The organism is Nocardia sp. XZ_19_385, assembly GCF_015355755.1.
Classification (GTDB): domain Bacteria; phylum Actinomycetota; class Actinomycetes; order Mycobacteriales; family Mycobacteriaceae; genus Nocardia.
Map to the genome: position 1 here is coordinate 112874 of NZ_JACVEE010000005.1, position 57671 is coordinate 170544.

The window sequence follows — 57671 nt, forward strand, 5'->3', positions numbered from 1 at the left end:
ACTTATGTCGATCGGGTCCGCAGCGGCGACATGGGCGCACTGCCCTCGGTGATCGCGCTGATCGTGCTGTCGGTGATCTTCTCCGTGGCCCGTCCGGTGTTCCTGACCCAGGCCAACTTCGCGAACCTGCTCACCCAGGGCGCGGCGATCGCGGTCATCGCGATGGGCTTGATCTTCGTGCTGCTGCTCGGCGAGATCGACCTGTCGGCCGGATTCACCAGCGGCGTGTGCGCGGCGGTGCTGGCGGTGCTGCTCACCGACAAGGGCTGGCCCTGGTATGTGGCCGTAGGTGTTTCGCTGCTGACCGGCGTCGCGATCGGGTTGACGATCGGCGCGGTCGTGGTGCGGATCGGCATTCCGTCGTTCGTGGTCACCCTCGCGGCCTTCCTCGCCTTGCAGGGCGTCGCCCTGAAGATCATGGACAACGGGCGCAACATCTCGATCACCGATTCGACCATCGTGGCGATCGCGAACAAGAACGTGCCGCCGCTGCTCGGCTGGATCATGTACGCGATCCTGCTGGCCGGGTTCGCGCTGATCCAGTTCCGAAAGCTGCAGGCGCGCACCAAACTCGGGCTGACCGGGGAGACGTTGCCGGTGATCGCCCTGCGGATCGCGGCCGTCGCGCTCGTGGTCGGCATCGTGGTGGGCGTGCTCAACGACGAACGCAGCCGCAACCCCGCGATGAACTCGCTGCAGGGCATGCCGATCGTGGTACCGCTCATCGCGGTGCTCCTGCTGCTGTGGACATTCGTGCTGCGCCGCACCGCGTTTGGACGGCACATCTACGCGGTCGGCGGGAATGCCGAGGCCGCCCGCCGGGCGGGCATCGCGGTCGATCGCATCAAAATCACCGCGTTCGTGCTGTGTTCGACCATGGCGGCGGTCGGCGGGCTGATCGCGGCCTCGCGCGCCAACTCCGTAGATCCGAACACCGGCGGCAGCGATGTGCTGCTCACCGCGGTCGGCGCGGCCGTCATCGGCGGTACCAGCCTGTTCGGCGGCCGGGGCCGGATGCTCGACGCGGTGCTGGGCGCGGCGGTGGTGGCGGTGATCAACAACGGCATGGGGCTGATGGGCTTCAGTGCGGGCACGAAATTCGTTGTGACAGGATTCGTGCTGCTGTTGGCAGCGGGTGTGGATGCGTTGTCGCGCAAACGAGCTCAGTTGCACAGCTAGAAGGGCCATCGATAGACGCAGGGAGAGGGGACGATCAGCGTGCGAGCGGCCCCTTCACCCGAGGAGATCCGGCGGCGGAACCTAGCGGTCCTGCTGCGGCACATCCATCGCGGTGGCCCGATGTCGCGGGCGGTGCTGGCCGAGCGAATGGGCTTGAACCGCAGCACCATTCTGGCGCTCACCGCGGATTTGGCCGCGGCTGGTCTGGTCAGCGAGGAACTGCCCGGCCAGACCGGTAAGGCGGGCCGCCCTTCGCTGGTCGTCCGCCCGTCCGAACAGGTCTACGTGGTGGCTCTCGACGTCGGCGCGGACCGGCTCGCCGCCGGGCGGGTCGGTTTGGGCGGGGCGGTTCTGGACCGCACCGAAACCCCGCGCACCAGCCGCACTTTCGACCCGGACGAGGTGACCACCGCGCTGGCCGCCATGGCGCGCACCATGATCGACAGCGCGGGCCCGGACACCCGCTGTGCCGGAGTCGGCGTCGCGTTCTGCGGAATGGTCCGCGAATCCGACGGCGTCGTCCGGTACGGCCCGAACATCGGCTGGGTCGACGTCCCGATCGGCGCGCGCCTGTCCGAGGAACTCGGCCTCCAGGTCACGGTCGGCAACAACGCCAACCTCGGCGCGCTCGCCGAACGCGAACGCGGCGTCGGCATCGATGTGGAAAACCTGATCTACCTGCACGGCGATGTCGGGATCGGTGGCGGAATCATCTTGGGCGGCAACCTGATCGGCGGCGAAGGCGGTTACTGCGGCGAAGTCGGGCACATGATCGTGAACCCGGGCGGACGGCCGTGTGCCTGCGGCTCGCGGGGCTGCCTGGAGGCCGAGGCCGGTGAGCTGGCTCTGATCGCGGCGGCGGGACGCACCGACCCGCCGGGCCGCGCGGTGGTCGAGGCGATCGTCGACGCCGCCGGCCGCGGTGACGCCCGCTCCCGGGATGCCCTGCATCAGGTCGGTGACTGGCTCGGCTACGGCGTCGCCAACCTGGTCAACATCTTCAATCCGTCGGTGGTCGTCTTCGGGGGCGTGCTGCGCGAAATCTATCTGGCCTCCGCCGCGCAGGTCCGCAGCCGCCTCGCCGTCGACGGCCTGCTCGCGCTGCGCGAACCCGTCCGCCTGCGCACCTCGGCCCTGGCCGCCGACGCCACTCTGCTCGGCGCCGCCGAACTCGCTTTCACCGATCTGCTGACCGATCCGCTGCGGTCACCGGGCTGAACGTGCCGTCGGCCCGGGCGCGCCGGGTCATCAACCACCCCGCGGCCAACGCCAGCGGCAACATGTTCACCCCGTAGACCCCGGCCGGCACAGCCATCCGGATATCGCCGAGCAGGCTGATCGCGATCGTCATCGCCAGCGTGCTGTTGTGAATGCCGACCTCCATCGAACACGCGATCGCCTGCGCGTGCCGCACCCCCGCCACCTTCGGCACCCAGTACCCGATGGCGAGGCTCGCCACCGCGAACAACAGCATGACCACCCCGACTTGCAGCAGGTAGTCGAGGATATTGGCGCGCTCAGCGAAGATCGCGGCGAGCGTGATCAGAGCCAGGAACACGATCGAGGAGATCCGCACCGGCCGATCCATCGCCCGCGCGAACCCCGGCGCCCAGCGTCGCGTCAGCATGCCGGTGACCACCGGGACCAGCACGATCAGGAACACCTGCACGACCTTGCCGAACTGTAGTCCGAGCCCGCCCGTACCGGCGGGCTCGAAATACTCCAGGGCGAAGTTGGTGACCAGCGGTAGCGTCACAACCGCGATCACCGAGTTCACGGCTGTCAGCGTCACATTCAGCGCGACGTCGCCGTGGAACAGATGACTGAGCAGATTCGCCGTGGCCCCGCCGGGGGAGGCGGCCAGCAGCAGGACGCCCACGGCCGGCTGCGGCGCCAGATCCAGCAGCAGCACCAGGCCGAGGGCGATCGCGGGCAGCAGGACGATCTGGCAGCTCAGCGCCACCACCACGGCCTTCGGGTATTTCACGACGCGGGCGAAATCGGCGACTGTCAGGGCCAGGCCGAGCCCGAACATGATGAGCGCCAGGGCTATCGGGAGTGCCACGGTGACCTGCCAGCCATCCATGCGTCACCTCGCCATGTCGAACGTGTCAACCACAGTAGCGGCTGTCTCGGACGTAACCGTTGTTCACACGAATCTGGCTGCACCAGAACGTGTTTCAGCACAGGAATTGGCACCAAGATCAGCAGGGGGAGCGATACACTCATTTGCAGGCCAGTTCTCCTGTGAATTGCCGAATTGACCTCGAGCGCAAGAACGTTAGACCGGGAGGCCTCGCCTCCCCCGGGCAGCAACCGGAGGTGCAAGATGATCGACAACACGTACTCGGACGCGGGAGACACCGCCGATCCTCAGCAGCACCCAACCGGCAATCGCATGTGGACCGTCTCGGCCGTCGTCGTGCGCGACGAGTATTCCAGACCATTCAGTGGTGTGGTCGCCGCCGCGCATCTCGGTGACGCGGCCGAGCAGCTCTGTGAATACCTCCCCGAGCCCCAGGATGAGGGCGACTATTACCTTGTGGCGCAACAGGTTCCGTTGATGGGGCGAGGGCAGCGAGCGGCCACCATGCCGCGGCCCACCTGGGTCAGCCCGATCCACCGCGACGACGACACCGGCGCGAAGACCTACGGCCGGTGGACCGTCGCCGACCAGCTACCCGGTTTCCGCAAGCACGGCCAGCGCAGCGCGAGTTAACCTCTGGCCCGGTGCTCCGCCACATGAACTCGGTTGGAGCACCGGGTGGTACAGAACCGTCGCCGCCCATTGCGCGAGGTATCCACGAACACCGATTCGCACCCTTCCCGGGCGCACCGCCCGATCCGTTCCGGCGCATCGCAGAACAGCTCCGCGAGTCCCATCGCGGTGTAGGCCTTGACGCGTTCGACCGTCGGCAGGTCGATGCGCGAGAAGTGCATGTGCGGCGCCCGGCCGTCATGCGTGGAGATATAGGGCTCACTGGTGGTCTCGGCCAGCAGCTCGTTGAGCAGCTGCACCGACGGCGCGTCGAACGCGGCGTCGAGTCTGGTGATCCACCTGCGTAATTCCCGGATCTGCCGCTCGTCCAGCGAACCCAGCGGCTTGTAGTCCGCGTCGTCGAGCAACTGTTGCAGATCGGTCTCCGACGTCGAGTTCACGAGCTGAGCCGCCAGTTCCGCCGCCGCGCCACCGTAAGGGTTGAAATGCACTAACTCATTACATCAGGCTGTTGACATGGATACCAGCTGCCCCACCTGCCAGTGGCCCGCACCCACCCTTGTCTCGGCGCACGGCACGACCCGCTACCTGCGGTGCGTCTGCGGGCAATGGCTGATCAGCGAACACGCCGCTGTCGTTGCCACCGCCGGTGCCAGCGACTTCCTGCTGGCCGAGGTGGATTAACGGTGCCGCGCCTGCGGGCCGCCACCGGCGGCCTTGTCGCGGTACATCGCGGTGTCGACGGTGTGCATGAGCGCGTCGATATCCCGGGGCTTCTCCTCGGCGAACACCGTGCCGATGCTCGCGCCCACCGTCACCGGCTGCCCGGCCACCTCGATCGGCGCGGCCAGCGCCGCCCGCAGGCGCCGGGAGATCGCCGAAAGCTGGTGCTCGCCCTCGCACCGGTCGACCAGCACGATGAACTCGTCGCCGCCGATGCGGGCGGCGAGCCCACCGGCCGGCTCGACGGCGGCCCGCAGCCGGTGCGCCACATCACGCAGCACCCGGTCGCCGACCGTGTGGCCCCAGTGGTCGTTGATCTCCTTGAACCCGTCCAGGTCCAGATAGCAAACCCCCAGCGGCGCGGTCGCATTCGCCAGCCGGTCGAAGAACAGCACCCGGTTCGGCAACCCGGTGAGGTTGTCGTGATTCGCGTCGTGCCAGAGCTGATTCGCCAGTTGCTGACGTGCGGTGACGTCGATGGCGACGCCGATGACGAACTGGATCTGCCCGCTGCTGTCCCGCACCGCCGACATCGACAGGTCGATATAGGCGAAACCCCCGTCGGGGCGCACATGTTCGGTTTCCAGCCGGAACCGGTCGATCCGCCCGGACAACATCAGCTGCATCTGCTCGAAGGCGTAGCCGATATTGTCCGGGCCGAGTAGTTCCGCCACCGAACGTCCCGGCATGAGATGTTCGGGTAGACCGAGCATTTCGGCGAAGGCGCGGTTCACGTCGAGCACCCGGCCCATGGTGTCCAGGGTGCCGATACCGACCGAGGCGCCCTCGAAGACGGCCTGGAACCTGGCTTCGGACAGCTGTCTTCGCGCCTCGGCCTCCTGCGCCGCGGCCAGGGCCGCCGCGAGCGTGGTTTCCTGCTCGCCGAGCGCGGCGCTGCGGAGCGCGGCGGTAAAGCCCGCCGCGAATTCGGCCGCGACGGTGATGGCGCGCTCGCGGACCCGCTCGTACTCGGGACCGGTGCGGCCCGGGCAGATCTCGGCCACCATGTCCCGGCAGATGATGCCGATGGACCGGCTCACCGCCACCGGATCTCGATAGTTCGCCGCCACCAGCACGGCCGCCGCGTCGTAGGCGACCTGCGCGGCGGCCTCCTCGCGCAGGGTGGCGAGGAGGATCTCGGCCAGGTCGGCGAGCAGCGCTTCGATCTGGGTGCGGGTGCGAGTGGGGGCGACTACGCCGTCGAGCGCGTCGGCCCAGCGCACCGCCAGCTCACCCACTCCACTCACCGTCCCCCTGCTCCTAGAGCAGTTTTCAGCTCTTCTGGCCGACGCCCGCCAAGCCCAGCGACCGGCCCGGCGCCTCGTGCTGGTCGCGCTCGGACTCCGGCCGCCAGGCAGGCAGCTCGACGACTCCGGGTTCGACCAGGTCCCACCCGTCGAACATAGTCTCGATACCCGCACGGCCGCGGAAGTGGATGCCGATTCGATTCTGATTTGCCGCGTTTTCGCCCAGTTGAGCGGCATCTTCGGGCCGCATTTCGGAGGTCAGATGCGAAATCGCTACGTAGCTGCCGGTGGGGACAACGGCTCGTAACGCGGCGACCTTCTCGGTGGGCGCGTCGGCGTCGGCGAGCAGGTGCAGCACGGCCACCAGCAGCACGCCGACCGGCTGCTCGAAATCGATCAGGCCCGTCTGGCGCACCTGGTCGAGCAGCGGTTCCGGCTTGCGCAGGTCGGCTTCGGTGGCGGCGGCACGGTCATTGCCCAGCAGGATGGCATTGGCGTGCGCGACCGCGACCGGATCGATGTCCACATAGTGGACGCGGATCTCCGGGTCGATGCTCTGCGCGACCTCGTGCACATTGCCCGCGGTCGGGATGCCGGAGCCGATGTCGAGGAACTGCTTGATCCCGGCGTCGGCCATGAATCGCACCGCCCGGCGCAGGAACGCCCGGTTGCTCAGCGCTACCCGGGGCAGATCGGGTACCAGTCGCTTGCCCATTTCGGCGGCTTGGCGGTCGATCTCGAAGTTGTGCGAGCCGCCCAGCAGGGCGTCGTACATGCGTGCCGGGCTTGCCTGCTGCATATCCACGCCCTCGGGCGCCCACGCCGGCCTATCCATTCCAACCCCTTTGACCTCATCCGAAAGCCTCGAAAGGCAATGTCCGAATAGTAGTCGGGTAGTTGAATCCCGGTGCACCCCAGAAGATCACGATTGCGCACGGAGCAACCTCTGAGACAGTTACCCGAATGCAAAAGATGCAGACATGCGCATGGTTGCACACTGAGCTAGGCTGTCCGGCGGAAGCCATACACACGAAATGAGGGCGCTGGGTTATGGGTGGAGATCACTGCGGGTCGGAGCAGCCGGAGGCGTCGGCCGTCATCGCGCCGCCGTCGTCCCATAATCACAGCAAAGGCGCAGATCACGGGCACAGTCATGACCACGGCGTGTCCGCCGACGCGGACCGGCGCTGGCTCGGTATCGCGCTCGCCCTGATCACCACGTTCATGGCCGCCGAGGTCGTCGTCGGCCTCCTCGCGCACTCGCTGGCCCTGATCTCCGATGCCGCGCACATGCTCACCGACGCCGCCTCGATCGTGCTCGCACTCATCGCGATCCGGCTGGCCAAGCGCCCGGCCGGCGGCAAGTACACCTACGGCTACAAGCGCGCCGAGATCTTGTCCGCGCAGGCCAACGGCATCACGCTGCTGCTGCTCGCGGCGTGGTTCGTCTACGAGGGCATCCAGCGCTTGATCGATCCGCCCGACGTCGAGGGCCCGCTGGTGCTGATCACCGCGCTGTTCGGGATCGTGGTGAACATCATCGCCGCCTGGTGCATCAGCAAGGCCAACCGGACCAGCCTCAATGTCGAAGGCGCGTTCCAGCACATCCTCAACGACCTGTACGCGTTCATCGGCACCGCCATCGCCGGCGCGGTGGTCTGGCTGGCGGGGTGGCCGCGCGCCGACGCCATCGCCGCCCTCGTGGTGGCCGCCCTGATGCTCAAGGCCGGCTGGGGCCTGGTGCGCGAATCCGGCCGCATTTTCCTCGAAGCCGCCCCGGCGCACCTCGACCCCGACGCCATCGGTGCCCGCCTGGTCGGCATCCCGCAGGTGGCGGAGGTGCACGACCTGCATGTCTGGGTGATCACCTCGGGTCAGCCGTCGCTGTCCGCGCACGTCCTGGTCGACGACGGCGCCGACTGCCATGCCCTGCGCTCGGTCATCGAGACGGTCCTGCACGACGACTTCGACTTGGAGCACACCACCCTCCAGGTCGACCACGTCGGCGAAGCCGCCCGGCCCGCCGACGACACGCATTGCGCCGACTCACACGGCCCGGTGCACCGCTCCTGAATCGCCCAGGCGGGCATCGACCGCGGGCAGCCGGTTGATCATGTCGATCGCATAGTCGGCCAGCAGGTCGATGAGGGTGGGCTGGTCGACGGGGAGATGGCCGTCGATCCAGGTCAGGACGAGCTCGGCGGCGCCCCCGGTGATGAGCTGCGACACGGTGGCGACGGCGGTGTCCTGGCCTTCCGGGAGGTCCAGCACCAGGCGGGTCTGTTCGATGATGACCTCGGAGACGCGATGCATGCCCGCGAAGCGCGTGCGCATCAGCGCTTCGTTCCCATAGGCCTGGGCGAACACGAGTTTCGCCCGCCGCGGGTCGTCGGTGAGGTCGGTGATGAGCGCGGCGACCCCGGCCCGAATTCGGTAGGCGGGCTCACCCGCGGTTTCCGCGACGGCGGCGCGGGCGCGGGCCAGGGCCGAATCCTGGATCTCCACCAGCAGTTCCGCGGCGAGGGTATCGAGATCGGGGAAGGCCTCGTAGAAGAAGCGCGGGCCGACGCGGGCCTGTTCGCACAGGCCGCGGACGGTCAGGGCGGACAGGCCGTGGGTGCCGATGATGTCGAGGGCGGCATCGAGCAGCCGCCGCCGCCGATCCTCGCGGCGCTCTTCGGTGGAGGTGCCGCGGTAGGTGCCGGTGAAAGCTCTGCTCACCCTGCCCAGCTTGGCACGGAAGAAGTTGGGAAACAAACGTTTACGGAAACCTCAGTTTCCGATATGGTCGAGTGACTCGCATCACACGAAGGGTGCTGATCATGAGTCTTCTTGCGCCACCGGCAATCAACGACGTTTCCGGAGCCGTGCGCCAGGTCCGAGCACGCGTGGCGGGGGAGGTGCAGCGGGTCGGCGCCCGCCTGACCGAGCGCTATCCCGCCTCCGCGCGCCCGTTGGCCGAGCCGCCGCCCGGCAGCGGATTACGGCCGATCATGGGCAATTTCGGGCCGCCCGGCATCGGCTACACACTGAGCACGCTGGCTGATCCGATCCCGTTCGCCCGCAGGCGTTTCGAACGCTACGGCCCGATCCAGTGGTTCGGGATCCTGGGGCGGCGCGCGGTCACCATCGGCAGTCCGGCGGCGTTGGAAGCCGTCCTGCTGGACCGCGACAAGGTCTTCTCCGCGCAACGCGGCTGGGAATTCCTGATCGGCCCCTTCTTTCACGGCGGACTGCTGCTGCGCGATTTCGACGAGCATCTGTTCCATCGCCGGATCATGCAGCAGGCATTCACCCGGCCCCGGCTGGTCGGCTACCTGGACCTGACGACACCCCGCATCGCCGAGGGCATCAGCGCCTGGCAGCCGAGCCGGAACTTCCACGCCTACACCGCGATCAAGCAACTGCTGCTCGAACAGGCGACCGCGGTGTTCGCCGGGGCGCAACTCGGACCGGAGGGCACCCGCCTGGCCCGAGCCTTCGAGGACGCCGTCGCCGGTGGCAAAGCCCTTGTCCGGGCGAATGTTCCGGGCGGCGTGTGGGCTCGGGGCCTGCGCGGCCGCCGCCTGCTCGCCGGCTATTTCCGCCGCGAACTGCCCGCCAAACGGGCGGGCTCCGGTGCCGATCTGTTCAGCGTGCTCAGCCGCGCGACCACCGAGGACGGCCATACCTTCACCGACGACGAAGTGGTCGAGCACATGATCTTCGTGATGATGGCCGCCCACGACACCAGCACCATCGCCGCGTCGATGCTGATGTACGAACTCGGCCGGCGCCCGGAGTGGCAGGACCGGCTGCGCGCCGAATCCGTTGCGCTGGGCAAGGATGCACTCGACTACGGGGACCTGGACCGCCTGCCCGCCATGGATATGGCGTTTCGCGAAGTGCTGCGGATGTACGCGCCGGTGGCGCAGCAGGCTCGCGAAACCATCGCCGACACCAATGTGCTGGATTACTTCCTGCCGCGGGGCACACTGGTTATGTGCAGCCCATACGCGATGATGCACACCGACGAATACTGGCCGGACGCACACGTTTTCGACCCGGAGCGCTTCGCCCCCGACCGCCGCGAGGACAAATCGCACCGCTTCACGTGGGCCCCGTTCGGCGGTGGCGCGCACAAGTGCATCGGCCTCTACTTCGGCGGGATGACCGTGAAAGCCGTGCTGCACCAGGTACTTCTGCGGTACCGGTGGAGCGTGCCCGCGGATTACCGGGTCCCGCTGGTGGCGGGCACCGGGCCGACACCGGCCGACGGGCTGCCGATCCGGTTGGAGCGCCTATGAGGGTCGTGGCCGACCGGGAGCGCTGCGAGGGGCACGGTATGTGTGAGGCGGTGGCGCCCACGCTGTTTCGCGTGGCCGACGACGGGATCACCGAGCCGCTGGTCGATACCGTCGCCGATGCGGATCGCCAGCTGATCGCCCTTGCGGTCGACAGCTGCCCGGTCCAAGCGCTTCGCCTCCAGTCATCCTGAGTGACCTTGCCCCGCACTACTCGCGTTCTGCTCGCGGCTCGCCGGCCTGCGGTTCCTGAAAGAAGTTGAGCACCAACCGGGTGATGTCGGCGAGGAACCGCTCCCGGGTAATGGGCGGATCGTCGAGCACATAACGGGTGGTGAGGTGCTCCACCGTGCGCACCAGCATCCACGAGGCAGCGTCGAAATCCAGGTCCGCGGGCAGTAGATGCCGCCGCATGACGAGCGCGGCGCGAGCGAGTTCCCCGATCTGCTGTTCGAACGCGAACACCGCGTTGCTGGTGCTCAACCGCGGGGTTTGCTCGAGCACGGCGCGCAGCAGCGCCGGATGTTCGCCCAGGGCGTCCAGCAGCACCGAAATCGCTTCGGGAATACCGACTTCCGGCGGCGCGGTCAGGTTGGCCAGCGCGTGCCGGAGTACCTGGGTCGCGACATCCTCGTTGTACCGCTCGATGACGGCACTGACGATGGCATCTTTGTTGGGAAAGTACTGGTACAGCGAACCAGGGCTGATGCCCGCGGCATCGGCGATCCGATTGGTGGACGCACCCTCGTATCCGTGCGCGATGAGCACCTGCTGACCCGCGTCGATGATCCGCGCCACCATCGCTCGCGAACGGTCTTGGCGTGGAGCCTTTCTCGGCGCTGCCCGGCGTCTAGGCGGCATGGGTGACAAACGCGAATTGAATGCGAGTAAAAGCTCGTGTCAGCATCGGTCCATGGTGTCACAGACAGTTGTCCCTCGCGAGCGGTCCGAAGCTGTACCGCTCGGCCCGGACTCGTTGACGTGGAAGATCTTCGGCTCCCTGTACTTCGCACCGACGGGCTTGTTCCTCGGGATGGTGCAGAACATGCACCCGGGGCTCGGCGCGGGCGTGGAGTTCCATTCGAAACTGAGCGAGGAGTTCTACCAGCGGGTGCTCCGGTCCGCCTACCCGATCACCGGCGTCGTCTTCGACGGGCCGCGCGCCGTGGACACCGCCCGCGAGATCGTCGACTATCACCGCACGATCAAGGGCGTCGACGCACAGGGCCGCCGCTATCACGCACTGGACCCGGGCACCTTCTATTGGGCGCACGCCGTGTTCTTCATGCAGACCCTGCGCACGGGGGAGCTGTTCATGGGCGGGCTCACCGAAACACAGCGCGAACAACTCTGGCGCGAGCAGTACCAGTGGTACGAGCTGTACGGCATGAGCATGCGGGTGGTGCCCAAGAGCTGGCCGGAGTTCCAGGAGTACTGGCGCGACATGATCGATAACGTCTTGGAGCCGACCAATGCCGCCTGGGAGGTCTACCACCTCGCCGAGCAGGTGCCGATTTTCCCGATTTTCCCGATTGTGCGGCACACCCCGAAAACGCTGTGGAACAAGGCGATACGGCCGTCCGGTGCCCGGTTCTACCAGTTCCTCACCATCGGACTGTGTGACCCCGCGATCCGAAAGACCATGGGCTTCACCTGGTCCGAGCGGGATCAACGCCGGTTCACAGCCTGGTGCCGGGTGTTCAGTGTGATGAACAGATGGACGCCGGACGAGGCCAAGTACTTCTTCCCGCGCATCCGAGCCGGACTGCGCCGCGAAAACGGCCGCCGCCCCGCCGATCTCGCGCCGCCGGAAGCGCCGGAACTGCTCTGGCCCGCACCGGAATTCCGCGACCAGCCCCAGCACTACTGCCCGGTACACGCCGACTACGGAACGGACACGAAGTCCAAATTCCGTCAGCTGACAGGATTTTGAGCGATGCAGGCCCTGGAAAAGCACCACAACGATTACTACTACCGGCCCGGGATGGCGCTGCGTCCACCGCCGCCGCGGGCGGTCGCCTCGGATCTTTGGTATCAGCCGCGCAAGAACATGCTCGGGCACTGGATCGATGTCCGGCCGGTGCCGGCCGAGACGCCGCGTACCCGGCTGATGGCCGATCATCTGTGGCAGGGCGACGAACAGATGGACGCTGTGGTCGCGGCGTTCCGGCGGATCGGCACCGCCAAGGGGCGGCGCATGCTCGAGCAGGCTCTCGACCACGGGATCGAATCCGTAGACGGCCCACCAGCGGAGCTGGTCACGCTGTTCGAGCAGCTGGACAACCCGCCGGAGTGGTACGACCCGGAACTGTGGGAGTACGGCCGCCAACTCTGGATCAACGTCTCCACCGCCGGGAAGCTGGCGATGGGCGTGCAGGACTTCATGGGCACCTTCGTCGGTGCGGAAGTCGCCTCGGCCACCGGCGCGACGGGGCGGTTCGTCAACGACCCGTATCGCCGCAACCTGGAGACCGCCACTTGGTTCCGCAATGTCACCCGGGCCGGCGGCATGGATCGCTGGTCGCCGGTGTTCAAGGACACCGTCCGGGTGCGGCTGATGCACTCCCAGGTTCGTGCCGGGCTCCGAAAGTCTTGGGGTGAAGAACATTTCGCCCACCACGGCAACCCCATCTCGAACGCCACCATGATGGGCGCGGCCGTCACCTTCGGGATCTCACCGATCTGTTTCGACCACACCCACGGCCGCCCCGCCACCGACGCGCAACTCGACGCGGTCATGCACTACTGGGCTTACATCGCCTACATTTTCGGCGTCTCCGAGACCCTCATCCCGCGCACCGCCCGCGCGGGCATGGAGCTGGCCGACTACATGGTCGCGACCGCGGGCGTCGCGCCGGAGTGGACGGACCTGATGGCAGGCGCGGCCACGCACCGATTCGCCGGCACGCGGCTGCGGGACCGGGCGAAAATCCTCGCTGCCGCACCGGCGCTGGGCCTGCTGGCCTACTTCAGCAGCGAAGGCTTGGTGCGCGCGCTGCTCGACAGCACACCCCTGCGCGCGGTGCCGGTGCGGCCATGGGACCGAATCGTCGGCGCGGCAGCTACTTTCGAGGTGCGGCTGCGGGCACTGGATGACCAGTTGCCCGGAGCCGCCCGCCGGATGCGCTGGCGGGCAAGAGGTTACGACCCGGCATGGCGGCGCAATACCCAGATCGCCAAAGCGCTGGCGGCCCGGGTCGGTATCCACGGCACCCCCTACGACCAGCACGACGCCACCGCCGACGGCGTGGCCCGCTGTCCGATGCGCTGATGGATCGCCTCGTCGTCGAACTGCGCCGCTCCGGCCGCACGGTAACCGTGGCGCCGGAGCTCACAGTTCTGGAAGCCTTGGAGGACAACGGGATCGAGGTCCCCTCGATGTGCCGGGCGGGTATCTGCGGCACCTGCGAAACCCCGGTGCTGGCCGCCGAGTTCGCACCAGAAGTCCGCGCGCCCGCGACACTTCGGCTGTGCGTCACCGAATCCGGGACGATGACCCGGCTGGCCCTGGATCTGTAGGCCCGATTTAACTCGCGCACGAGGCATTTTGCGCGCAAATGAACGGCAATCGCGCCCGCCTCGGCTAGCGTGAGCTGGTGCGACGCACCGGTCAGCTCGAGTTGGTCACGGCATTTCTGGCCGCCGTGATCGGTGGACTGGCGCTCACCACACCGATCTCCATGGCCTGGGCCGAGGGCACCTCCACCCTGCAGATGGAGCTGCTCGGATACAGCATGCCCCGCGCCACCGCGATCGGCTGCGTCGCCGCGGTGATGGTCGCGGTCTTCGCGAGCACCGCGAATTCGGCCGTGGTGGCCTGGTGGGTGGCAGTGGCCGGCACGGTGATTCTGCTGGCCAATCACATCCTGGGCAGTCTCTCCGCCACGATGGCGCCGCTCACCACCTTGAACTATGTCGACTCGCTGGCCGGCGGGGTGCTGCTGGGCGGTGTGGCCGCCGCCGCGTGGTCCCGGCTGGCGGCGATCGCTGTCTTCGTCCTCGGCTCGCTCTTCAGCATCGCGCTGGGCGACGTCAGCGTCTCGGAGACCGAATACGGCGACCCGGCCCGGCACTCGCCGGTCCTCGAGTTCATCGTCGGCTCCCCGCCGATGTGGCTGATCTGGCCGGTGGCCGCCCTGGCCATGCTGTGCGCACTGCGCGGTCAGCGCAGCGAGCCGGCGGAGATCTCGGTCGAGCTGCCGTTGCGGCCGATCGTGGCGGCGCTGGTGACCACGTCGGTGCCGCTGTTCGGCTCGGAGTGGCTGGCTCAGCACGGCAGCACGTTCCTCGACATCGCGCTGGTCGCGGTGGCGACGGTGGTGGCGGGCACGATCGCGGCGCTGCTGCTGCCGGGCCGGGACGGGCTGCTGCTGACCCTGGCCGTGGCGCTGGGGGCGGTGGGTGGTGTGATCGCGTTCTCCGCGCAGACGAACTGGCTGGTGCCGGCACTGTTCGCGGCCTGCGCGGGCGGATTGTGGGCGGGTGCGCGGTGGCCGCTGCCCGCGGTGGGGATGGCCGCGCTCGTGGCGCTGGCACTGCTCGCCGCGCTGAGCGGGGTATCGCACGGCACCGCGCTGGCCATTGCCGGCGTCGGCCTGGCCGCGATCACCGGCTACTGCTTCACCGCGGCGCTGCCCACCCACAGCGCGAGCCTGATGCTCTGTATCGCACCGCTTTTCGTGCCTGGACTGGTGGTGGCGATGCGCGGGCGGGTGTTCCAGGAAAACGGCCGGCCGCAGATGCATGCCGAGCCGGGCCTGCTCAGTGATGTCGCTCCGGGGGTGGCCGCGCTGCTGGTGACCATCGGGTGCGCCGGCGGCTTCCTGCTGGTGCGCAAGCTGCGGCCGCCCGGCGTGGAGTAGTCAGCGGAACGGGATGCGGGACCGGGCGGCGGGCGGAATCACCCGCAGCACGATCTTGGCGCCGTCGATCCCGAGGATGTAGACGATATTGCCCAGCTCGAAGCGCTGCGGGACCAGTTGCACCGCGCGCTCGCCGAGGCGCAGCATCCGCGGCGCGCCCAGGGTCCAGCCGTGCGGGTTGTAGGCGACCCGCCAGGGCGTCCCCACGTGCGGCTTCAGGGCGTCCAATAAAAGCGGGAGCTCGGCGGTCAGATGCCTGGTCCGGGGCCACCACACGCCGTCTATCCCACCGAACTGCGGAGGGGTAGGGGTGAATTTCACCTGCGCGGTATTGACCGAGGGCAGATGTTGGCGGCCGCAGAGCAGCCGAAGGTGGTTTGGCGCCATATGGCGGCTCCTTTTCCGACGAAATCCACCCTACACGCGGTTCATGATCAGCTATTCGGGGCTGCGTGGAAACAGCGAAACAACATGGGGTGTCGAAGATTTCGCACCGGGCGAACAATTAGCCACGGGCGGGTACGCTAGCTTGTAGTAGCCAGTGGTCACACTCCCCGGTCCAGTCCTCGCCGTGTGGAGCCGCTTTACGGTCTGATCACCGAGCTGCCCCACTCCTGGAGGACTGGAAATGGCCATTACCGATGTCGCTGTCTACGCGCATCTCAGTGCCGCGGATATCGAGGCGCTCGGGCAGGAGCTGGACACGATTCGCCGCGATGTCACCGAGCAGCGCGGCGCCGCCGATGCCGCCTATATTCGCCGCACCATCGCCTGCCAGCGCGGTCTCGACGCCGCCGCGCGGCTGCTTATCGCGTGCAGCCGGGGCAAGGCCGGCTGGATTCTCGGCACCACCGCGCTGGCGGTGGCGAAAAGTATCGAGAACATGGAGATCGGCCACAATGTCTCACACGGCCAATGGGATTGGATGAACGATCCCGAAATCCATTCCACCACTTGGGAATGGGATATGGCGGGGTTGTCGAGCCAGTGGCGTTTTTCGCATAATTACCGGCACCACGTATTCACCAACGTCCTCGACCTGGACGACGACATCGGCTTCGGCGTCATACGGGTCACCCGGGATCAGGCGTGGCGGCCCCGGCTGCTGCTGCAACCGCTGCAAAACCTGCTCCTGGCGGCAACTTTCGAGTGGGGCATCGCGCTGCACGACCTGTACTCCGAGCAGGAGCGAGTCGAGGGCGAAGCCGCGAAGAAGGCGCACACCAAGGCGCTGCTGGCCAAGGTCGCCCGCCAGACCGGCAAGGACTATCTGTTGTTCCCGGCGCTGAGCGGACGACGTTGGAAGCGCACCCTCGCGGCCAACGTAAGCGCCAACACCATGCGCAACCTGTGGGCGTATGTGGTCATCTTCTGCGGCCATTTCCCGGACGGCGCAGAGAAATTCACGCCGGCGGCACTGGTCGACGAGACCAAACCCGAATGGTATCTGCGCCAAATGCTGGGCACCGCCAACTTCGACGCCGGACCGGTACTCGCCTTCATGAGCGGGAATCTGTGCCACCAGATCGAGCACCATCTTTTCCCGGACCTGCCGAGTAACCGCTACGCCGAAATCGCGGTGCGGGTGCGGGCGCTGTGCGACAAGTACGACCTGCCCTACACCACCGGCTCGCTGCCGCGTCAGTATCTGCTGACGCTGCGCACGATCCACAAATTGGCATTTCCCGATTGGCTGCTCACCGCGACCTCCGACGATGCACCGGAAACCGCCTCCGAACGACGCTTCGGTGTTGTCGAGCCCCCTGCCCAGCCGGGTGCGCTGCGCCGCGGCTTACGTACCGCCTTGCGAGAAACGCACCTTCGCCGCAAAGGTTTTCGTGCTGTCGTCAATTAGCACCCGAGGCGCAGTGCGTTCGCGGGAGTGCTTTCGCGAACATGTTTATCTGTGCGTGCGGAGGGTAATCTGAGTAGGTTGCCCCAGACCCCGGTAGCCGTGCAACAGCCCAGTTGCGTGTTCATCGTGCGTCGGGGAGATAGGGAGGCAGCTATGTCCGGCCCGGCTGCACAGTTCCACATAGACCCAACCACTGGCGAGGCGCGTCCACGCGAGCGGCCGCCACTGCTGACCCTGCTGCGAACGCTGGTCGATGGTAACGAGATTCGGGAACGCCGAATCCCGTTCGCCGGCAACGAACCGGGACATCCGCGCGGTCGCGACGACAACTGAGTCAGCGACTCGCCGTCCACCCGATCTGCGCCCAGATCCCCGCGCGCCCAGGAACAATCGAGGAGTGAATCTCAGGGAGCGGGCAGTAGATCTCGGTTATGCGGCGGGCTGGCGGATGGTGCGTGCGCTGCCCGAGCGCTGGGCGGTCGGGTTGTTCGACGCGGGCGCGGACTACGCGGCCCGGCGAGGCGACTCGGAACAGTTGCGGCGCAATCTTTCCCGAGTTCTCGGTGTCACGCCCGAGCACGTCCCGGACGAACTCGTCCGCGCCAATCTCCGCTCCTACGCCCGGTATTGGCGGGAGGCGTTCCGGTTGCCCGGTATGGATCCGGTGGCGCTGGTCGAAGAGATCGAGAGCTCGGCCACCGGCCTCGAGCACATCCTCGACGCCAAAGCCCATGGGCGCGGCATCATTCTGGCGTTGCCGCACAGCGGCAACTGGGATTTGGCCGGCATCTGGGTAGTGCGGCGAATCGGCACACCCACCGTCATCAACGAACGCCTGCGGCCGGAATCGCTGTTCCAGCGGTTCGTCAGATTCCGCGAGGGGCTGGGCTTCGAGATCATTCCGCTCACCGGCAGCGCGGCCCCGCCGTTCGACCTGCTCGCCGATCGCTTGCGCGCGGGCCGCCTGGTGGGTCTGCTGGGCGAGCGCGATATCTCGGGCACCGGCGTACCGGTCAGCTTCTTCGGCGAGCCGATGCGCATGCCGTCCGGACCCGCCCGCCTGGCCATCGAAACCGGCGCGGATCTGCTTCCGGTGCACTGCTGGTACACCCGCGACGGCTGGGGTTTCTCGGTCGGCGCGCCCATCGACACCTCGGGTGGGGTGGACGGCACCACCCAGCTGCTGGCCGACCGGTTCGCCGAGAACATCGCGGCCCACCCCGCCGATTGGCACATGCTGCAGCCGCTGTGGACGGCCGATTTCTCCGAGGCCCGGCAGGCCAAGATGCGAGCGCGCCGGCAGTCCGCCGGAATGCCCGACTAGAACAGCGTCATCGGCTCGGTCGGCTCGGGTTCGGGCAACGGCTCCAGCTCGGGTAGTCGCGCGCGGACTTCCGCGTGGAAACGGCGGGCCAGCGGCAGCGAGCTCGCGTTGTCGGGCGTATGGATGAACACGGTGGGGGAGCGACCCTCGCGCAGCCAACCCGTGACAGTGTCCAGCCACGGTTGCCAGCCCGCGACGGTGCGCTCGGCATCGTCGCGTCCGTGATATCGCACGACGGGAAACTCGGTGAGCGCCAAGGTTCTTCGCGGCACCCGTGGCTTCTTCGACCACGCCTCCTGCTCGGCCGCGCTCTGCGGTAGACCCTCGAAAAGTGTTGTGGTGTCGAAGGTTACCCACTCCGCGCCCACCTGTCCGAGGACGTATTCCAGCTGTCGTGCGGCGCGCTCGTTCTCGAAGAACGCGGGATGGCGGACCTCCACCGCCGAACGCGACGGCAGCTCCCGCAGGAACCCGGCCAGCGCCCCGAGCTCGTTCGGCCCGAACGACGCCGGTAACTGCACCCACCAGGCATGCACTCGTGGTCCGAGCGGTTCCATCGCGGTCAGGAACTCGCGCAGCGGCCCCTCGGCATCGATCAGCCGGCGCTCGTGCGTGATCGGCTTCGGCAGCTTCACCAGGAACCGGAAATCCGGCCCGGTCTGCGCCGCCCAGGATGTCACCGTGCTCCGCGACGGTGTGGCGTAGAACGTCGTATTTCCTTCCACCGCAGTGCAATTACTGGCATAGACCCGCAGCGCCGCGCTCGCGGGCAACTGCCCTTCCTGCCACGCCGCGTGCCGCCACATCGCACATCCCACGTGAAGCCGCATGTCACCGACGCTATCGCACCCCCCAAGCGGCCATTGCCGTAGGCACGGAGCGGGATTCGTGGCGCGTTCGTGCGTTGCCACGCCAGGTATCGCCAATACCCGCGCACCGGCCCGCGGCGCGTGGCACGATCCCGCCATGTTCTCACCGCGGTACCGCGCGCGTTATTGCGGGTCGGCCACAATCGAGTGGCGTATGCGCCCAATGCGGTATGTCACCGCGATGCAGCGGATACTTGGTCAGTGACCGAGATCGGGCAGCTCGACCCAGATAGTGCGAGCGTCGTCGAACGAGTGATTGCTGGACATCCGCAGAACATCGGCAGTTTTCGTTTCTGGTTCGCCGATCAGTGCTGGGAGTGGTCCGACGAGGTGGCGGCGCTACACGGTTACGAACCGGGCAGTGTCGTCCCGACGACCGAGTTGCTGCTGTCGCACAAGCACCCGGACGACCGCGCCGAGGTCGCGCACACCCTGGCCGCGGTGACCACCACCGGCGAGGCCTTCTGCTCGCGGCACCGCATCCTCGACACCGGCGGTGAGATCCACGAGGTGATCGTCGTCGGCGACCACCTGCTGGACGAGGGCGGCGCGGTGGTCGGCACCACCGGCTACTACATCGACGTCACCGACACCCTGCAGGAGAGCCGGCGCGCCACCCTGGACGAGACCTTGCCGGACCTGATCGAGGCCCGGGCGGTCATCGAGCAGGCCAAGGGGGTGCTGATGCTGGTCTACGGGGTGGGCTCGGAGCAGGCGTTCAAGGTGCTGCAATGGCGGTCCCAGGAGACCAACACCAAGCTGCGGCGGGTGGCCGAACAGCTGGTCAGCGCGATCGGCGAGCTCGGCGGCGCACCGGTCGGTTTCCGGTCCCGATTCGATCATCTGCTGCTCACCATGCACGAACGCCCGTTGTAGATTTCCATACGTGTGTACCCGGGTTGCCTGGGTAGTGCGTAGGTATGACTGGCGTGGATGGGGAGCTACTTGATCCAGAGGCCTCGCGGGCGGTCATCGAACAAGCCAAGGGTGCGCTGATGCTGGTGTACGGCTTGACCGCGGAGCAGGCCTTCGACGTGCTACGGAAGCGTTCCCAGGAAACCAACACCAAATTACGGGTGCTGGCGAGCAGACTGGTAGCGGAGTTGCCGGAAATGTCGCGCTCGCGGGCCGCGGTGGCCTTCCTCCGCTCGCGTTTCGATCAATTGCTACAGCACGAGTTCCTATGGGTGACGTCGGAAGCGAGAGTGCGATGAACGAACGAGCCGGGCACCGATCCATCGGCGTGGTCTGCGCGGCCGCCGCGATCACCGTGGCCGCCGCCGGAACCGCGCTGGCGGGTAGTGAACCACCGGTGGTGGGTGGCGGGTCCGGCATCATCATCGACAACCAGGCGCAATGCACGCTGACGACGGTCGGCTACGACCGCGCCGGTCGGCTGCTGGGGCTGACCGCCGGGCACTGCGGTGACGCCGGGGCCAAGGTGGTGGCCGAGGCCAACCCCAATTTCGGTGTGGTCGGCCGCTTCGTCTACTCCAATCCGGATCTGGATTACGCCCTCATCGAATTCACGCCGGGGCGGATCAATCCCGTTGCGCGGATGGGGGATACGACGATCACCGGGATCGGCGCGCCGGCGCAGTTCCCGGCTGTGGTGTGCAAGAAGGGGCGGACCACCGGCACGAGTTGCGGTGTGGTGTGGGGCAATCTGCGCGCGGCGCACCACGAGACGTGGACCCAGATGTGTGTGCTCGAAGGCGACTCGGGCGCGCCGGTGATGGCGGGCTCGACCCTGGTCGGGATGGTGAACGCCTACCTCGGGGTCGGGTGCCTGGGGCCGGAGGTGGGCACGAACATGGCGGCGATCAGCGCCGATCTGGAGGCGCGCGATGAGGTCGGCGCCGGGTTCCACCCGATCCAGTAATAGTTCGCCACCGCAAACCTGAGCGCAGCGACGGAGACCGTCGCTGCGCTCAGAATTACCGCGGGGCTACTTGTCGGGGTTGCGGTGCATGGCGTCCTTGGCCTTGTCGGCCAGGCCTCCGAGGGTGTTCTTCACCTCGTCGAGACCCTCCTTGGCGCCTTCAGCAGCGTCGTGGAGCACACCCTTGACCTTCGCCTCGGCCTGATCGGCCTTGCCTTCCTGGCGCAGGCCCTTGTCGCCGGTGGCGTGGCCCGCGGCTTCTTTGGCTTTGCCGCCGGCTTCGTCGATCTTGTCGCGAAGAGACATCGAAAACCTCCGATCGATTCCGCGCCCGCGGTGGGCGCAGTTCCGATACTGCCTCGCATTGCACCAGCGCGCACACGGCAATCGATGAGAAGCCGGTCACCAAGGCCGGTCATCGCAGGTTTCCGGGCGCTATTGCGACCCAATGGTGTCTCTACCGTTACTTCCAAGCAACTACTGCTCTGGCTTTTCGAACTGGCTGCGCTTCCAGTCGCCGTACGGTTCGTCGCGTTCGCGCACCGCTTCCCGGAAGCCGGTGGTCGCCGCGCGCAGCTGGAAGGCGTAACCCTCGCGGGTGTGCCGGGAGATGCCGTCGAAAACGGTGCTGATCATGCCGGAGTTCTGCACACCCTGGGCCAGTAGCGCGCTGTTGAGCGCGAGTTTGGCCATGATCAGCTGGTTGACCGGCATCCGCGCGATGCGCTCGAGCAGGGCCTCGGTGCGCTCGTCGAGCTGGTCGGCGGGCGGCGCCTCGACCGCCAGCCCCCACTCCTCGGCCTGCTTGCCGGACAGGCAGTCGCCGGTGAACAGCAGCCGTTTGGCGCGCTGGTCGCCGAGGCGATGCGCCCACATGCCCGCCGCCGGAATGCCCCAGACCCGGGTGGGCGGATAGCCGATCTTGGTGTCGTCGGCGCAGATGATCTGGTCGGCGTACAGCGCGATATCGGTGCCGCCGGCCACCGCGAAGCCGTGCAGTTTCGCCACGGTCGGCTTGTTGGCGTAGAGCAGGCTGGCGAAGCCCCGGTTGAAACGGCTCATCATGGCGTAGTCGACCATGGGATCCCAAGTGCCCCAAGGGTTGTGGTTGGCGGCCTGGACGCCGGGATCGAGCACCGTGCCGGCGGTGTCGTGTGTGCCGACGCCGAGATCGAAGCTGTTCTCGGCGAAGATCGACAGGTCGTAGCCGCCGCAGAAACCCTTGCCGCGGCCCGAGACCACCATGACGTGCACGCGCGGGTCCAGGTCGGCGCGTTCGACGGCGTGCGCCAGCTCGATCGGGGTGTCGGCGGTGATGGCGTTGCCGTGCTCGGGGCGGTTGAAGGTGATGCGCGCGATCCGGCCGTCGACCTCGTAGGTGAGGGTGCGGTAGGTGGTGCTGTCGTCGGCGGGTAGCGGGCGACCGGCCCAGGGGGCGTCGGGGCCGTCGGTGAGGCCTTCGTACCAGGCCGCGGGGCGGGTGCCGGAGTGCTTCTCGGAATCCATGCCGCCATCGTATTACATACTTATGTCGAGTGATCATGTATTGTAATACTGAGGTCGGCGTTAGGAGCTTCCATGAGTACGCACGCGGTGACGAATCAGGTTCCGCCCCTTGTCGACTACGACCTCGCCGAGCAGCCGGTGCTGCTGGAGGCGCTGGGTCGGGCAGGCGCGGAGCACGCACTCGACGAATTACACGAGATCGGGCGGCTCGCCGGCAGCGCCGCGGCGCAACAGCTGGGTGACCTGGCCGAAGCGCATCCGCCGGTGCTGAAGACGCACGACCGGTACGGGCACCGCGTCGACGAGGTGGTCTACGACCCCAGCTACCACCAGCTGATGACCCATGCCGTGGGCTTCGGACTGCACGGCGCGGTGTGGGCCGACACCCGGCCGAATCCACACCTGACCCGGGCGGCGAAGCTGAGCGTGTGGGGTCCCGTCGACGCCGGGCACGGCTGCCCGATCTCGATGACCTACGCCGTGGTTCCGGCCTTGCGTGCCAACCCTGAGCTGGCCGCGCAGTACGAGCCGCTGCTCACCGCCCGCGAATACGATCCGGGGCTGCGCGCGCCGCTGACCAAGCGCGGACTGATCGCGGGCATGTCGATGACCGAGAAGCAAGGTGGCTCCGATGTGCGGGCCAACACCACCACCGCGGTGCCGCAGCCGGACGGCAGCTACCGGATCACCGGGCACAAGTGGTTCACCTCCGCGCCGATGTCGGACCTGTTCCTCACCCTCGCGCAGGCGCCGGGCGGGCTGTCGTGCTTCCTGGTGCCGCGGGTCCTGCCCGACGGTTCACGCAATCACTTTGCGCTGCAACGACTCAAGGACAAGCTCGGCAACCGCTCCAATGCCAGTAGCGAGGTCGAATACGACAACACCCTCGGCTGGCTGGTCGGCCCCGAAGGCCGGGGTGTGCCGACCATCATCGAGATGGTCAACCTGACCCGGCTCGACTGCACGATCGGCGCCGCCACCGCCATGCGCACCGGCGTGGCACAGGCCGCGCATCACGCCGCGCACCGGAAAGCCTTCGGCGCCAGTCTGTCCGAGCAGCCGCTGATGCGGAATGTGCTGGCCGACCTGGCGGTCGAAGCCGAAGCCGCCAGCACCGTCGCGATGTGGCTGGCCGACCTCACCGACCAGGCCGTCGCCGGTGTCGAGGGCGCGGACCAGCTGCGCCGAATCTCGTTGGCGGTCAGCAAGTATTACGTGTGCAAGCGCGGGCCGATGCATGCCGCCGAAGCGCTGGAATGCCTGGGCGGCAACGGCTATGTCGAGGAATCGCGCATGCCGCGGCTGTATCGGGAAGCGCCGCTGCTGTCGATCTGGGAAGGGTCCGGCAATGTCGCGGCCCTGGATACCTTGCGCGCCATGGCGAAACAGCCGGAAACCCTGGCCGCCTACTTCGACGAGGTGAAGCGAGCCGCGGGCGCCGACAAGCACCTCGACGCGGCGATCACCCGCCTGGAAGGGCAGTTCGGCGACTTCGACACCATCCAGCACCGCGCCCGCCGCGTCGTCGGCGATATGGCGCAGGTATTACAGGCCTCGCTGCTGGTGCGTTACGGCCATCCGGCGGTCGCCGACGCGTTCACCGTCAGCCGTTTGGGCGGTGAACACGGCGATGTCTTCGGGACGCTGCCCACCGGCCTGGACACCGCCGCGATCATCGACCGGGCAACTCCGAAAGTCGGCTGACGGCGCGGGTCACTGGACGAAGTTCTGCTCCGCGAAAGCGATGAATTCCGTTCGGAATCCCTCGTATTCGGCGCGCAGTCGCATTCCGGGCCAGTCGGCGGGCAGCAGTGGTTCGGGCAGCAGCGGATCGTCGAGAATGTGGCGCACCGCCGCGGCCGCCACCTCGAAGCGATCCGCCATCGTCTTCCCGGACTCGAACGCCCGCAGCAGCCGTTCCGCGTCCCGAGCCCAATTCTTCGGCGCGAAAAGGGATTCCGCGAGCTTGACCGGAGCGGTCTGCGGTTCGGCGGTGAACTGAACGATGCGCCGGGTGGCGTCCCGCCCGAGCGCGATGTCGATATTGCCTGGCCGGGTCCACACCCCCTCGCGCAACTCGGCCACCTTGTTGGCGCGCATGGAGTCACGGAACGCGATGCGCGCACTGGCCTCGGCGCCGACCGTCGTCACCACCGCCATGTACCAGCGCCCGTCCCATTCCCGCTGCACCGGGCGCAGCGCCGCATCCTGGCGGCGCTGCCGCTCGATCAACCGTTGCGAGAGCCGATAGACGCTGTTGCTGCGCTCCAGATCCCCCGCGGCCACCATCCGCGTCAGCGCCACCCGCACCGCCGACTGCTGCAACCCCAGCTCCTCGGCCACCGTCACGATCCAGCTGACCGGCGCCTCCGCCGGATGCGCCCCCAGCAGCGCACTGAGAATCGCCGACCGAGCGGTCAGCTTCCGCATCGCCACTGTCGTCCACCTCGCCTGGGAAAGGGCCGGGAATCGGCCAGCCGGAAAGTCTACAGAGCTGCACCGATCCCACGATTCCCCGATCGCCCCAGCCGGTCGGAAATGTGCGGGTGCGTTGCTGGGGCGGGCAGCTGGCAGGCCGGATACGGGGGTGACCCCGGTGATCTTGGCCCCGGTCGAGTATGGCAATCTGAGACACGTCATTTTCGTTGCTGCCCAGGGGCTTTCGATCAGACTTCGTTTCACTTCCGATTTATGGAAAGTGTCCGCAATGCGCTGCCGTAATGGTCGTTCCGTATACCGCAGCGGACCGTGTGTCGCCGCGCGCCACGCCGAGTTTGGCGTGCCATTGGCAAATCAACGGTTTCGCAGGCGGCGGCCATCGACTATGAATGCTTGGGTGCCGAACCCAACCGCGACTACAAGTCTCCCCCCGAGCGTCCGCAGTGGGGGGCCCCGATGACCATCGAGCATCCCATCGAGGACGAGGTGACACAGCTGGCAAGGCGGGTCGAGAAGGCCCGGGGCCGGCTGGCCTGGCAATTCGATCCCGCGCTCACCGAAGCGCTGTCCGAGGACGAGCTACACGCAGAACGTGAACTCGCCGAACGGATCCGGGAACAAGATCGGGGCCAGCGCTGGAAGGAAGTGCAGGCACTGGCCGGGGCCGCCGACCGCGCCAGGCAGACCACCGAAGCAATCGAGAAGGCCGATATGCGTGATCTTCTGGTCGCCCGCAAGGCAATTGCCGCGCAACGGCGCGAATCCAGCCCGCATGCCCGGCTGGCCTCGCTGTACCGGCATCGGGCCTGGTCACTGCGTGCACTGGCCGGCGTGGTCGGCGCGGGCATGCTGTGGTCGGCGGTGAATGTGCAGCACAATATCGCGCCGGGCGGGCCCTCGGATCCGCTGTTCTGGTTCAGCTATCTGCTCGAAGGCATGATCAGCGTCTGTTTGATCATCATCATGATCGGCACCAACAAGGTGTCCGAGTGGGGGGTCGTCGACAATCGCGGGCAGGTTGCCCTCGCCGAGCTGGCACTGCTGGGCCTGACCGTCTGTCTGAACACCTATCCGTACCTGCGGGTCGGTGAGTGGTACGAGGTGGCCGTGCACGCCATCGCGCCGGTGATGATCGGTGTCGCGCTACTCATTCACGACGCCGCGAGCGCGCGCTACGGACTGGCCATCGCCCGGGCCACCGAGCAGGTCAAGGAGATGCCGGACCCGGTCGAGCGCATTCGGCGGCAGTTGCCCTCGCTCGCGGGGTACACGCGCAGTGCCACGGCCAAGGTGGCCGCGGCCAAGGAAGCCGAACCTGTCGTCGAACCGGAGCCGGTCGACGAGGTCGTGGCAGAACCGGTGGCGGAAGCCGCGGTCGAGGTCACCGAGATGCTCCCGCCGCCTTTGCCGCCCGCGGCGCGCAACGGCAAGCGCAATGGTGCGCCGGTGCCGAACGGTGTGCACGTGGCCACCGCGCCGCGTCCGGCGCCGGAGAAGCGCCGTGCGCCAGTCGATTCCGGCAAGGTCGCCGCAGTGCTCAATACCGACCAGCCGGTACAGGCGAAGATGAACGGTCGGCCCGCACCCGCCGCGAGTGCCGAAAAGCGGGTCGCGCCAGTCGTTGTCGAGAACCGGCCGAAGGTGGCCGAGAACCGTCCGACGGTGGTCGAGACGCGTCCGGTAGTGGTCGAGACGCGTCCGGCGGCAGAGACCCGTCCAGTGGTGGCCGAAAGCCGCCCGGCGGTAGTCGAGGCTCGTCCCGTGGTGGCCGAGCCGCGCCCGGCCACGCGCGTGAGCACGCAGAAGCCGGTCGCGGCGGTACAGGTCGCCTCGGAGCCGGCCCCGCCGGCGAAGGCCCGCAAGGTCGAAGCGCCGGTGCCGCAGCCGGAGGTCACCGTGGTGGCCGAACGCAAGCCGTCGAGCAAGCCCACCCCGGCCGAAAAGGCAAGTGCCCCAGAGCCGGATCCGCTCTACGACACCGGCCAGTTCCGGGTTGCCGACATCCTCGAACAGGAGCTCGCCGAGCTCCAGGCCGAGCGTCGCAAGGCCCGCACGAGCAAGCAGCGGACGGCTACCCGCTGAGCATTCCGGCACCGTGACACCCCTGCCCCCGCACCTGGACGAGGTGCCGGGGGAGGGGTGTCAATGCGCACTCGATGCACGGTCTCTATAGTTGCCCGCAGATCGCTTGTGGCGCTTGGCGCTACCGCGTGCGCATGTTCGAGATGTACCGCACGACTTTGATTTACCGCAGACCCCTTCCGGATGGTCGATCGAAGCTGAGGGCCCCTACATGACGAACTCGACAACCACCTCGCTGTCGCACCGGCAGGTCCTGACCATCCTGTCCGGTTTGTTATTGGGCATCTTCCTGGCCGCCCTGGACCAGAACATCGTCAGCGTGGCGATCGTGCCGATAGCCAACGACCTGCACAGTTTCGATGAACAGGCCTGGGCCACAACGGCATACCTGATCACCGCGACGGTCAGTACGCCGCTGTACGGCAAGCTCGCCGACATCTACGGCCGGAAACCCTGCTACCTCATCGCGATCGGGGTGTTCGTCCTCGGCTCGATCGCCTGCACTTTCGCCACGTCCATGTACGAGCTCGCGGCCTTCCGCGCCTTCCAGGGCTTGGGCGCGGGCGGTTTGATGTCGCTGGCGTTCACCATCCTCAGCGATATCGTGCCGGCCCGCGAAAGAGTGCGCTACCAGGGCTATTTCATGGTGGTCTTCGGCTCTTCGACGGTGTTGGGCCCGGTGCTCGGCGGCTTCTTCTCCGGCTACGACGAGCTCGTGCGGCTGGACGGCTGGCGCTGGGTGTTCCTGGTGAACGTGCCGATCGGCGTGCTCGCCTTCGTGGTCGTCGCCAAATTCCTGAACGTTCCGCACGTGCGTCAGAAACAACGCATCGACTGGTTCGGTGCGCTGATGCTGACCGTCGGTGTGGTGCCGCTGCTGATCATCGCCGAGCAGGGTCGCGAGTGGGGCTGGGAGTCCCAGCGCGCGCTCATCTGTTACGGCGTCGCGGCCTCGGGTGTGCTGCTGTTCATCATCGTGGAATTGCTGATGAAGGACGCCGCCCTGATTCCGATGCGGCTGTTCGACAATTCCACCTTCAGCGTGTCCATTCTCGGCGGCTTCATTGTCGGTGTCGCGATGTTCGGCGCCATTGTCCTGGTGCCGCTGTATTTCCAAGTGGTGCGCGGATATTCACCGACGAAGTCGGGTTTGCTGATGCTGCCGCTGGTGGTCGGTATCATGATCGGCGCGCAGATCTCGGGGATGGTCACCCAGCGCACCGGCAGATACAAGATGCTGCCCGTGGGGGGCTGTTTCCTCATCACGATCGGCGCGGTGCTGCACGCCCAGGTGGAGTTCGACAGCCCGCTGTGGCAGCCGCTGGTCTGCGGCGGTGTGATCGGCGCCGGGCTCGGCTTCTGCATGCAGACGCTGATCATCGCCGCGCAGAACGCCGGACCCCTGCAAGACATGGGCGTGTCCACCGCCGCGGCGACCTTCTTCCGGCAGATGGGCGGCACGCTCGGCGTCGCCATCTTCCTGACGATTCTGTTCAATCTGTTGCCGCACAAGATCATCGACGCGTTCGGCGGGCAGCTGCCCGCGGGCTTCGACACCACGCAGCTCGGCGGCATCACCAGCGATGCCAGCGGCATCGGCAACATGCCCGAGGAGTTGAGAACCCCGGTCCTGATCGGCTTCACCGATGCCATGAACGGCGTGTTCTATACCGCCGCGGGCGTGGCCCTGGTCGCCGGTCTGGTGCTGCTGTTCATGAGAGAGCTTCCGCTGCAAGACGATCCGGTCGAACTGCTGATAGTTTCCGACGCCGCGCGCGAGCCGCACCCGGACGACGAGCACGACTGGGACGGGGCGGCCCAGGCCCTGTTGTCCGAACCCGAACCTGAACCGGCCGGCGACGAAGAAGAGGACGAGGACGTGGACGAAGCGGCCTTCGCCGAAATCGAGCACGGGCATCCGTCGCTGACCGGCCGCATTCATCACGAAGACGGCAGACCCGTGCCCGAGGCCGCGCTCACCCTGATCGACAAGCGCGGCCACCAGGTCACCCGCGCCACCGGCGACAGTTACGGCGACTACGCCATCTACGCGCCCGAGCCCGGCACCTACGTCCTGATCGTCTCCGCCGCCGGCCACCAGCCCACCGCCATCAGCGTGGTCGCCGGCCCCTGGCCCCAGCAGCTGGATCTCACCCTCATGGGTTCGAGCGAGGTATCGGGCGTGGTGCGCTCGGTCGTCAGCGGCAATCCCATCGACGGCGCTACCGTCACGCTCACCGATCGGCGCGGCGAGGTGGTCGGCGCCGCCATCACCACCGAGGACGGCCATTTCGTCTGCCACGACGTGGTTTCCGGCAGCTATACCCTGGTGGTGATCGCGGAGCACATGCGTCCGTACGCGGCCGCGCTCACCGTGCCGCACACCGGCCTGCTGCGCCACGACATCGATATGGATCCGATGGCGGTACTCGCCGGGATCGCCGTGGCCGACGGAAGAGCCGTGCCGGACGTGCAGATCATGGTGCTGGATGTAGCGGGCGATCTCACCGCGACGGTGCGCACCGATGAGGAAGGGCTCTACGTCGTCCCGGATCTGCCCGAAGGCGAATACACCGTGGTGGCGCGAGGATACCCGCCGATCACCAGCCGCGTCACCGTGTCCGGCGGGGAAGTCGAACACAATGTGCGCCTGGGTTATGGCCGGGAGATCGACGAGGAGTTACTCGATCGCGCCGACGCAAACGGGTAAACCGCGATTGGCGCGTGGACGCCATTGCGGCGCAACGAATTCGGCTACATCGGAGGCATTGTCGTGCCATAGTTGGGCGATGTCGTGGCTACGCAATATTGGTGCCATCGCGATCGCTCTGACCGCCGTAGTGGCGGTGGCCTGTGGTGATTCCGACCCACCGCCGCCCGCGGATAAACCCGGGCCGGGTGACCAGACCGTCGACCTCGAATTCGACGGTAAGGCAAGGGCTTACACGGTGCACGCACCGCCGGGTTATGACGGCAAGACCGCACTGCCGGTGGTGGTCGTAATGCATTACCGCCCGGGGACTTCCGCGGAGATCGCCCAGACCTCCGGGATGAATGCCAAAGCGGATCAGGAGAATTTCCTCGTCGTCTATCCGCAGGGACTGAACGAGGCCTACAACGCTTTGGTCTGCTGCGGCTCCGAGGATGACGTCGGGTTCATCAAGCAGGTGGTCGCCCGGATGACCGAGCAGTGGAAAGCCGACCCGAAACGCGTTTACGCGACCGGCATTTCGAACGGCGCGGACATGTCGTACAAGCTCGCGGTGGAAGTGCCCGGGACCTTCGCCGCCATCGCGCCGGTGAGTGGTGGGTTCATCGGTGACAAGGCGTTGAAAGACGCGGCCTATAAACCGGCCACACCGGTTTCGGTGATCACCTTCCTCGGCGGCAAGGATCGGGCCGCCGCCCAGCTCGGTCTCGGGATCGAAACCTGGCAGCAGCGGCAGGGCTGCGCGGCGGAACCGGTGCCGCAGGCACTTCCGCGGGGGATCACGCTGACCGCGGGGAAGTGTGCCGATGGCAGCGACGTACAGGTCTACAAGATGCCGGAGATGAACCACTCGTGGCCCGGCGGGCAGCGCGGCGGTCTGGTGGATCCCGCCGCCGGAGTCAGCGCCACCGACCTGATGTGGGAATTTTTCAAAACACACACCAGGTGAACTGGCACTCTGCCGAGTCGCACGGCAAACTCGATGGGGTGTTTCGCAAACTCCATGGAGTGGCAGAAAACAGCGGAGCGAACCGGTGACCGCGCTGGCTCGCGGTGAGAACCGGCCCGCACCCGGCGACCAGCTGACGGTCACTGTTGCCTGCACCGATCCCGTCGATGTGTCCGCGCTGCTGCTCGGCGCGAACGGCAAGGTGCGCTCCGACTCCGACTTCGTGTTCTTCAATCAGCCGGTCGGGCCGGGCGTCACCTACCGGCACGGCGGCGGCGGGCCCGACGTGGTCGAGGTGCGGACCTCCGCGCTGCCCGCCGACGTCGACAAAGTCGTGGTGACAGCGAGCCTGGACCGGCCCGGCACCTTCGCCGCAGCGGGCTCGCTGCTGGCGACCATCGGATCATCCTCCGGCACATTGACCTTCCCGATGACGGGGCTCAGTACCGAGACCGCTGTGGTGTGCGTGGAGATCTATCGGCGCGGCGGCGCGTGGAAGGTGCGCGCTGTCGGGCAGGGCTACGACAACGGATTGGCCGGTATCGCAACGGCATTCGGGGTCAATATCGACGACGAGCCCGCAGCGCCTCCCTACCAGCAGCCACCGCCTCCGGCCTACCAGCAGCCACCCGCCCCGGCGTATCAACCGCCGCCGCAACCCGCCTACTCGGCCCCGCCGCAATTCCAGCAAGGAGCACAGCCGATGCAGAGCGATCTGTTCAACCCGAGTTTCGCCGAAGCCACCGGCCCCGGCATCCAGAAGCAGGGCGGCAAGATGATCAAGGTCGCCGTCGCCGGGGAGGTGATGGCGCGCACCGGTTCGATGGTCGCCTACCAGGGCGATCTGCAGTTCAAGGCGCTCGGCTCGGGCGGCATCGGCCGCGCCATCCAGCAGCGCCTCACCGGTGAGGGCGTCCCGCTCATGAAGGTCACCGGCCGCGGCGACCTGTTCCTGGCCAACGCCGCCGCCGACGTGCACACCGTCGACCTGGACGGCACCGACGGGCTCACCATCAACGGATCCAACGTTCTGGCTTTCGACTCGAGCCTGCGCTACGACGTGAAGATGGTCTCCGGCGCCGCCGGAGTCGCCAGCAACGCAGGCCTTTTCAACTGTGTCTTCACCGGCCGCGGCCGCATCGCCATCACCACGCACGGCTCCCCGGTGGTGCTTCAGGTGGACCAGCCCACCTTCGCCGACCCGCAGGCCGCCGTCGCCTGGTCCTCCAGTTTGAGCACCGGCATCAAACGCAACGATTCCTTCGGCCTGAGCCGCCTCATCGGCCGCAGCACCGGCGAGGGGTTGACGCTGTCGTTCTCCGGCCGCGGTTTCGTCATCGTGCAGCCTTCGGAGCTGCCGCCCGGCGGACTGCTCGGCGGCACCGGCGGCGGGCAGCAGGCCGGTCAGTCCGGCGGCGCCCTCGGCGGCCTGTTCAGCTGAGATCGAAATAGGCTGGCTGCCCGGCCGTTCCCGCTGGCATGCTGGCGAGATGAGTGAATCGGGGATCACCATCGAGTTCGCGCCGGAGCTACACGTGTTCGTCGCGGCGGCCTTGCGCAACGGCGGCGCGTCGGTACGAACCGACGGCGCCTCGACCCTCGGCCATGTGGTGGAGTCCCTGGGCGTCCCGCTAACGGAGGTGGGAGAACTGCTGGTCGACGGCCGCACTGTCCGGCCCGCACACGTCCCCGCTGCCGGTGAGTCCATCGCGGTCCGGGCGTTCCCGCGCCCCCAAACCTGCCCCGCGCCCTTACGTTTCCTCCTCGACATCCACCTCGGCACCCTCGCCCGCCGCCTGCGCCTGCTCGGCCTCGACGCCGCCTACGAGAACCCCGACATCGGCGACGCCGCCCTGGCGACCCGCTCCGCCACCGAACGCCGCATCCTGCTCTCCCGCGACCGCGGCCTCCTGCGCCGCCGCGAAATCTACGCCGGCGCCTACATCTACAGCCACCGCCCGCCCGAGCAACTCGACGACGTCCTCACCCGCTTCGCCCCGCCGCTGTCGCCGTGGACGCGCTGCACCACCTGCAACGGCCTGCTCCGTCCGGCTCCGCACGCCACCCCCCGAACCTCGGGAGCCGCCACTACGTTCGCCGAATGCGCCGACTGCGGCCAGACCTACTGGAAGGGCGCGCACCACAGCCGCCTCGATGCCATCGTCACCCACGCCACTGCGCAGATCGCCCGGCTCCGCTGAGCTACTCGGCTACCACACCCCCGCGACGTCAGGCGCGAAGCAAGGTGACGATCCGCCCGGACGGCGTCTGCGCTTTGTCGAACCCGGTGCGTTCGCCGATCGGCGCAGCCGTAGGCCGCCGATCGAAGATCACCAGTGTGCCGGTGTCGAGGCTGAGCCGGTCGAGGTAGCTGTCGATCTGGGTCAAACCCTCAGCGAGGGGGTCGGCCTGATGTCCGGCCCATACCTTCAGCTCCAGTGCCTCGCGCTGCTCGGCCTTACGTCCGTGTTCATCGGAATAGGGTTGGCGAACAAGCAGATCGATGCGTCCTCGGCCGACGCCGAGCTCGCGGTCCACAAATCCCGCGCCGTTGACGATGCGGTGCAGATATGCCATCAGCACCAACTGTGCGGCCGCCTCGTGATAGTTCTCGCGAGCTGCGAGCACGTCGCCGTGCTGAACCCAGAAGGTCGCGAACTCCTGCAGCAAATGCGGAAAGTCGATTCGGCCATCGGGCAGGCGAAAGCTCGACGGTTGAGCCGAGATGCTGCGCTCGGTGTTGTCACCGAGCACCCGCACGATCACTTCCTGATAGATCGGGTTCGCGATCCGCAACTCTTTACCCTGCGCGATCAAACCCAAATCCCTGGTGTAGGAGACATCGTTGTCGAATTCGGGAACCGACCTGGCAACCTCGCCGACAATGATCGGCTCGAGCACTCGCCGCACGCGCGGATCGTTGAGCTTGTCGATCAGTGAATCCAAATGGGTTGCCCGTGCGAGGATCAGCCGTTCTTTGGCTTGCTCGACGTGATCGATCGTGATCGCCTCACGAACGCCCATCTCACCCAGGATTTCCCAAGCCAGCGCGTTCACCAACCACGGTTGGCCCTGGGTGTACCAGAAGGCCAGATCTATGGCTTTGCTGTCGAATTCCTGTCCCGTAGCGGCGGTGTGCTGACCGTAGAGCTGGCTAACCTCGAGTTTGGTGAAGTCACCGACGCGAAGGGACTTGATCTTGATGTTGAACGGGCTCGCCCCACCCAGCCGCGCCGGGTCACCTCCGGCGGCGGCCTTGTAGTCCCGGACATCCCGCATGCCGCAGAGAACCACCGAATGCACAAAGCTCCTACGGTTCTCGATGAATCCGGTCCGCAGCTGCCGCAGCACGCTGATCAGACCCTCGCCGCGCAAAGCGTCGATCTCATCGAGAAACAACACCAGCGGACGCGGGCATTGGCGCACCCATTCCCGCAGACCGAATTCCAGCCGGTTGCCTGGAGGCGCGTCCGGCCATGGGTCGGGTGGCTGCAACTCCGGGGGCACGCCATGGCGCCGGGCCGCCTGCCGGATCCGGTGCAGCAAGGTCAGCTCCACAGCGGCGTAGTCATCGCCCATGGGGCCGCCGCACTCGCAGGATGCATATAGCGCCGCGTAGTGCCCCTCGGCATTCAACTCATCGGCCAGGCTCAACAGCGCCGTAGTCTTGCCCGACTGCCGGGGCGCGTGCACGACGAAGTAGAAGCCGAACTCAACGTAACCCTGTGCCTGGGGCAACCGTTCGTCGGCGGGGATCATGTAGTGCAGGTCCTGAAGACACGGACCTGCCGTGTTGAAGTACCTCACCCGGCACACCCTACTGACCTGGCTACTCGACACGCCCGGCGATCTTCGATCCCCGAAAGTTGTGTAACGGTTCCTCGGTCACGGACGAGTAGAGGGCAACTCATGCGGAATCCGTATGAATCCCGCGGTGTTGGCGCTCGGTGGCGGGGCCGGGCTCGAGGATGGGGAAAGTTGCCGTGAACGAAGCTCGTAGGTACTTACGGCCGGCACCGAATTACGAACCGCCCCTGCGGAATTGCGGCTGCGGGCCGCGCCGCCGGGTGGAGGTGGAGGCGGCCTGGGTGGATCCGCCGGTGGTGCGGGAGGTGCCCTGCGCGGCCGATCGCCGCGCTATCTCGCCGCGGATGCGGAAACTGGCGGCGGGGCAGCCTTCGCCGGTGGTGGGGGAAGCCCGTTCCGCCGCAAGGGCATTCGCCGATCGGGTGTTACGGGCCACGTTGGAGGTGCTGGATCATCGCCGGCCCGTGACACAGCTTCGGGGCATGGTGAGCACGCAGGTACTGGAGGCGCTGCGCACCATGGTGGCCTGTGATTCGGCGCCGAGCAGGGAGCTCGGGGCCGCCGCGCTGGGTCCCGTCGACGTGATCATGGTCGATGCCGAGAACGCCGAGATCTGCGCACGATATGTGCGCGGGCACCGCACGCTCGCCATCGCTGCCCGGGCCCGGTTCGTCCGCGGGATCGGCTGGCAGCTGACGGTCTTCCGGGTGCTGGGGGTCTAGCGGTGCGTGGATCGATTCCGCTGCCGGGGCGGTGAGCCGGATGCCGAAGCGCTATTCACCGCAGGTGCGGGCGGAAGCGGTCCGTCTGGCGCTCGAGTACGTCGAGGCGAACGGGTCGGCCTATGCCGCGGCGCGGGCGATCGGGCCGATGGTCGGGGTGCACTACGAGACGCTGTGGATGTGGACCAAACAGGCGCTGTCGGAAAGGGCTTGGCGCGCCCGGCCCGGGCACTCCGGCGTGGCAACCGCACCCGACAGTTAACTAATGGTTTGCTCGAATTCGCATCATGCATGCGGAAGGAGCAAATCTCATGGTCCGAAGTGTTTCATTGACGGCTGCTGCCTTCTGTGCGGTGTTGCTGAGTGCTGCTCCCTCGGCCGCCGAGCCCGGTAGGGGCGGTCCTACGGCCGCCGAGTACGCCGCCGCCCAGATACCGAACTGCGAGACCCCGGAGTGCGCCGCCGCCGTCCGGCAGGCGGGCATGACGATGGCTCTGGTCCGCGCGACGAACAAACTGATCGCGCTGTCGATCGTGCCCGTCCATCAGTTCCATGCCTTCGACATGGTCATCACCCGCGAAAGCGGCTGGAACCATCTGGCCCGCAACCCCAGCAGCGGCGCCTACGGCCTCGGCCAGGCCCTACCGCCGGAGAAGATGTTCACCCACGGCCTCGACTGGATGGTCAACCCGGTCACCCAGATCCGCTGGACCTACGACTACATGAACAAGCGCTACGGCGGCCCCGCCGGCGCCTGGGCGTTCTGGCAGGCCAATCACTGGTACTGAAAGGCTGACTGGATCAGGCCTCGACCGGACGACGGATGCTGTCGATCGGCATCTGGTCGACCGGGGCGTAGGTGACGTCCTGGCCCGAACTCGGGGCGTGGACGACCTGGCCGTTGCCGGCGTAGAGGGCAGTGTGCGAGCCGCCGTTGTAGATCACGACGTCGCCGGGCTGCGCGTCTTCCAGGGCGACGGGGGTGCCCACGTTCTCCTGCTGTTCGCTGGTGCGCGGCATATCGACGCCTTCCTGGCCGTAGGACCACTGCACCAGGCCGGAGCAGTCGAAGCCGCCGGGCTGGCTGCCGCCCCACACGTACGGGGTGCCGATCTGGGATTCCGCGGCCTGCAGGGCGCGCAGGCCTCTGGACGCCGACGGCGCCGGAGCGATCTGGCCGACCACGTCGCGCGCCTGGTCCTGGTACGGCTGCGGCACCTGGTTCAGCAGGTCCTGCGCCTGCGGCGAGGTGATCTGATCCTTGATGGGCTGCGGCACGTCCGGGATTTCGACGGCGCCGAAGCCGGGAACCTGGATGGTCTGGGCGAGCGCCGGGATGGCGGGCAGGGCGGCGGATCCGACGATGGCGCCTGCGATGACGGCGGCACGAAAACTAGGTTTGGCCATGAGGTTCAGCAATCTCCGTATTCGTCGTGCACCCGCGGTCCAGCGCTCGGGAAATGCGCAGACGGCTGCCGGGTCGGACCGGAAATCGGCCCTTCGCGACCTGGCTTACGCACGCGGCCGCGATTACCCCCGACGCCTGGGCGGGTGACTTGCTTGATCGCAAGATTGCTTCAAGTTTACTACGATACGGTAACGGGATTCAAACCGGTGTTGTTTCAGAATCCGATAACACCAGGTCATAACCGATAAATTGATCGTTATGGAGGCGGCGCACCGAGGGACGCTCGAGGATTGCCAATCCCGACATTCTGCCCTATAAGCGGCGCTTGTCGGTGCCGGCTCGTAGCCTCGGGATATGTGCCGAAACATCACCGCGTTGCGCGGGCTCGAGCCTGCGGCAACCCCAGAGGAAATTCAGGCGGCGGCCCTGCAGTATGTGCGCAAGGTCGGTGGCCTCTCCAGCATTTCCGCAGCAACTAAACCGGCGGTAGAAGAGGCGGTCGCGGACATTGCCGCGGCAACGGCTCGGCTACTGGCGCAGTTGCCGGATCGCAAGGTGCCGCCGAAGACGATCCCGCCGCTGCGCCGCCCGGAGGTCCAGGCGCGTATCCACGCGCACGACTGAGGCGTCAGGCCAGCTCTTCGAGATCGGCCAGTTGCGTGTGGACATAGGCCGCTATTCGATGTCGGGCGGCCGGTGGGAGTCGCGCTATGTCAGCGGCCGTCAACACCGGCTCGCTGGGCACCTGCACGTGATACTCGTCGGGTTCTGGCGTTTCTGTGACCACCGATAGGTGGTCCGGCCGGGGCACCGCCACGGGACGTTCAGGTTCGTCCGGGTCGGCTCCGGCTAATGCCGTGCGCACCATGTGAATCAGAATATTGCTAATCCGTTGGTATTGCGGCAAGTTCGCCATCGATGCAGGAAAGTGGGGTTGCCAGCAAACCCGAGGTTTGCAAAAGGAGAATTCGTTACGAGGTGATGCGTTCGGACGCGAACCAGGTGCGGTAGAAGGTGATTGCCAGAATGGCGAACAGCCCGAGGATCGCGACCCCCGACGGGAACGGATGGTTCGCCATGGTCAGGGGCAGATAGCGGATGGCCAGCAGCACGCTCGCGAACGTCGCGACACCCAGCGCCACCACCCGCACGCGAGCACGATCCCAGCCGCGCTCGGGGTCGCGCAAGATGGATTCGATGGTCAGGCACAGTGCCGCGCCCACAACGAGATCCACGCCGTAGTGCGCACCCAGGCCCAGGGTTGCGATGAGAGTGCAGACCAGCCAGAACACACCGCCCCAGCGCAGCCAGGCCGGCCCGCGCCGGGAGTGGATGAACAGCGACAGCGCCCACGCCGTGTGCAGTGACGGCATGCAGTTGCGGGGCGTGATCCCGTCGAACGGCATTGCCTCGAGGGTGGCGGGCACGGGCGGGACGATATTCGGCCAGACATTCGCGAGTTCCATGCCGTTGCCCCAGGGCCCGAAGGCCAGGATCGGACCGACGACGGGGAACAGCAGGTAGAACAGCGGCCCGACCAGGCCGATGGTCAGGAACGTGCGCACCAGGTGGTGCCGCGGCCACCGGCCCGCGGTGACGCCGCGCAGCTGCCAGACGGCGACCACGATGGCCGCGACCGGCAGCTCGAAGTACACCCAGCGCACCAGGCTCTCGAACCACGGCGCGGCCTCCAGGACCTGCCCGGCCAGCCAGGACGGATTGCCCAGGGCTCGATCGGCCACCTGCACATAGGGATCGAGCACCATGGGACGGGCCCACGCGGTGATGTCCAGCCAGATCTCGCCGATCTTCGTCGCGAGGATCAGCAGCGCGCCGAGCGCGATGGTGCGCAGGGCGGTCTCGCGCTGGATGCCGGACCAGCGCACGGCGGCGAGGATCGCCAGCACGGTCAGCACGATGGTCGGGCCGTTGCCGATGGTGAACTTCGCGCCCTCGATCGCCCGGATCGCGACGAAGACCAGATCGAGCGCGACCGCGGAGGCCAGCGCGGTGACCCGCACCCGGTTGGTGACACCGACCAGCGCGAGCAGGAACCCGGCCCACGAGGTGCTCGCGGATTTCGGTATGCCGACGTAGTCGCGCGCCAGGCTGGTCAGCGGACCCAGCGCGTTGATGTGCAGCGCCATGGCCTGTCCGGCGACGAGCACCAGTACCGCGGCGGCGATGCCGCCCCAGATCGTGAGAGGACGGAAATGCCCTTCCCGCCGAACAATCCCGGCAGCGGGGGTCGAACGTTCGTGCGGGTCGAGAATGAGCATTCGGACATCGTAAACACGATGCGAACACCGCCGTACTTCGTGGTTAACAATCGGTACTGGTATTTGGGTCACGAAATGGCGTGTGCGCCAGACGAACCAGCTTCGCGATCGCCCCGCGCGGCAGTCACGGATGTGATGCGAGCAACGCGTCCGACCCCCTGAGCTCGCCGCACTGCCAGGATTGCCACTAGGTAAGGCTTACCTTAGTATTTGGCGGACGGACTCTCTCGGAAGGTGGGGCTACTCGTGCCGCTCGTCGACGCCTATCGGCGGCTAGGAGGACTGCTCCCCGTGGTGCGGGTCGGAGTGGGCCGTGCCGCGGGCGGTCAGTGGGTTCAAGGGGGTTCGCTCGCAACGGATTTCGCGGTCATCGAGCGCATGATCGAGGCGGAGGAGCAACGCGCCGTCGAGGCCTACGGTACGGCTCCCCGCCGGGATGTCGCCGCCACCTGGGTGCTGCGCCGGTACGCGTTCACCGCGTGCCTGGCCATGAGCGCGCCGTGGTTCTTGGAACGGCGCGTGCCCCGGGTCGCGCTGGATCGCGTCGCCTACGCCTGGCAGGACCGGGAACTGGTCGTCGAGGCCGACGAAATCATTTGCCTGCCAGGGGATTCCATTGCCCGGCGGGCCGACGTTCGCGCCGTCGCGGACGAGGAGGCGCTGGGCGCGGAGTTGCGCGGAGTTGTCGCCGCGCATCTGGCCCCGGTTCTCGATGCCTTCGGTCCGGTCATGCGCCGCCGGCCCCGGAGCATATGGGGCTTGGCCACCGACCAACTCGCGAGTGGGCTCTGGCATCTCGGCACCGCCCTCGGCCGGCCCGCGGCCGCCGCGGCGGCCGCGAACGTCCTGCTGCCCGGCGGGACTCCGCCGTACCTGGGCGGCGCGGGTTTCCGGCCCGGTCCGGACTCGGCCCGTACTCAGACCACCTGCTGTCTCTTCTATACGGTCCGGCCGGACGAGCTCTGTGCCACCTGCCCCCGCCTTGCGCAGATTAGGCATGCCTAACCTATACTCTCCGTCCATGGCATCGGTAGACACGGCCCGCGGGCCCTCGATGCGGTACCGAATACCGGTGCTGCTCCTGGCGTTTGCTGCGCTGCTGCTGGTCTGCCTGCTGAGCCTGGCTTTCGGGGCGCGTTCGGTGCCCCTGGGCACCGTGGTCGACGCGCTGCTGGGCGATGCGCAGGGGCGCGACGCGATGGCCGTCACGGGCTTGCGGCTGCCACGCACGATCGTTGGTCTCGTGGTCGGTGCGGCCCTCGGGCTGGCCGGCGCGGTGCTCCAGGGTGTGACGCGCAATCCGCTGGCCGCGCCGACCACGATGGGGATCAACGCGGGCGCGAGTTTCGCGGTGGTCGTGGCGATTTTCGCGTTGCACCTCGCACATCCGGTCCAGTTCGTGTGGTTCGCCTTCGCCGGCGCCGCCGGGGCCGCGCTGTTCACCCTGACGCTGGGTCGCCGGGCCGGAGATCTGGACCCGACGCGACTGGTTCTCGGCGGCACGGTGCTGCACCTGGTGCTGGTCTCCTGGACCTCGGCGGTGCTGTTGTTCAGCGAGCGCACCCTCGACGAGGCGCGCTTCTGGATCGCCGGGTCGATCGCCGGGCGCGATTTCGACGTGTTGACTCCGATGTTGCCCACCTTCGCCCTCGGTGCGGTGGCCGGGCTGGCGATCGCGCCCGCGCTCAATACTCTTGCCCTCGGTGACGAGGCGGCCGTGTCACTCGGTTTGCCGGTGGCCCGGATTCGTTTGGCGGGCATGGTGTCGGTGGTGCTGCTGGCCGGTTCGGCGGTCGCCGTCGCCGGGCCGATCGCGTTCATCGGTCTGGCCGCGCCGCATCTGGTGCGGTTGGTGCTCGGCAACGACCAGCGCCGAATCCTGCCGGGCTGCCTGATCGCCGGGCCGCTGCTGTTGCTCGGCGCGGACATCGTGGGCCGCGTCATCGCCCGGCCCGGGGAGCTGGAGGTCGGCATCATCAGCGCGTTCCTCGGTGCGCCGCTGCTGGCCCTGCTCGCCCGCCGCCGGGAGGTGTGATGAACAACGTGCGTGCGAGGCGGACCCTGCTCGTCGGCGTGCTGTGCGCCGCCGCGCTGGTGGTACTGGCGACGATTGCCCTGACTGTCGGCGAAGTCCAGATGTCGGCGATGACTGCGCTACGCGCCGCGTTCGGGTCGGGCGACCCCGGCGAGGTGTACATCGTGCAGGAGTTCCGGGCCCCGCGGCTGATCGCGGGTGTCCTTGCCGGTGCGGGCCTGGCCGCGTCGGGCGCTGTGCTGCAACGACTTTTCCGCAATCCGCTGGCCTCGCCCGACGTGATGGGCGTGACCGGCGGCGCCTCGCTGGGTGCGGTGGTGGTGCTCGCTATCGGAGCGAGTCAAGCGCTGATCCCGGTGGGGGCGTTGGCCGGTGGCTTCCTCGCGGTGCTGCTGCTCGCGGCGATCGGCTGGCGGGCCGGGTTTCCGGTGACGCGGCTGGTGCTGGTCGGTCTGGCGGTGCAGGCGGGTCTGGCGGCCGCGGTGAACTTGATCGTGGTGCGGTTCCCCCGGGAGCTGGCGGGCGCGGCGGAGCAGTGGACCGCGGGTTCGCTCTACGGGCGCACCTGGCCCGAAGTGCAGGGCGCCGCCGTCGCGTCGGCGCTGGTGCTGGGATTGCTGTTCCTGCAATACCGGAAGCTCGCCGTGCTGGATCTGGGCGACGAGTCGGCCGGCACGCTCGGCATCTCGGTGTCCTCGGCGCGGTTGCAGCTGCTGGTGACGACGGTGGCGCTGGCCGCGCTGGCGGCGGCACTCACCGGGCCGATCGCGTTCGTGGCGCTGGCCGTGCCGCAGCTGGTGCGGCTGCTGGTCGGTCCGCCGACCGCGGCGACCCTCGCGGTCACCGGCCTGGCGGGTGCGGTGCTGCTGGTGGGCTGCGATCAGGTGGTACAGCACCTGCTTCCGGTCGAGGGACTGCCGGTCGGCATCCTCACCGCCACCATCGGCGCGCCGTGGTTGTTGTATTTGATGCTGCGGGAGAGCAGCCCGGTCAATCGGAGAACCGCATGAGCCCCAACGAATTGGCCGCGCGGGACCTCGGCCTGCGCTACGGCGATCGCGCCGTGATCGACGGCCTGGATCTGGAGCTGCCCGGCGGCGCGGTGACCGCGATCGTCGGCCCGAACGCCTGCGGGAAGTCCACACTGTTGCGCGGGCTGACCCGGCTGCTGCGGCCGTCCGGCGGGACGGTCACCCTCGACGGCGCCGATATTCACCGGATGCCGGCGCGGGCGCTGGCGTTGCGGCTGGGATTGCTGCCGCAGCAGCCGATCACGCCGGAGGCGATCACCGTCGAGGCGCTGGTACGGCTGGGCCGGTATCCGCATCAGCGATTGCTGCGACCGTGGTCGCCCGTGGACCAGGCCGCGGTCGAGGACGCGTTGCGCCGCACCGGCACCACCGAGCTGCGCGCTCAACAGGTGGACCAGCTCTCCGGCGGCCAGCGCCAAAGAGCTTGGATCGCAATGGCTTTGGCGCAGGACACCGAGGTGTTGCTGCTCGACGAGCCGACCACCTTCCTGGACCTGCGCCATCAGCTCGACGTGCTCGACCTGGTCGCCGATCTGCATGCCGAAGCCGGGCGCACCGTGGTCATGGTGCTGCACGACCTCGGCCAGGCCGCCCGCTACGCCGATCACCTGGTGGTCCTGCACGACGGCCGCCTGGCCGCGGCCGGTCCGCCCGCGAAGGTGCTCGACGCGGACTTGGTGCGCACCGTGTTCGGTGTCGACGCCCTGGTGATACCCGACCCGGAAACCGGGACCCCGCTGGTCGTTCCGCGTAGCAGAGCAGCCCGGCACACCGCCGCTCGTGTCTGAGCGGTTGCCCCGAACCCCAACCAGAAATGAGGACGAATCATGTCCACCCGACGATTTCGCCTGCCCGGATTCGGCCGCCTCGGCGTCGCGCTGATCGCGGCCGGCCTCGGCCTCTCCGGCCTGACTGCCTGCGGAAGTGACTCCGCCGCAACCGATTCCGGCGCCGCCGCGGTCGCGCAGGGCGCCTTCCCGCGCACCCTGGACACCGTGAAGGGTCAGGTGACGATCCCGAAGGCGCCCAAGCGGGTGGTGGTGCTCGACACCGCCGAGCTCGACTCGGTGACCCTGCTCGGCATCAAGCCGGTCGGTGCGGTGGTGCCGCACACCAAGACGCGCGGCGGATTCCCGGCGTACCTGGGCGACAAGGCCGACGGGGTGACCGATGTCGGCCCGCTGCTGGAGCCGAATCTGGAACGCGTCGCCTCCTTGAAGCCGGACCTGATCCTGTCCTCGAAGGTGCGCCACGACAAGATCTACGACAAGCTGAGCGGCATCGCGCCGACCGTGTTCACCGAAACCACCGGTGGCCCTTGGAAAGCCAACCTACTGGTGCACGGTAAGGCGCTGGGCTTGGACGAGCAGGTCGCGACGGCCCTGAAGAACTACGAGGATCGGGCCCGCGCACTCGGCGCTGCGATCAAGGCCAAGAACGGTGCGCTGCCGACGGTTTCGGTGATCCGCTTCCTGGCCGGACCCACCCGGCTGTACATGAGCAATTCCTACAGCGGTGTGGTGCTCGGTGATATCGGTCTGGCGCGTCCGCAATCCCAGATCGCCGACGGCCCAGACGCGAAGATCATGAAGGAGATCAGTCCGGAGCAGATCGATCTGGCCGATGCCGAGCTGATCTTCATCGCCACCATCGACGACCCGGACAAGACCGAGAAGAAGGGCGTCACCGCGGGCCCGATCTGGCGGGATCTGCCCGCGGTGAAGAACGGCAAGGCAATCGAGGTCGACGACGAGATCTGGATGTCGGGCATCGGTATCCAGGCCGCCGAGGGGATGTTCGCCGACATCGCCGCGGCGACCGGCGTCGAGCTCCCCGCCAAGTAGCCGGCCGCGCCGGCGCCGGGGTGTGGTCAAGGTCTCCGTTTGTGGCACCCGATCTCGCGGGTATGGCACGATCACCCGGTTCGTCGCTCGGTTGCAGGAGGCTCTGGTTTGGATGCGCGTGTGGGACCCAACAGGTTTCGATGGGTCCGGCGCGCCGCCTCGGCTCTGGCGCTGGCAGTCGCCGTCCTCGGGATGCCGGTACCCGCCGCCGCGAACGACGCCGATTCCTATGTAGATCCGCTGGCCTCGGCTGCCTACACCCCGGTGCTGGGCTGGTCGGACTGCCAGGACGGGTTCGAATGTGCTTCGGCGCGGGTCCCGTTGGACTACAACCAGCCCAACGGCGCGCAGATCGACCTGGCAGTGATCAAGCTGCCGGCCGCCGATCCGGGGCGTCGTATCGGCACGTTGTTCGTCAACTTCGGTGGGCCCGGCCCGTCCGGCGTCGATCGGTTGCGCGAGCGCGCGCACTGGCCGTGGTTGTTCTCCGACGAGCTGCGCGCGCAGTTCGATCTGGTGTCCTGGGATCCGCGCGCGGTGGCGCGCAGCTCGGCGGCGCGGTGCTTCTCGACCGTGCAGGAGCAGCTGGCGTTCCTCGGCTCGGTGCCCGAAATGCCCACGGCTCCAGGCGAAGAGACCGCCTTCTACAACTGGTCCCGGGAATTCGGCGAGCGGTGCAAGCAGCAGGCCGGTCCGATCCTGGACCACGCCTCCACCGCTAACACCGCCCGCGACCTGGAACTGCTGCGTCGCGCGGTGGGCGACCCGAAACTGACCTACCACGGCATTTCCTACGGCACCCAGGTCGGCGCGGTCTACGCGAACATGTTCCCGAGCCGGGTGCGAGCCATGGCGTTCGACGGGTCGATGGACTTCGAGGGCAATGTCGACGGCCACGAGGGACAGGGCACCGTCGTACCCCTGGACACCAGACAAGATGTAGCCCAGGGCATCTCGGAAACCTTCGACGCGTTCCTGCGGCAGTGCTCGGCGGCGGGACCACGGTGCGCGTTCGCCGCCGGGGAGCCGAAGCTGAAGTGGATCGTGCTCGCCGAGCGGGCTCGACTATCCCCGATCCGGCTGGACGGCCAAGCCTGGACGTATTCGGCGATCATCAATGCGGCAGCGGAACTTTCGCAGTCCGCCACCTACCCGGAACTGGCGAGCCTGCTGCAGCAGCTGTTCGACGCGGGCACCACGCTGCCCGGCATCCTGCCGATCGCCAAGGGCGCGTCCTACACCGGCAACCGCACCGAGGCCTTCCATGCCATCCAGTGCGCCGACAGCACCGTGCCGACCGATCCGGAGATCTACACCCGCGCAGCGGTTTCGGAGGATCTGCGGGTGCCCTACTTCGGGCGCATTCCGGTATTCGGCAGCGCCACTTGCGCTTTCTGGCAGGGCCGCGACGCCGACCGCTACACCGGTCCGTGGGATCGCCGCACCGCCGCACCGATCCTGGTGCTCAACAGCCGATTCGACCCCGCGACCCCGCTGCACGGCGCCTACGCCGGCGCCGACCAGCTGGCCGAGGCGCGCGTGGTGGTGATCGAGGGCGCGGGCCACAGCAGCATGTACGTGCCGAGTTCCTGCGCCGAGCGCATCAAACGGGAGTACCTGTTCACCGGCGTGCTGCCGCCGGACGGCACCCGCTGCGGCATCGACCGCTCACCTTTCGACTGAGTTCCGGGCACCGGCGGCGCGGGTCCCCGTCGCCTCCGCGACCGGGCGAGCTGCCCGGATCGCAGCCGGGCCGACCGGGCGCGGCAGACTGATCGGTGATGAACCTGCCCGAACTTCCCGACCTGCCCGTGCGGCCGCATCTGACTCGGATCACCGAGACGCTGGCCGCCGCGGGCACCGCGGTGCTGGTGGCGCCGCCCGGTACGGGAAAGACCACATTGGTGCCGCTGGCCCTGGCGGCGGCGACCGGCGGCCGAATCGTGGTCGCGGAGCCGCGCCGGTTGGCTGCCCGTGCGGCGGCGGCCCGGATGGCGGCGCTGCTGGGGGAGCAGGTCGGGGGCACCGTCGGCTACTCGGTGCGCGGCGATCGCCGGGTAGGGCCGAAGACACGGATCGAGGTCGTCACCTCCGGCCTGCTGGTGCGCCGGTTACAGAACGATCCGGAGCTGTCCGGCGTGGACGTGGTGGTACTGGACGAATGCCACGAACGCCATCTCGATGCCGATCTGCTGCTGGCGCTGCTGCTCGACGCGCGTGCGGGCCTGCGTCCGGATCTGCGGGTGCTGGCCACCTCGGCCACCGTCGCCGCAGACCGGCTGGCTGCTCTATTAGGGCGCAGTCCCACTGCCAGCGACAACCCTCAGCCAAGGTTCGGAGATGTCGCTCAGAGTGGGACGAGCACGGTCCCCGCCCCGGTGCTCGAGGTGCACGGTCGAGCGTTCCCCGTCGAATTCGCCTATGTGCCGCCGCTACCGCGGGAGCGGATCGAAGCGCAGGTGGCGCGCGCGACGCGCAGCGCACTGGCCGAAACCGACGGTGACATCCTGGTTTTCTTGCCGGGCGCGGCGGAGATCCGCCGCACCGCGGACCTGTTGTCGGGTGTGGCCGACGTGGATGTCGTCCCGCTGCACGGCCGCCTGTCAGCCGCGCATCAGGACAGCGCATTGCGCCCCGGTGCGCGGCGGCGGGTCGTCCTGGCCACGGCGGTCGCCGAATCCAGCCTGACGGTGCCCGGAGTGCGAGCGGTGGTCGATTCGGGGGTCGCACGGGTGCCGCGCATCGATCACCGGCGCGGCCTGTCCGGGCTGGCGACGGTCCGGGTATCGGCGGCGGTGGCCGAGCAGCGGGCGGGTCGAGCCGGCCGTGAAGCGCCGGGCAAGGCGTGGCGCTGCTGGCCCGAGCACGAGCACGCGACTTTGCCGGCCTATCCCGAACCGGAGATCCGCACCGCCGACCTGACTCGCCTGGCTTTGGAACTGGCCTGCTGGGGCACGGCCGATGGGCAGGGGCTGGCGTGGTGGGACGCGCCGCCCGCCGGTGGCCTGAACGCGGGGCGTGCGGTGCTGAGTGCGCTGGGGGCGGTGGAATCCGATGGGGCGGTGACAGATCGGGGCCGCCGGATGGCAGCGATCGGCCTGCATCCTCGGCTGGCGCGTGCGCTGCTCGATGGCGCGCCCGTGGTGGGTGCGCGGGCGGCCGCCGAGGTAGTGGTGTTGCTGGACGACGACACCTTGTCGCCCGCAACCGATCTCGTCGCCGCGATCCGATCTCTCCGCCGGGACCAACCGGCGCGCTGGAAGCGAGAGGTCGAGCGCATCGCCCGGCTGGTGCAGGGCGCTTCCGTAGGTGAGGATGATCCGGCTTATGTTGCCGCACTTGCCTATCCGGAGCGCCTGGCCCGCCGTCGCGGGCCGGGTTCGACGAGCTATCTGATGGCAGGTGGAACGGCGGCGATGCTGCCGCCCGGTTCGGGTCTGGGCGACGCGGAGTGGCTCGCGATTGCCGGTGCGGCCCGAGATCCCGGTCGCTCCGAAGGCCGAATTCGCCTGGCCGCCAACGCCGATGCCGAGCTGGCCCGCCGGGCGGCGCCGAATCTGCTCGGCACCGTCGACGAGGTGGACTGGATCGACGGCGACGTGGTCGCCCGCCGGGTGACGCGCCTGGGCGCGATCGTGTTGTCGGAGCAGCCATTACGCGACCCCGATCCGGCGCTGGTCGCCGCCGCCGTCCGCCGCGGCTTCGCCCTCGACCTGCTGCGGTGGAACGACGACGCGCTCGCGCTGCGGCAGCGACTGGATTTCCTGCACCGCACGCTCGGCGCCCCCTGGCCCGCTGTCGACGACGCCGGGTTGCTCGCCGACTTCGACAGCTGGCTCGGCCCGGAGCTCGGCGCCGCCCGCCGCCGCGCCGATCTGGAACGCATCGACGCGGAGCGGGCATTGCGCCGCCTGCTGCCCTGGCCGGAGGCCGCCCGCTTCGACGAGCTCGCGCCGGAACGGCTCGAAGTGCCCTCCGGCAGCCGGATCCGCCTCGACTATGCCGCGGATCCACCCGTTCTGGCGGTAAAAGTCCAGGAGATCTTCGGCTGGACGGACACCCCGCGACTGGCCGGCGGCCGGGTCCCGGTCGTGCTGCATCTGCTCTCCCCGGCGCGCCGTCCGGCCGCGGTGACCGCTGACCTCGCCTCCTTCTGGCGCACCGGCTGGCCGCAGGTCCGGGCCGATCTGCGCGGCCGCTACCCCAAGCACGCCTGGCCCGAGGACCCTGCCACCGTCACCGCCCATCGCGGCACCGCCCGCAACGCGTCCCGAGGCTGACCCGCGCCGCTGGCTATGGCCTGGCTACCAAAGCCCGCTGTTGTCGCAGATCACAGAGCTGGCGCGCCAAGAGTGTGCGGACTGTGGTCTGATAGGGGACCGATCTGCCCCGAAAGCTTCGGTCTTGCGTTGTTCGTTTCGGGGATTTCGGAACAAGATCGGGCTCGGCGTGAGAGGGATGTAGTACTCGAATGGATGGGGTTCGTCGCGCTGTTCGAGGTCGAAATCGTCGCCGGTCCAGCAGTCCGCTGTTCGTTCAGTTGCTCACCGCCGCTGTCGAATCCGCGGCCGGTTCGATAGCCGTTCGCTACAACTCGACCGGCGCGCCCGCGGATCAGCGCCAGCTCACCTACACCGAACTCGACGAAGCGTCGTCGCGGCTAGCCCGGGAGCTGATCGAGCGCGGGGTCGGCCCAGGCGATGTCGTGGCCGTCGGATTCACCCGCTCGATCGAATCGGTGCTAGCGGTGTGGGCGGTCGCCAAGACCGGCGCGGCCTATGTGCCGGTGGATCCCACGCTGCCCGCCGAGCGCATCGATTACCTGCTCGCCGACTCCCGGGCCGTCCTCGGTGTGACCGGCTCGGCGCATCGCGCGCGCCTGGACGACGCGCAGCGGGAGAGTGTGGGCACCGAGTGGCTCGCGATCGACGAGCCGGGGCTCCGGGAACGCATCGCGGCACAGCCCGCGCATCCGGTCTCCTACCTCGACCGGGTGCGCACGCTCAGCGATCAGCATCCGGCCTATGTCATCTACACCTCCGGGTCCACCGGCCGCCCGAAGGGTGTCGTGGTGACCCACGCCGGTCTGGCCACGCTGGTCACCGCGCAGCGCGAGCGGTACGCAGTGCACGGGGATTCCCGTGTGCTGCACGTCTGTTCGCCGAATTTCGACGTGTCGGTGCTGGAGTTGCTGCTGGCCTTCAGTTCCGGTGCGACGCTGGTTATCTCACCGCCATCGGTGTTCGGCGGTGCGGATCTCGCTGATCTGCTTCGGGCGGAGCGGGTTACGCACCTGCTGATCACCCCGGCCGCGCTGGAGTCCGTGGATCCGGCCGGGCTGGACGCGCTGCGCACCGTGGTCGTCGCGGGCGACGCGTTCGGGCCGGGCCTGGTCGAGCGGTGGGCGCCTGGGCGGTCCTTCTTCAACGGCTACGGGCCGACCGAGGCCACCATCCTCGCCACCGGCACCGGCGAGCTGCGGCCGGGCGAGCCGATCACCATGGGCGCCGCGCTCGCGGGAGTCGGTGCGGTCGTGCTGGATTCGCGCTTGCGGCCGGTGCCCGCCGAGGTGACCGGTGAGCTCTATCTCTCCGGGCCCGCGCTCGCGCAGGGGTACCTGGGGCGGGCGGGGCTGACGGCCGAGCGGTTCGTGGCCAATCCGTTCGGCACGCCGGGCGCGCGGATGTATCGCACCGGTGATCTGGTGCGCCGCCGGGGCGACGGGACGCTGGAGTACCTCGGCCGCACGGACTTCCAGGTGAAGGTGCGCGGTTTCCGCATCGAACTCGGCGAGATCGACGCCGCGCTGACCGCGCATCCAGACATCGACTACGCCGCGACCCTCGGCAAGACCGCGCCGTCGGGTGCGACGCTGCTGGTGTCGTATGTGCTGCCACGCAACGGGTTCGAGCTGGACAAGGCGGAGCTCGCGCGGTTCGTCGGAGCCACGCTGCCCAGCCACATGGTGCCGTCGGCGTTCGTGGCGCTGGACGCTATTCCCCTGACCCCCAACGGAAAACTCGACCGGCAGGCGTTGCCGGAACCGGTATTCGAGGCGGCGGCCTCCCGGGCTCCGGAGGGCGCGCTGGAAACTCGGATCGCCGAGTTGTTCGCCCAGGTCCTCGGAGTGGACCGAATCGGTGCCGAGGATTCGTTCTTCGCCGCCGGCGGGGACAGCATTCTGTCGATCCAGCTGGTGTCGCGGGCGCGGGCGGCGGGGATCGTGTTCACGCCGCAGGATGTGTTCGAGCAGCGCACGGTGGCAGGGCTGGCGCGAGTCGCCGTGGCCGGGACCGAGGCGGTGCCGGCGCTCGCGGAACTGCCCGGCGGCGGGGTCGGCGACATCCCGCTGACGCCGGTGCTGGCGGCCTATCTGGAGCACGGCAGCTCCGACCGGTTCACCCAGCAGATGGTGCTGGAGCTGCCGGCGGATATCGATCGAAAAGCTTTGGTGGACACGCTGACCGCCGTGGTCGACCACCACGACACGCTGCGTGCGCAGCTGGGGCCGGTGGCGGGGGAGTGGCGGCTGCGGACACTGCCGCCCGGTGCGGTGGATGTGGACGCGCTGCTGACCCGCGTCGAGGTGCCCGCCGGGCTGGTGCCCGCGGAACTGTCCGTAGCCGCTTGCGCCGCAATGGATTCCGCGCTGAACACCTTGGACCCGGCAGCGGGGCGCATGCTCGCTTGCACCTGGCTGGCGCGGCCCGACGGGCCGGACGCGCTGATCCTCGCGGTGCATCACTATGTGATCGATGGCGTGTCGTGGCGGATTCTCGTCTCCGACCTGGTTGCCGCCTGGGCCCAGCTGCGCAACGCTCAGCCGGTCACTCTGCCCGCGGTCGGCACCTCTTTCCGGCGCTGGGCGCACGGTCTGGCCGAGGCCGACCGGAGCGCTGAATTGCCGTACTGGCAGCAGGTTTTGGCCGTCGCCGATCCGCCCCTCGGAGCCCGCGATCTGGATCGGGCGCGCGACACCGTGGCTACGGTGCGCCGATTCACCGTCACGGTGCCCGCCGCTGTCACGCACGCGGTGCTGACCGAGTTACCCAGCCGGTACCGCGGCGGGGTCAACGACGGACTGCTCGCCGCACTGGCCTTGGCGGTGCGGACCTGGCGGGCCGACCGCGGCGTCGACGCGGCGACCACCCGCATTCGCCTCGAGGGCCACGGCCGCGAGGAAAACGCGGTCGCCGGTGCGGATTTGACGCGCACCGTCGGCTGGTTCACCACCATGTACCCGGTGGCTCTCGATCTTTCCGGCCACCCGGCCGATGGTGCGGCGCTCGGCGCGATCCTGAAATCCGTCAAGGAACAGCTGCTCGTAGTGCCGGACAAGGGCATCGGTTTCGGCATGCTGCGCCATCTCGATCCGGGCGCAGGGGGCCAGCTGGGCGGTTCGCTCGGCCAGATCGGGTTCAACTACCTCGGCCGGATCTCCACCGGCGACGAGGGATTGACCGAGCACAGCTGGCTGCCCACCGGTGCTTGGGGCGAGCCCGAGGCCGCCCAGGATCCGGCGATGCCCGCGGCCGCCGTCGTGGACATCAACGCGATCGTCACCGATGGTGCGCAGTTGACCGCCTCGTTCGCCTACGCGTCGGAGATCCTCGCCGAAACCGAGGTGCGGGAGCTGGCCGAGCACTGGGTGGCCGCGCTGACCCGGCTCGCCGAGCATGTGCAGGATCCGGCCGCCGGTGGGCTGACGCCGTCCGACGTGCCGCTGGTGCGGGTCGTCCAGAACGAACTCGATACCTGGCAGCGTCAGCGCCCCGGGCTGGTGGATGTCCTGCCGCCGTCACCGCTACAGCTCGGATTGCTCTATCTCACACAGATTTCCGAGTCCGACCCCTATCTGCTGCAGTTGGCGGTCGAGCTGGCCGGTGTGGTCGACCTGGACCGGTTGCGGCGAGCCGCGCAGACCGTGCTGGAGCGGCACGCGATCCTGCGCACCGCGTTCGGTGCCACGGCCGACGGCATTCCGGTTCAGCTTGTCGCCGAGGGACTTTCGGTTTCCTGGCAGGTGCGGGACACGGCCGACACCGATCCCGAGTCGCTGCTCGCCGCCGAACAGCTGGCGGGATTCGATCCGGCCGTCGCCCCACTGCTGCGATTCACGGTGTACCGCACTGACTCCGGCCGCACGCACCTGGTACTGACCGCGCATCACCTGCTGCTGGATGGCTGGTCGATGCCGCTGCTGATGAAGGAGCTGCTGCTTTCCTATGCGGCGGACGGTGATTCGGCGGTCCTGCCGCGCGTCCGGCCCTATCGCGACTACCTGGCCTGGCTGGCGCGCTACGACCGGGACGCCACCCTGGACATCTGGAAGGCGGCGCTGTCCGGCGCGCGGCCTACCAGGCTGACCGAAGCCCTTGCCCCACCCGTGATTCCGGCCGACGGCCACGGAATGTGCGCCGCCGACCTGACCGCCGCCGAAACCGCGGCGCTGCAAGCGTTCGCCGCCACCACCGAGGTCACGGTGAACACGGTGATCCAGGCGGCTTGGGGTCTGGTGCTGGCCTCCTGCACCGGCGTCGAGGACATCGTCTTCGGCGCGGTGGTGTCCGGGCGGCCGCCGCAGCTCGACGGTGTCGACGCGATGGTCGGCCTGTTCGCCAACACGATTCCCGTGCGGATGCGTTTCGACGCCCAGGCGCCGGTGCGCGAGCTGCTGAAACAACTGCAGTCCGAACAGGTTTCGCTGCTGGAGGCGCATCACCTGGGCCTGGCCGAGATTCAACGCGTCGCCGGCGCGGGCGAGCTGTTCGATTCACTGCTGGCCTACGAGTCGTATCCGGTCGACGCCGACGGTCTCCGCCTGGCCTACGGGTCGATCGACGGCCTGGAAATCGTCGGCCTGCACGGCGGCAACCTCACCCACTACCCGGTCGCGGTGCAGGTCGAGCTGGGCGCCGAACTGCGGATCGGTGTGCAGCATCGCCACGACATGGTCGACACCGCGACGGCCGAAGCGCTCGCGAACCGATTGCGCGCGGTGCTCGCCGAATTCGTCGCCGCACCCGAGCGCACACCCGCGGAGCTGGAGCGGCACTTCTGTGAGCGCAACGACCTGATCGCGCAGACGCGGTACTGGCGTGCCGCGCTGGCCGACCTTCCGGAGGAACTGAACCTCCCGGTGGATCGCCCGAGAACGACGGCGGTCGCCTCCGCTGACCAGCACGTAGCCGTCGATATCGCGGCCGATCTCCACCTTCGCCTGCACCAATTCGCGCGCAGCCGCGACACCACGGTCTTCACCGTCGCCCATGCGACTCTCGCGCTGCTCCTCGCGCGACTATCGGGTGCCGACGATATCCCCATCGGAACTCTGGTCCGCTCCGTTGGCGCGGGCGACGACTGGGCCGATGGTGTGGTCCTGCGGACCCGGATATCCGGGCAGATGTCTTTCGAGTATCTGCTCGCGGAGGCGAAAGAGGTCGCACTTCAGGTCTTCACGCGCACCGACCTGTCGTTCGGTGCGCTGGCCGCCCTGGTGGAATCCGAGCGGTCCGCCACCGGCGTGGTCGCGCGCGGGTCTCTCGTGCAGGTCATCTTGTCCGACGGCGAGCCTCCCGTCCGCCGGAGCGGCACGGCGCTGCCGAAACATGAACTCGCCCTCCATATTCGGGAAGCGCACAACTCCGCGGGCATCGCCGCGGACTTCGGGTTCGCCTCCGAGTTGTTCGACCGCCACACAGTCGAGGTCCTTGCCGAGCGGTTCATCCGCCTGCTCGCGGCCGCCGTGCGGCAGCCGGAGACTCCCGTCGGGGATCTGCCGCTACTCGGTGGTGACGAGCTGGCCCAGCTGACCCGGGTGACCGAGGACAGCGTGATGGCCACCGGGCTGCTGCCCGACCTGATGACCAGGGGAGTAGCACTCGGGCGGGATCGGGTTGCCGTGCGCGACCGCGGCCGGTCGATCACCTACGGCGAACTCGATGACCGCAGTTCGCGATTGGCGCGCGTGCTGATCGAACGCGGTGTCGGGCCGGAAGCTCTGGTGGCGGTGTCGCTACCCCGGTCCGCCGAGATGGTGACAGCGGTGCTGGCGATCGCCAAGGCCGGTGGCGCGCACGTGCCCGTCGACCCCGGTTACCCGGCGGATCGGGTGCGGCACATGATCACCGATTCCGGTGCGGTGCTGGGCATTACCACCGCCGAGTACGTGGACGGCTTGCCCGGCGGAGTGGACTGGCTACTGCTCGACCATCCCACGACGGCCGAACTGTGCGCCGCACAATCGGATGCTCCGGTAGCGGACGCGGATCGTATTGCGCCGCTGCACCTTCGGCACCCCGCCTATGTCATTTACACGTCCGGTTCCACCGGGCTGCCCAAGGGCGTCACCGTCACCCACACCGGACTCGGTGGCCTGCTCGACGCGGCGGTCCGCGGCTACGAGCTGGAATCGCACCATCGGTTCCTGCACATCTGCTCGCCCAGCTTCGATCCCTCCGTGCTGGAGTGGATGTGCGCGTTGGCCGTTGGCGCGACGCTGGTCATCGTGCCGTCATCGATCGCCGGAGGCGCCGAACTCGGCGACCTGCTGCGCACCGAGGCGGTCACGCACTCGATCATCACTCCGGCGGTGCTCGGCACCGTCGATCCGGCCGGTCTCGACCAGTTCGAGGTGGTGTTCGTCGGCGGTGATGTGCTGACCCCCGAGCTGCTGGCGAAATGGCAGCCCGGCCGCCGCTTCCTCAACGCCTACGGGCCGACCGAGGCGACCATCATGTCGTCGTTCGTGGAATTGGTGCCAGGGCAGCGGATTACCATCGGTGCGCCGTTGCGCGGCATGTCCGCCCTGGTGCTCGACGCACGATTGAATCCGGTGCCGCCGGGCGTCGCGGGCGAGCTGTATCTGGCGGGTGGCGGCCTGGCGCGGGGCTACCGCAACCGGGCCGGGTTGACCGCCGAACGGTTCGTCCCGAATCCGTGGGGTGCGTCCGGCGCGCGGATGTATCGCACCGGCGACATCGTGCGCTGGTGCGCCGGGACCGGAACCGACTGGCAGCTCGACTATGTCGGGCGTTCCGACGCGCAGGTGAAGGTGCGTGGCTTCCGCGTCGAACTCGGCGAGATCGACGCGGTGCTGAGCGGGCATCCGGATGTCGAGTTCGCCGTCACCCTCGGGCGGACGCTGCCCTCCGGATCGACGGCACTGGTGTCGTATGTCCTTGCGGCCCAGCAGCATACGGTCGAACCAGCCAGGCTGACCGAGCACGCCGCGGCGGTCCTGCCCGCGCATATGGTGCCCTCCGCGATCGTCGTTCTCGACGAACTCCCACTCACCAGCAACGGCAAGCTGGATCGAAAAGCCCTGCCGGAACCGGTCTTCGAACCCGCGACATCGCGCGCACCGCTGGGTCCTGTCGAAGCGCAACTGGCGGAACTGTTCGCGCAGGTGCTGGGTGTGCCCGAAGTCGGCGTGGAGGACTCCTTCTTCTCGATCGGCGGCGACAGCATCATGTCGATCCAGCTGGTGTCGCGGGCCAAGGCGGCCGGGATCGTCTTCACCGCCCGGGATGTGTTCGAGCAGCGGACCGTTGCCGGATTGGCCCGCGTCGCGGCCGTGGGTGGCGAGGCGCCGATTGTGCTGGCGGAGTTGCCCGGTGGGGGCGTCGGAGATATCCCACTGACGCCGATCCTGGCGGAATACCTGACCACCGGCTCCTCGGATCGGTTCGCCCAGACGATGGTGCTGGCGCTGCCCGAAGGTATCGACCGGGCCGGTCTGGTCGCCACGATCGGCGGTGTGCTCGATCGGCACGAGATCCTGCGCTCCCGGGTCTGGTCCGAGGACGGGCGCTGGCGGTTCGAGACACTGCCGCGCGCGGCGGTCGATGCCGGAACACTGATCTCGGAACTCGACGCGCGCGCCGTGGCCGACGGCGCGGAGCTCGCGCGAATCGGCAGTGCCGCAATGGCTTCCGCGCTGGCCGCATTGGCCCCCGCGGCCGCCCGGATGCTGTCCTGCACCTGGATCCGCCGTGCCGGCGGCCAGGACGTGCTGGCGATCGCGGCACACCACTACGTGATCGACGGGGTGTCCTGGCGCATTCTGATCCCCGATCTCGCGCTGGCCTGGACCCAGCACGCGGCGGGGCAGCAGATCACGCTGCCCGCGGTCGGCACCTCCTTCCGGCGCTGGGCGCACGGCCTCGCCGAAGCGGCGGTCGCGCCCGCCCGCGCGGCCGAGCTGGATTTCTGGCAGCGAGTACTGGCCACCCCCGATCCATTGCTGGGTGCGCGAGCCATCGATCGCTCGGTCGACACCGCCGCCACCATGCGGTCGCTCACCGTTTCGGTGCCGGTCGAGGTCACCACGGCGGTCCTGACGACACTGCCCGCGCTGTACCGCGCGGGTGTCAACGACGCATTGCTCGCAGCGCTCGCGCTCGCGGTGCGTAGCTGGCGCAGGCGCCGCGGGGTCGACGCGCCGGTGACGCGGATCCGACTCGAAGGCCATGGCCGCGAGGAAACCGTCGTCCCCGGAGCCGATCTCACGCGCACCCTCGGCTGGTTCACCAGCCTCTACCCGGTCGCGATAGACCTGTCCGAGGTCGAAGCCGTCGATGCCGCGGGGCTCGCGACGCTGCTGAAGTCGGTCAAGGAACAACTGATCGCGTTGCCGGACAAGGGCATCGGGTTCGGTCTGCTGCGCCACCTGAACCGGGAGACCGCGGAGCTGCTCGGCGGCGATCCCGGGCAGATCGGCTTCAACTATCTCGGCCGGGCGTCGGCGGGCGCGCCCGCGGACCACACCGACTGGATGCCGACCGGCGATCTCGGCGAGCTGGATATCGAGCACGACCTGCCGGTCGGGGCGGTCGTCGACATCAATGCGATCGTCGCCGACACCGCCGCCGGTCCGCGCATGGAAGCGAGCTTCCGGTATGCGGCGGAGATCCTGGACGAGGCGGCCGTGCGGGAGCTGGCCGAGGAGTGGTCGGCAGCGCTGACGGCGTTCGCCGACCATGCGAAGCACCCGGCGGCGGGCGGTCTCACGCCGTCGGATGTGCCGCTGGTGCGGGTCTCCCAGTCCGAGCTGGACCAGTGGCGGTCCGACTACCCCGGGCTGACCGACGTGTTGCCGCTGTCGCCGTTGCAGGGTGCGCTGCGGGTGCTGATGGAACTCTTGGACGGATCGGTCGAGGCCTACATCATCCAGTTGGCGGCGCAGCTGGGCGGCGAACTGGACATGGCGCGGTTGCGGCGGTCCGCGCAGGCCATTCTGGATCGGCACGCGAACCTGCGGACCGCGTTCGTCTCGGCGCACGGCGGGACGCCGGTGCAGCTGGTGGTCGAGGCGGTCGAGGTGCCGTGGCAGGTCGTCGACGGCGTCGCGGCGGCGGATCTGCCCGGGCTCCTTGCCGACGAGCGTCAGCGCGGATTCGACCCCGCGATCGCGCCGCTGCTGCGATTCACGGTGTACCGCAACGACTCCGGTCACAGTCACCTGGTGCTGACCGGGCATCACATTCTGCTCGACGGCTGGTCCATGCCGCTGTTGATGAAAGAACTCCTGGTTCTCTACGCGGCCGGCGGCGACGCCGGAGTGCTGCCCGCGGTCCGCCCGTATCGCGACTATCTGCGCTGGCTCGCCCAGCAGGACCGGAACGCGGCCGAACGCGCGTGGTCGGACGTCCTGGTCGATGTCACGCCGACCATGCTCGGGCCCGAATTGCCCGCTCCCGCGCGCCCGGGCACCGGATTCGGGCTCTGCGAATTCACCCTGTCCGCAACGGAAACCGCTGCGCTGACCACCTATGCCTCGGGTGCCGAGGTCACCGCCAACACGGTGATCCAGACGGCTTGGGGTCTGGTCGTCGCGGGCACCACCGGCCGCGACGACATCGTCTTCGGCGCCACGATCTCCGGCCGCCCGGCGCAGCTCGACGGGATCGGCGACA

General features: G+C 68.2%; 49 protein-coding genes and 1 pseudogene (2 of these 50 running past the window's edge). 34 read left to right on the top strand and 16 right to left on the bottom strand.

Annotated features, from left to right (window positions below; genetic code table 11):
• Together IBX22_RS32635 and IBX22_RS32640 are read left to right on the top strand one after the other, a co-directional pair.
• On the top strand, window positions 1-1179 hold the 3' portion of the coding sequence (locus tag IBX22_RS32635; protein ID WP_194819655.1) for a sugar ABC transporter permease. Its footprint begins 60 nt before the window's first position; 1179 of the gene's 1239 nt are visible here — the last part of the coding sequence; its start codon lies off the left edge, out of view; it ends in the stop codon at window positions 1177-1179.
• A gap of 39 nt (window positions 1180-1218) precedes the next feature.
• Window positions 1219-2397: an ROK family protein gene (locus IBX22_RS32640; protein WP_309234882.1), complete on the top strand. Its 1179-nt coding sequence runs from the start codon at window positions 1219-1221 to the stop codon at window positions 2395-2397.
• Here the strand turns inward: IBX22_RS32640 and IBX22_RS32645 are convergent.
• On the bottom strand, window positions 2357-3265 hold the full coding sequence (locus tag IBX22_RS32645; RefSeq protein ID WP_194819657.1) for a bile acid:sodium symporter family protein: 909 nt from the start codon (window positions 3263-3265) through the stop codon (window positions 2357-2359). The two genes, IBX22_RS32640 and IBX22_RS32645, sit on opposite strands and share 41 nt — an antisense overlap.
• Before the next feature lie 243 nt (window positions 3266-3508).
• Between IBX22_RS32645 and IBX22_RS32650 the strand changes: the two genes are divergently transcribed.
• Window positions 3509-3898 (top strand): hypothetical protein, encoded by a 390-nt coding sequence (locus IBX22_RS32650; protein ID WP_194819658.1) that lies wholly within the window; start codon window positions 3509-3511, stop codon window positions 3896-3898.
• Here the strand turns inward: IBX22_RS32650 and IBX22_RS32655 are convergent.
• Window positions 3895-4389 carry a CGNR zinc finger domain-containing protein gene (locus IBX22_RS32655; protein ID WP_194819659.1) on the bottom strand — a complete coding sequence of 165 codons (495 nt, stop codon included), beginning with the start codon at window positions 4387-4389 and terminating at the stop codon, window positions 3895-3897. The two genes, IBX22_RS32650 and IBX22_RS32655, sit on opposite strands and share 4 nt — an antisense overlap.
• Before the next feature lie 25 nt (window positions 4390-4414).
• Between IBX22_RS32655 and IBX22_RS32660 the strand changes: the two genes are divergently transcribed.
• Entirely contained in the window at window positions 4415-4582 is a 168-nt protein-coding gene (locus tag IBX22_RS32660) for a hypothetical protein (protein ID WP_194819660.1), read from the top strand.
• Here IBX22_RS32660 and IBX22_RS32665 read toward each other — a convergent pair.
• The gene (locus IBX22_RS32665) at window positions 4579-5868 is read right to left on the bottom strand and encodes a sensor domain-containing diguanylate cyclase (RefSeq protein ID WP_309234883.1); all 1290 of its coding nucleotides are present in this window, start codon (window positions 5866-5868) and stop codon (window positions 4579-4581) included. The two genes, IBX22_RS32660 and IBX22_RS32665, sit on opposite strands and share 4 nt — an antisense overlap.
• Window positions 5869-5893: 25 nt before the next feature.
• On the bottom strand, window positions 5894-6703 hold the full coding sequence (locus IBX22_RS32670) for an SAM-dependent methyltransferase (protein WP_194819661.1): 810 nt from the start codon (window positions 6701-6703) through the stop codon (window positions 5894-5896).
• 329 nt (window positions 6704-7032) lie between these two features.
• Here IBX22_RS32670 and IBX22_RS32675 point away from each other — a divergent pair, with 329 nt between their 5' ends.
• The gene (locus tag IBX22_RS32675; protein WP_309234884.1) at window positions 7033-7941 is read left to right on the top strand and encodes a cation diffusion facilitator family transporter; all 909 of its coding nucleotides are present in this window, start codon (window positions 7033-7035) and stop codon (window positions 7939-7941) included.
• Here the strand turns inward: IBX22_RS32675 and IBX22_RS32680 are convergent.
• Entirely contained in the window at window positions 7915-8589 is a 675-nt protein-coding gene (locus IBX22_RS32680; RefSeq protein ID WP_194819663.1) for a TetR/AcrR family transcriptional regulator, read from the bottom strand. The two genes, IBX22_RS32675 and IBX22_RS32680, sit on opposite strands and share 27 nt — an antisense overlap.
• 101 nt (window positions 8590-8690) lie before the next feature.
• Here IBX22_RS32680 and IBX22_RS32685 point away from each other — a divergent pair, with 101 nt between their 5' ends.
• Together IBX22_RS32685 and IBX22_RS32690 are read left to right on the top strand one after the other, a co-directional pair.
• A complete protein-coding gene (locus tag IBX22_RS32685) occupies window positions 8691-10154 on the top strand; it encodes a cytochrome P450 (protein ID WP_194819664.1) in 1464 nt (487 codons plus the stop codon).
• Entirely contained in the window at window positions 10151-10345 is a 195-nt protein-coding gene (locus IBX22_RS32690) for a ferredoxin (protein WP_194819665.1), read from the top strand. Before IBX22_RS32685 ends, IBX22_RS32690 begins: the two co-directional genes overlap by 4 nt.
• A gap of 16 nt (window positions 10346-10361) precedes the next feature.
• On the opposite strand, the gene IBX22_RS32695 is transcribed toward IBX22_RS32690, so the two are convergent.
• The gene (locus tag IBX22_RS32695) at window positions 10362-10952 is read right to left on the bottom strand and encodes a TetR/AcrR family transcriptional regulator (RefSeq protein ID WP_194819666.1); all 591 of its coding nucleotides are present in this window, start codon (window positions 10950-10952) and stop codon (window positions 10362-10364) included.
• Between the two features lie 112 nt (window positions 10953-11064).
• Between IBX22_RS32695 and IBX22_RS32700 the strand changes: the two genes are divergently transcribed.
• The 4 genes from IBX22_RS32700 (at window position 11065) to IBX22_RS32715 (ending at window position 15013) form a co-directional block, all read left to right on the top strand.
• A complete protein-coding gene (locus tag IBX22_RS32700) occupies window positions 11065-12084 on the top strand; it encodes an oxygenase MpaB family protein (RefSeq protein ID WP_194819667.1) in 1020 nt (339 codons plus the stop codon).
• Window positions 12085-12087: 3 nt separating this feature from the next.
• Window positions 12088-13422, top strand: coding sequence for an oxygenase MpaB family protein (locus IBX22_RS32705; RefSeq protein WP_194819668.1), 1335 nt, complete (start codon window positions 12088-12090; stop codon window positions 13420-13422).
• Complete coding sequence (locus IBX22_RS32710) at window positions 13422-13670, top strand: 2Fe-2S iron-sulfur cluster binding domain-containing protein (protein WP_228539984.1); 249 nt, start codon at window positions 13422-13424, stop codon at window positions 13668-13670. The genes IBX22_RS32705 and IBX22_RS32710 overlap by 1 nt, the downstream gene beginning before the upstream one ends.
• 77 nt (window positions 13671-13747) lie before the next feature.
• The gene (locus IBX22_RS32715; protein ID WP_194819670.1) at window positions 13748-15013 is read left to right on the top strand and encodes a hypothetical protein; all 1266 of its coding nucleotides are present in this window, start codon (window positions 13748-13750) and stop codon (window positions 15011-15013) included.
• On the opposite strand, the gene IBX22_RS32720 is transcribed toward IBX22_RS32715, so the two are convergent.
• Complete coding sequence (locus IBX22_RS32720) at window positions 15014-15400, bottom strand: DUF5994 family protein (RefSeq protein WP_194819671.1); 387 nt, start codon at window positions 15398-15400, stop codon at window positions 15014-15016.
• A 241-nt stretch (window positions 15401-15641) separates the two neighbouring features.
• Here IBX22_RS32720 and IBX22_RS32725 point away from each other — a divergent pair, with 241 nt between their 5' ends.
• Window positions 15642-16868, top strand: a complete 1227-nt coding sequence (locus IBX22_RS32725) for an acyl-CoA desaturase (protein WP_194819672.1) — start codon at window positions 15642-15644, stop codon at window positions 16866-16868.
• Window positions 16869-17265: 397 nt separating this feature from the next.
• The gene (locus IBX22_RS32730) at window positions 17266-18192 is read left to right on the top strand and encodes a phosphatidylinositol mannoside acyltransferase (protein WP_194819673.1); all 927 of its coding nucleotides are present in this window, start codon (window positions 17266-17268) and stop codon (window positions 18190-18192) included.
• Here IBX22_RS32730 and IBX22_RS32735 read toward each other — a convergent pair.
• Window positions 18189-19022: a DUF72 domain-containing protein gene (locus IBX22_RS32735; protein ID WP_194819674.1), complete on the bottom strand. Its 834-nt coding sequence runs from the start codon at window positions 19020-19022 to the stop codon at window positions 18189-18191. The genes IBX22_RS32730 and IBX22_RS32735 overlap by 4 nt on opposite strands.
• A 240-nt stretch (window positions 19023-19262) precedes the next feature.
• Between IBX22_RS32735 and IBX22_RS32740 the strand changes: the two genes are divergently transcribed.
• The 3 genes and pseudogenes from IBX22_RS32740 (at window position 19263) to IBX22_RS32750 (ending at window position 20943) form a co-directional block, all read left to right on the top strand.
• The gene (locus IBX22_RS32740) at window positions 19263-19937 is read left to right on the top strand and encodes a PAS and ANTAR domain-containing protein (protein WP_375540305.1); all 675 of its coding nucleotides are present in this window, start codon (window positions 19263-19265) and stop codon (window positions 19935-19937) included.
• An 80-nt stretch (window positions 19938-20017) separates the two neighbouring features.
• Window positions 20018-20275 (top strand): annotated as a pseudogene (locus IBX22_RS32745) (ANTAR domain-containing protein); the annotation flags it as partial.
• A complete protein-coding gene (locus tag IBX22_RS32750) occupies window positions 20272-20943 on the top strand; it encodes a S1 family peptidase (protein WP_194819676.1) in 672 nt (223 codons plus the stop codon). The pseudogene IBX22_RS32745 and the gene IBX22_RS32750, both read left to right, overlap by 4 nt.
• Window positions 20944-21009: 66 nt before the next feature.
• Here IBX22_RS32750 and IBX22_RS32755 read toward each other — a convergent pair whose 3' ends face one another.
• The gene (locus IBX22_RS32755; RefSeq protein ID WP_194819677.1) at window positions 21010-21249 is read right to left on the bottom strand and encodes a CsbD family protein; all 240 of its coding nucleotides are present in this window, start codon (window positions 21247-21249) and stop codon (window positions 21010-21012) included.
• Window positions 21250-21420: 171 nt separating this feature from the next.
• On the bottom strand, window positions 21421-22449 hold the full coding sequence (locus IBX22_RS32760; protein WP_194819678.1) for a crotonase/enoyl-CoA hydratase family protein: 1029 nt from the start codon (window positions 22447-22449) through the stop codon (window positions 21421-21423).
• 72 nt (window positions 22450-22521) lie between these two features.
• Between IBX22_RS32760 and IBX22_RS32765 the strand changes: the two genes are divergently transcribed.
• Window positions 22522-24153 carry an acyl-CoA dehydrogenase family protein gene (locus IBX22_RS32765; RefSeq protein ID WP_194819679.1) on the top strand — a complete coding sequence of 544 codons (1632 nt, stop codon included), beginning with the start codon at window positions 22522-22524 and terminating at the stop codon, window positions 24151-24153.
• Window positions 24154-24162: 9 nt separating this feature from the next.
• On the opposite strand, the gene IBX22_RS32770 is transcribed toward IBX22_RS32765, so the two are convergent.
• On the bottom strand, window positions 24163-24879 hold the full coding sequence (locus IBX22_RS32770; RefSeq protein ID WP_194819820.1) for a PaaX family transcriptional regulator C-terminal domain-containing protein: 717 nt from the start codon (window positions 24877-24879) through the stop codon (window positions 24163-24165).
• Window positions 24880-25344: 465 nt separating this feature from the next.
• Between IBX22_RS32770 and IBX22_RS32775 the strand changes: the two genes are divergently transcribed.
• From IBX22_RS32775 to IBX22_RS32795, 5 genes are all read left to right on the top strand, one after another.
• Complete coding sequence (locus IBX22_RS32775; RefSeq protein WP_194819680.1) at window positions 25345-26970, top strand: hypothetical protein; 1626 nt, start codon at window positions 25345-25347, stop codon at window positions 26968-26970.
• Window positions 26971-27181: 211 nt separating this feature from the next.
• Entirely contained in the window at window positions 27182-29680 is a 2499-nt protein-coding gene (locus tag IBX22_RS32780; RefSeq protein WP_194819681.1) for an MFS transporter, read from the top strand.
• Between the two features lie 79 nt (window positions 29681-29759).
• Window positions 29760-30629, top strand: a complete 870-nt coding sequence (locus tag IBX22_RS32785; protein ID WP_194819682.1) for a PHB depolymerase family esterase — start codon at window positions 29760-29762, stop codon at window positions 30627-30629.
• An 85-nt stretch (window positions 30630-30714) separates the two neighbouring features.
• Window positions 30715-32070, top strand: coding sequence for an AIM24 family protein (locus IBX22_RS32790; RefSeq protein ID WP_194819683.1), 1356 nt, complete (start codon window positions 30715-30717; stop codon window positions 32068-32070).
• 49 nt (window positions 32071-32119) lie between these two features.
• The gene (locus tag IBX22_RS32795; RefSeq protein WP_194819684.1) at window positions 32120-32830 is read left to right on the top strand and encodes a Mut7-C RNAse domain-containing protein; all 711 of its coding nucleotides are present in this window, start codon (window positions 32120-32122) and stop codon (window positions 32828-32830) included.
• A 28-nt stretch (window positions 32831-32858) separates the two neighbouring features.
• On the opposite strand, the gene IBX22_RS32800 is transcribed toward IBX22_RS32795, so the two are convergent.
• Window positions 32859-34436 (bottom strand): ATP-binding protein, encoded by a 1578-nt coding sequence (locus IBX22_RS32800; RefSeq protein WP_309234885.1) that lies wholly within the window; start codon window positions 34434-34436, stop codon window positions 32859-32861.
• A gap of 214 nt (window positions 34437-34650) precedes the next feature.
• Window positions 34651-34872 carry a hypothetical protein gene (locus IBX22_RS32805; protein ID WP_194819685.1) on the bottom strand — a complete coding sequence of 74 codons (222 nt, stop codon included), beginning with the start codon at window positions 34870-34872 and terminating at the stop codon, window positions 34651-34653.
• Between IBX22_RS32805 and IBX22_RS37710 the strand changes: the two genes are divergently transcribed.
• Genes IBX22_RS37710 through IBX22_RS32820 form a run of 3 tightly spaced genes read left to right on the top strand, consistent with a single transcriptional unit; the run spans window position 34781 to window position 35946 of the window.
• Entirely contained in the window at window positions 34781-35158 is a 378-nt protein-coding gene (locus IBX22_RS37710; RefSeq protein ID WP_228540026.1) for an Rv3235 family protein, read from the top strand. The two genes, IBX22_RS32805 and IBX22_RS37710, sit on opposite strands and share 92 nt — an antisense overlap.
• Window positions 35159-35198: 40 nt before the next feature.
• Window positions 35199-35420, top strand: a complete 222-nt coding sequence (locus tag IBX22_RS32815) for a hypothetical protein (RefSeq protein WP_194819687.1) — start codon at window positions 35199-35201, stop codon at window positions 35418-35420.
• 49 nt (window positions 35421-35469) lie between these two features.
• Window positions 35470-35946: a lytic transglycosylase domain-containing protein gene (locus tag IBX22_RS32820; protein ID WP_194819688.1), complete on the top strand. Its 477-nt coding sequence runs from the start codon at window positions 35470-35472 to the stop codon at window positions 35944-35946.
• A gap of 13 nt (window positions 35947-35959) precedes the next feature.
• Here IBX22_RS32820 and IBX22_RS32825 read toward each other — a convergent pair whose 3' ends face one another.
• Window positions 35960-36565 (bottom strand): C40 family peptidase, encoded by a 606-nt coding sequence (locus IBX22_RS32825; RefSeq protein WP_194819689.1) that lies wholly within the window; start codon window positions 36563-36565, stop codon window positions 35960-35962.
• A gap of 355 nt (window positions 36566-36920) precedes the next feature.
• On the opposite strand from IBX22_RS32825, the gene IBX22_RS32830 reads away from it, so the two are divergent.
• Window positions 36921-37190 carry a DUF2277 domain-containing protein gene (locus IBX22_RS32830; protein WP_194819690.1) on the top strand — a complete coding sequence of 90 codons (270 nt, stop codon included), beginning with the start codon at window positions 36921-36923 and terminating at the stop codon, window positions 37188-37190.
• 4 nt (window positions 37191-37194) lie between these two features.
• Here the strand turns inward: IBX22_RS32830 and IBX22_RS32835 are convergent, their stop codons facing one another.
• Together IBX22_RS32835 and IBX22_RS32840 are read right to left on the bottom strand one after the other, a co-directional pair.
• The gene (locus IBX22_RS32835; protein WP_194819691.1) at window positions 37195-37482 is read right to left on the bottom strand and encodes a hypothetical protein; all 288 of its coding nucleotides are present in this window, start codon (window positions 37480-37482) and stop codon (window positions 37195-37197) included.
• A gap of 55 nt (window positions 37483-37537) precedes the next feature.
• A complete protein-coding gene (locus IBX22_RS32840; RefSeq protein WP_194819692.1) occupies window positions 37538-38845 on the bottom strand; it encodes a phosphatase PAP2 family protein in 1308 nt (435 codons plus the stop codon).
• Window positions 38846-39091: 246 nt separating this feature from the next.
• Here IBX22_RS32840 and IBX22_RS38405 point away from each other — a divergent pair, with 246 nt between their 5' ends.
• The 8 genes from IBX22_RS38405 to IBX22_RS32880 all read left to right on the top strand — a co-directional run.
• Window positions 39092-39850, top strand: coding sequence for a (2Fe-2S)-binding protein (locus IBX22_RS38405; RefSeq protein ID WP_194819693.1), 759 nt, complete (start codon window positions 39092-39094; stop codon window positions 39848-39850).
• A gap of 16 nt (window positions 39851-39866) precedes the next feature.
• Window positions 39867-40880, top strand: coding sequence for an iron ABC transporter permease (locus IBX22_RS32850; RefSeq protein ID WP_228539986.1), 1014 nt, complete (start codon window positions 39867-39869; stop codon window positions 40878-40880).
• Window positions 40880-41890, top strand: a complete 1011-nt coding sequence (locus IBX22_RS32855; protein ID WP_194819694.1) for an iron chelate uptake ABC transporter family permease subunit — start codon at window positions 40880-40882, stop codon at window positions 41888-41890. The genes IBX22_RS32850 and IBX22_RS32855 overlap by 1 nt, the downstream gene beginning before the upstream one ends.
• Window positions 41887-42699, top strand: a complete 813-nt coding sequence (locus IBX22_RS32860; RefSeq protein ID WP_194819695.1) for an ABC transporter ATP-binding protein — start codon at window positions 41887-41889, stop codon at window positions 42697-42699. Before IBX22_RS32855 ends, IBX22_RS32860 begins: the two co-directional genes overlap by 4 nt.
• Before the next feature lie 39 nt (window positions 42700-42738).
• Window positions 42739-43755: an ABC transporter substrate-binding protein gene (locus tag IBX22_RS32865; RefSeq protein ID WP_194819696.1), complete on the top strand. Its 1017-nt coding sequence runs from the start codon at window positions 42739-42741 to the stop codon at window positions 43753-43755.
• 120 nt (window positions 43756-43875) lie between these two features.
• Complete coding sequence (locus IBX22_RS32870; RefSeq protein WP_309234886.1) at window positions 43876-45438, top strand: alpha/beta hydrolase; 1563 nt, start codon at window positions 43876-43878, stop codon at window positions 45436-45438.
• Window positions 45439-45536: 98 nt separating this feature from the next.
• Complete coding sequence (gene hrpB / locus IBX22_RS32875) at window positions 45537-48035, top strand: ATP-dependent helicase HrpB (RefSeq protein ID WP_194819697.1); 2499 nt, start codon at window positions 45537-45539, stop codon at window positions 48033-48035.
• A gap of 260 nt (window positions 48036-48295) precedes the next feature.
• On the top strand, window positions 48296-57671 hold the 5' portion of the coding sequence (locus tag IBX22_RS32880; protein WP_194819698.1) for a non-ribosomal peptide synthetase. Its footprint extends 9374 nt past the window's final position; the window shows 9376 of its 18750 coding nt (coding positions 1-9376); it begins with the start codon at window positions 48296-48298; its stop codon lies beyond the right edge, outside the window.

Bases quoted from the DNA above. Each gene is read 5' to 3' on its own strand.
- IBX22_RS32645 (WP_194819657.1), bottom strand. From the start codon at position 3,265: ATGGATGGCTGGCAGGTCACCGTGGCACTCCCGATAGCCCTGGCGCTC.
- IBX22_RS32650 (WP_194819658.1), top strand. From the start codon at position 3,509: ATGATCGACAACACGTACTCGGACGCGGGAGACACCGCCGATCCTCAG.
- IBX22_RS32660 (WP_194819660.1), top strand. From the start codon at position 4,415: ATGGATACCAGCTGCCCCACCTGCCAGTGGCCCGCACCCACCCTTGTC.
- IBX22_RS32670 (WP_194819661.1), bottom strand. From the start codon at position 6,703: ATGGATAGGCCGGCGTGGGCGCCCGAGGGCGTGGATATGCAGCAGGCA.
- IBX22_RS32685 (WP_194819664.1), top strand. From the start codon at position 8,691: ATGAGTCTTCTTGCGCCACCGGCAATCAACGACGTTTCCGGAGCCGTG.
- IBX22_RS32690 (WP_194819665.1), top strand. From the start codon at position 10,151: ATGAGGGTCGTGGCCGACCGGGAGCGCTGCGAGGGGCACGGTATGTGT.
- IBX22_RS32695 (WP_194819666.1), bottom strand. From the start codon at position 10,952: ATGGTGGCGCGGATCATCGACGCGGGTCAGCAGGTGCTCATCGCGCAC.
- IBX22_RS32700 (WP_194819667.1), top strand. From the start codon at position 11,065: ATGGTGTCACAGACAGTTGTCCCTCGCGAGCGGTCCGAAGCTGTACCG.
- IBX22_RS32705 (WP_194819668.1), top strand. From the start codon at position 12,088: ATGCAGGCCCTGGAAAAGCACCACAACGATTACTACTACCGGCCCGGG.
- IBX22_RS32710 (WP_228539984.1), top strand. From the start codon at position 13,422: ATGGATCGCCTCGTCGTCGAACTGCGCCGCTCCGGCCGCACGGTAACC.
- IBX22_RS32720 (WP_194819671.1), bottom strand. From the start codon at position 15,400: ATGGCGCCAAACCACCTTCGGCTGCTCTGCGGCCGCCAACATCTGCCC.
- IBX22_RS32725 (WP_194819672.1), top strand. From the start codon at position 15,642: ATGGCCATTACCGATGTCGCTGTCTACGCGCATCTCAGTGCCGCGGAT.
- IBX22_RS32735 (WP_194819674.1), bottom strand. From the start codon at position 19,022: ATGCGGCTTCACGTGGGATGTGCGATGTGGCGGCACGCGGCGTGGCAG.
- IBX22_RS32750 (WP_194819676.1), top strand. From the start codon at position 20,272: ATGAACGAACGAGCCGGGCACCGATCCATCGGCGTGGTCTGCGCGGCC.
- IBX22_RS32755 (WP_194819677.1), bottom strand. From the start codon at position 21,249: ATGTCTCTTCGCGACAAGATCGACGAAGCCGGCGGCAAAGCCAAAGAA.
- IBX22_RS32760 (WP_194819678.1), bottom strand. From the start codon at position 22,449: ATGGATTCCGAGAAGCACTCCGGCACCCGCCCCGCGGCCTGGTACGAA.
- IBX22_RS32765 (WP_194819679.1), top strand. From the start codon at position 22,522: ATGAGTACGCACGCGGTGACGAATCAGGTTCCGCCCCTTGTCGACTAC.
- IBX22_RS32770 (WP_194819820.1), bottom strand. From the start codon at position 24,879: ATGCGGAAGCTGACCGCTCGGTCGGCGATTCTCAGTGCGCTGCTGGGG.
- IBX22_RS32775 (WP_194819680.1), top strand. From the start codon at position 25,345: ATGACCATCGAGCATCCCATCGAGGACGAGGTGACACAGCTGGCAAGG.
- IBX22_RS32780 (WP_194819681.1), top strand. From the start codon at position 27,182: ATGACGAACTCGACAACCACCTCGCTGTCGCACCGGCAGGTCCTGACC.
- IBX22_RS32785 (WP_194819682.1), top strand. From the start codon at position 29,760: ATGTCGTGGCTACGCAATATTGGTGCCATCGCGATCGCTCTGACCGCC.
- IBX22_RS32795 (WP_194819684.1), top strand. From the start codon at position 32,120: ATGAGTGAATCGGGGATCACCATCGAGTTCGCGCCGGAGCTACACGTG.
- IBX22_RS37710 (WP_228540026.1), top strand. From the start codon at position 34,781: ATGCGGAAACTGGCGGCGGGGCAGCCTTCGCCGGTGGTGGGGGAAGCC.
- IBX22_RS32815 (WP_194819687.1), top strand. From the start codon at position 35,199: ATGCCGAAGCGCTATTCACCGCAGGTGCGGGCGGAAGCGGTCCGTCTG.
- IBX22_RS32820 (WP_194819688.1), top strand. From the start codon at position 35,470: ATGGTCCGAAGTGTTTCATTGACGGCTGCTGCCTTCTGTGCGGTGTTG.
- IBX22_RS32825 (WP_194819689.1), bottom strand. From the start codon at position 36,565: ATGGCCAAACCTAGTTTTCGTGCCGCCGTCATCGCAGGCGCCATCGTC.
- IBX22_RS32830 (WP_194819690.1), top strand. From the start codon at position 36,921: ATGTGCCGAAACATCACCGCGTTGCGCGGGCTCGAGCCTGCGGCAACC.
- IBX22_RS32835 (WP_194819691.1), bottom strand. From the start codon at position 37,482: ATGGCGAACTTGCCGCAATACCAACGGATTAGCAATATTCTGATTCAC.
- IBX22_RS32840 (WP_194819692.1), bottom strand. From the start codon at position 38,845: ATGCTCATTCTCGACCCGCACGAACGTTCGACCCCCGCTGCCGGGATT.
- IBX22_RS32850 (WP_228539986.1), top strand. From the start codon at position 39,867: ATGGCATCGGTAGACACGGCCCGCGGGCCCTCGATGCGGTACCGAATA.
- IBX22_RS32855 (WP_194819694.1), top strand. From the start codon at position 40,880: ATGAACAACGTGCGTGCGAGGCGGACCCTGCTCGTCGGCGTGCTGTGC.
- IBX22_RS32860 (WP_194819695.1), top strand. From the start codon at position 41,887: ATGAGCCCCAACGAATTGGCCGCGCGGGACCTCGGCCTGCGCTACGGC.
- IBX22_RS32865 (WP_194819696.1), top strand. From the start codon at position 42,739: ATGTCCACCCGACGATTTCGCCTGCCCGGATTCGGCCGCCTCGGCGTC.
- hrpB (WP_194819697.1), top strand. From the start codon at position 45,537: ATGAACCTGCCCGAACTTCCCGACCTGCCCGTGCGGCCGCATCTGACT.